The 56,250-nt window shown below is 58.6% G+C and carries 54 protein-coding genes and 3 pseudogenes (2 of these 57 cut by a window edge); 38 read left to right on the forward strand and 19 right to left on the reverse strand.

Going from position 1 to position 56,250, the window contains the following annotated elements:
* The 10 genes from ACIQUH_RS11070 to ACIQUH_RS11115 form a co-directional block, all read left to right on the forward strand.
* A protein-coding gene (locus ACIQUH_RS11070) for a hypothetical protein (protein ID WP_400814796.1) crosses the window boundary here: on the forward strand, positions 1-295 show its final stretch. Its footprint begins 347 nt before the window's first position; 295 of the gene's 642 nt are visible here — the last part of the coding sequence; the start codon falls outside the window, past its left edge; it ends in the stop codon at positions 293-295.
* A 229-nt stretch (positions 296-524) separates the two neighbouring features.
* The gene (locus tag ACIQUH_RS11075) at positions 525-2,258 is read left to right on the forward strand and encodes an FAD-dependent oxidoreductase (protein WP_400814798.1); all 1,734 of its coding nucleotides are present in this window, start codon (positions 525-527) and stop codon (positions 2,256-2,258) included.
* A gap of 58 nt (positions 2,259-2,316) precedes the next feature.
* On the forward strand, positions 2,317-3,573 hold the full coding sequence (locus ACIQUH_RS11080) for an ABC transporter substrate-binding protein (RefSeq protein ID WP_400814800.1): 1,257 nt from the start codon (positions 2,317-2,319) through the stop codon (positions 3,571-3,573).
* A gap of 100 nt (positions 3,574-3,673) precedes the next feature.
* Positions 3,674-4,561 (forward strand): branched-chain amino acid ABC transporter permease, encoded by an 888-nt coding sequence (locus ACIQUH_RS11085; protein WP_400814802.1) that lies wholly within the window; start codon positions 3,674-3,676, stop codon positions 4,559-4,561.
* Positions 4,558-5,541: a branched-chain amino acid ABC transporter permease gene (locus tag ACIQUH_RS11090; RefSeq protein WP_400814804.1), complete on the forward strand. Its 984-nt coding sequence runs from the start codon at positions 4,558-4,560 to the stop codon at positions 5,539-5,541. The genes ACIQUH_RS11085 and ACIQUH_RS11090 overlap by 4 nt, the downstream gene beginning before the upstream one ends.
* Positions 5,538-6,308, forward strand: coding sequence for an ABC transporter ATP-binding protein (locus ACIQUH_RS11095; protein WP_400814806.1), 771 nt, complete (start codon positions 5,538-5,540; stop codon positions 6,306-6,308). The genes ACIQUH_RS11090 and ACIQUH_RS11095 overlap by 4 nt, the downstream gene beginning before the upstream one ends.
* Positions 6,289-7,005 (forward strand): ABC transporter ATP-binding protein, encoded by a 717-nt coding sequence (locus ACIQUH_RS11100; RefSeq protein WP_400814808.1) that lies wholly within the window; start codon positions 6,289-6,291, stop codon positions 7,003-7,005. The genes ACIQUH_RS11095 and ACIQUH_RS11100 overlap by 20 nt, the downstream gene beginning before the upstream one ends.
* 24 nt (positions 7,006-7,029) lie before the next feature.
* Positions 7,030-8,025: an alpha/beta hydrolase gene (locus tag ACIQUH_RS11105; protein ID WP_400814810.1), complete on the forward strand. Its 996-nt coding sequence runs from the start codon at positions 7,030-7,032 to the stop codon at positions 8,023-8,025.
* Positions 8,022-8,852 carry a helix-turn-helix domain-containing protein gene (locus ACIQUH_RS11110; protein ID WP_400814812.1) on the forward strand — a complete coding sequence of 277 codons (831 nt, stop codon included), beginning with the start codon at positions 8,022-8,024 and terminating at the stop codon, positions 8,850-8,852. The genes ACIQUH_RS11105 and ACIQUH_RS11110 overlap by 4 nt, the downstream gene beginning before the upstream one ends.
* A gap of 78 nt (positions 8,853-8,930) precedes the next feature.
* Positions 8,931-10,310 (forward strand): FAD-dependent oxidoreductase, encoded by a 1,380-nt coding sequence (locus ACIQUH_RS11115; RefSeq protein WP_400814814.1) that lies wholly within the window; start codon positions 8,931-8,933, stop codon positions 10,308-10,310.
* A 309-nt stretch (positions 10,311-10,619) separates the two neighbouring features.
* On the opposite strand, the gene ACIQUH_RS11120 is transcribed toward ACIQUH_RS11115, so the two are convergent.
* The gene (locus ACIQUH_RS11120) at positions 10,620-10,910 is read right to left on the reverse strand and encodes a winged helix-turn-helix transcriptional regulator (protein WP_400814817.1); all 291 of its coding nucleotides are present in this window, start codon (positions 10,908-10,910) and stop codon (positions 10,620-10,622) included.
* Positions 10,911-11,091: 181 nt separating this feature from the next.
* Between ACIQUH_RS11120 and ACIQUH_RS11125 the strand changes: the two genes are divergently transcribed.
* The 3 genes from ACIQUH_RS11125 to ACIQUH_RS11135 all read left to right on the forward strand — a co-directional run bounded on the left by ACIQUH_RS11125 (position 11,092) and on the right by ACIQUH_RS11135 (position 12,318).
* Entirely contained in the window at positions 11,092-11,643 is a 552-nt protein-coding gene (locus ACIQUH_RS11125) for a glutathione S-transferase C-terminal domain-containing protein (protein ID WP_400814819.1), read from the forward strand.
* Between the two features lie 73 nt (positions 11,644-11,716).
* A complete protein-coding gene (locus tag ACIQUH_RS11130; RefSeq protein ID WP_400814821.1) occupies positions 11,717-12,088 on the forward strand; it encodes a nuclear transport factor 2 family protein in 372 nt (123 codons plus the stop codon).
* A 17-nt stretch (positions 12,089-12,105) separates the two neighbouring features.
* Positions 12,106-12,318 (forward strand): 4-oxalocrotonate tautomerase family protein, encoded by a 213-nt coding sequence (locus tag ACIQUH_RS11135; RefSeq protein ID WP_400814823.1) that lies wholly within the window; start codon positions 12,106-12,108, stop codon positions 12,316-12,318.
* A gap of 131 nt (positions 12,319-12,449) precedes the next feature.
* On the opposite strand, the gene ACIQUH_RS11140 is transcribed toward ACIQUH_RS11135, so the two are convergent.
* A complete protein-coding gene (locus ACIQUH_RS11140) occupies positions 12,450-12,902 on the reverse strand; it encodes a YybH family protein (protein ID WP_400814826.1) in 453 nt (150 codons plus the stop codon).
* A 106-nt stretch (positions 12,903-13,008) separates the two neighbouring features.
* Positions 13,009-13,674: a TetR family transcriptional regulator gene (locus ACIQUH_RS11145; protein ID WP_400814828.1), complete on the reverse strand. Its 666-nt coding sequence runs from the start codon at positions 13,672-13,674 to the stop codon at positions 13,009-13,011.
* Positions 13,675-13,721: 47 nt separating this feature from the next.
* Between ACIQUH_RS11145 and ACIQUH_RS11150 the strand changes: the two genes are divergently transcribed.
* From ACIQUH_RS11150 to ACIQUH_RS11170, 5 genes are all read left to right on the forward strand, one after another.
* Positions 13,722-14,684 carry an aldo/keto reductase gene (locus tag ACIQUH_RS11150; protein WP_400814830.1) on the forward strand — a complete coding sequence of 321 codons (963 nt, stop codon included), beginning with the start codon at positions 13,722-13,724 and terminating at the stop codon, positions 14,682-14,684.
* Between the two features lie 54 nt (positions 14,685-14,738).
* A complete protein-coding gene (locus tag ACIQUH_RS11155) occupies positions 14,739-15,674 on the forward strand; it encodes an SDR family NAD(P)-dependent oxidoreductase (RefSeq protein ID WP_400814832.1) in 936 nt (311 codons plus the stop codon).
* Positions 15,675-15,755: 81 nt separating this feature from the next.
* Positions 15,756-17,102 carry a hypothetical protein gene (locus tag ACIQUH_RS11160; RefSeq protein WP_400814834.1) on the forward strand — a complete coding sequence of 449 codons (1,347 nt, stop codon included), beginning with the start codon at positions 15,756-15,758 and terminating at the stop codon, positions 17,100-17,102.
* Between the two features lie 31 nt (positions 17,103-17,133).
* Entirely contained in the window at positions 17,134-18,153 is a 1,020-nt protein-coding gene (locus tag ACIQUH_RS11165; RefSeq protein WP_400814836.1) for an MBL fold metallo-hydrolase, read from the forward strand.
* Between the two features lie 610 nt (positions 18,154-18,763).
* The gene (locus ACIQUH_RS11170) at positions 18,764-19,606 is read left to right on the forward strand and encodes an alpha/beta fold hydrolase (RefSeq protein ID WP_400814838.1); all 843 of its coding nucleotides are present in this window, start codon (positions 18,764-18,766) and stop codon (positions 19,604-19,606) included.
* Here ACIQUH_RS11170 and ACIQUH_RS11175 read toward each other — a convergent pair.
* From ACIQUH_RS11175 to ACIQUH_RS11185, 3 genes are all read right to left on the reverse strand, one after another.
* Positions 19,526-20,014, reverse strand: a complete 489-nt coding sequence (locus ACIQUH_RS11175) for an EthD domain-containing protein (RefSeq protein WP_400814840.1) — start codon at positions 20,012-20,014, stop codon at positions 19,526-19,528. The two genes, ACIQUH_RS11170 and ACIQUH_RS11175, sit on opposite strands and share 81 nt — an antisense overlap.
* A gap of 80 nt (positions 20,015-20,094) precedes the next feature.
* Complete coding sequence (locus ACIQUH_RS11180; RefSeq protein WP_400814842.1) at positions 20,095-21,771, reverse strand: ParB/RepB/Spo0J family partition protein; 1,677 nt, start codon at positions 21,769-21,771, stop codon at positions 20,095-20,097.
* A gap of 400 nt (positions 21,772-22,171) precedes the next feature.
* Positions 22,172-22,660 (reverse strand): NUDIX hydrolase, encoded by a 489-nt coding sequence (locus tag ACIQUH_RS11185; protein ID WP_400814844.1) that lies wholly within the window; start codon positions 22,658-22,660, stop codon positions 22,172-22,174.
* Positions 22,661-22,779: 119 nt separating this feature from the next.
* Between ACIQUH_RS11185 and ACIQUH_RS11190 the strand changes: the two genes are divergently transcribed.
* Entirely contained in the window at positions 22,780-23,127 is a 348-nt protein-coding gene (locus tag ACIQUH_RS11190; protein ID WP_400814846.1) for a hypothetical protein, read from the forward strand.
* A gap of 251 nt (positions 23,128-23,378) precedes the next feature.
* Here the strand turns inward: ACIQUH_RS11190 and ACIQUH_RS11195 are convergent, their stop codons facing one another.
* A complete protein-coding gene (locus ACIQUH_RS11195) occupies positions 23,379-23,996 on the reverse strand; it encodes an RES family NAD+ phosphorylase (protein WP_400814848.1) in 618 nt (205 codons plus the stop codon).
* Positions 23,997-24,668, reverse strand: coding sequence for an XRE family transcriptional regulator (locus tag ACIQUH_RS11200; protein ID WP_400814850.1), 672 nt, complete (start codon positions 24,666-24,668; stop codon positions 23,997-23,999).
* 215 nt (positions 24,669-24,883) lie between these two features.
* On the opposite strand from ACIQUH_RS11200, the gene ACIQUH_RS11205 reads away from it, so the two are divergent.
* Complete coding sequence (locus ACIQUH_RS11205) at positions 24,884-25,702, forward strand: hypothetical protein (protein ID WP_400814852.1); 819 nt, start codon at positions 24,884-24,886, stop codon at positions 25,700-25,702.
* Here ACIQUH_RS11205 and ACIQUH_RS11210 read toward each other — a convergent pair.
* A complete protein-coding gene (locus ACIQUH_RS11210; protein ID WP_400814854.1) occupies positions 25,695-26,360 on the reverse strand; it encodes a potassium channel family protein in 666 nt (221 codons plus the stop codon). The two genes, ACIQUH_RS11205 and ACIQUH_RS11210, sit on opposite strands and share 8 nt — an antisense overlap.
* Before the next feature lie 167 nt (positions 26,361-26,527).
* Here ACIQUH_RS11210 and ACIQUH_RS11215 point away from each other — a divergent pair, with 167 nt between their 5' ends.
* From ACIQUH_RS11215 to ACIQUH_RS11230, 4 genes are all read left to right on the forward strand, one after another.
* Positions 26,528-26,713 (forward strand): hypothetical protein, encoded by a 186-nt coding sequence (locus ACIQUH_RS11215; RefSeq protein WP_400814856.1) that lies wholly within the window; start codon positions 26,528-26,530, stop codon positions 26,711-26,713.
* A 287-nt stretch (positions 26,714-27,000) separates the two neighbouring features.
* Positions 27,001-27,912 carry a hypothetical protein gene (locus ACIQUH_RS11220; protein ID WP_400814858.1) on the forward strand — a complete coding sequence of 304 codons (912 nt, stop codon included), beginning with the start codon at positions 27,001-27,003 and terminating at the stop codon, positions 27,910-27,912.
* Between the two features lie 122 nt (positions 27,913-28,034).
* A complete protein-coding gene (locus ACIQUH_RS11225; RefSeq protein WP_400814861.1) occupies positions 28,035-29,306 on the forward strand; it encodes a hypothetical protein in 1,272 nt (423 codons plus the stop codon).
* A 114-nt stretch (positions 29,307-29,420) separates the two neighbouring features.
* Complete coding sequence (locus tag ACIQUH_RS11230) at positions 29,421-31,118, forward strand: phospholipase D-like domain-containing protein (RefSeq protein WP_400814863.1); 1,698 nt, start codon at positions 29,421-29,423, stop codon at positions 31,116-31,118.
* Between the two features lie 48 nt (positions 31,119-31,166).
* Here the strand turns inward: ACIQUH_RS11230 and ACIQUH_RS11235 are convergent, their stop codons facing one another.
* Both ACIQUH_RS11235 and ACIQUH_RS11240 read right to left on the reverse strand, forming a co-directional pair.
* Positions 31,167-31,622 carry a hypothetical protein gene (locus ACIQUH_RS11235; protein WP_400814865.1) on the reverse strand — a complete coding sequence of 152 codons (456 nt, stop codon included), beginning with the start codon at positions 31,620-31,622 and terminating at the stop codon, positions 31,167-31,169.
* Positions 31,623-31,624: 2 nt separating this feature from the next.
* A complete protein-coding gene (locus ACIQUH_RS11240) occupies positions 31,625-32,230 on the reverse strand; it encodes a hypothetical protein (RefSeq protein WP_400814867.1) in 606 nt (201 codons plus the stop codon).
* 446 nt (positions 32,231-32,676) lie between these two features.
* Here ACIQUH_RS11240 and ACIQUH_RS11245 point away from each other — a divergent pair, with 446 nt between their 5' ends.
* The 9 genes from ACIQUH_RS11245 to ACIQUH_RS11285 all read left to right on the forward strand — a co-directional run bounded on the left by ACIQUH_RS11245 (position 32,677) and on the right by ACIQUH_RS11285 (position 40,533).
* Entirely contained in the window at positions 32,677-33,639 is a 963-nt protein-coding gene (locus tag ACIQUH_RS11245; protein WP_400814869.1) for a hypothetical protein, read from the forward strand.
* A 210-nt stretch (positions 33,640-33,849) separates the two neighbouring features.
* Positions 33,850-34,053 (forward strand): cold-shock protein, encoded by a 204-nt coding sequence (locus tag ACIQUH_RS11250; protein ID WP_400814871.1) that lies wholly within the window; start codon positions 33,850-33,852, stop codon positions 34,051-34,053.
* A 308-nt stretch (positions 34,054-34,361) separates the two neighbouring features.
* Positions 34,362-36,242, forward strand: coding sequence for a methyl-accepting chemotaxis protein (locus tag ACIQUH_RS11255; RefSeq protein ID WP_400814873.1), 1,881 nt, complete (start codon positions 34,362-34,364; stop codon positions 36,240-36,242).
* A 402-nt stretch (positions 36,243-36,644) separates the two neighbouring features.
* Positions 36,645-36,986, forward strand: coding sequence for an ArsR/SmtB family transcription factor (locus tag ACIQUH_RS11260; RefSeq protein WP_400815194.1), 342 nt, complete (start codon positions 36,645-36,647; stop codon positions 36,984-36,986).
* 78 nt (positions 36,987-37,064) lie between these two features.
* Positions 37,065-37,217, forward strand: a complete 153-nt coding sequence (locus ACIQUH_RS11265; protein WP_400814875.1) for a hypothetical protein — start codon at positions 37,065-37,067, stop codon at positions 37,215-37,217.
* A gap of 238 nt (positions 37,218-37,455) precedes the next feature.
* A complete protein-coding gene (locus ACIQUH_RS11270; RefSeq protein WP_400814877.1) occupies positions 37,456-38,442 on the forward strand; it encodes a hypothetical protein in 987 nt (328 codons plus the stop codon).
* A gap of 107 nt (positions 38,443-38,549) precedes the next feature.
* Positions 38,550-39,536, forward strand: a complete 987-nt coding sequence (locus tag ACIQUH_RS11275) for an LpqN/LpqT family lipoprotein (RefSeq protein ID WP_400814879.1) — start codon at positions 38,550-38,552, stop codon at positions 39,534-39,536.
* Positions 39,537-39,634: 98 nt separating this feature from the next.
* The gene (locus ACIQUH_RS11280) at positions 39,635-40,093 is read left to right on the forward strand and encodes a hypothetical protein (protein WP_400814881.1); all 459 of its coding nucleotides are present in this window, start codon (positions 39,635-39,637) and stop codon (positions 40,091-40,093) included.
* A 224-nt stretch (positions 40,094-40,317) separates the two neighbouring features.
* Positions 40,318-40,533 carry a hypothetical protein gene (locus ACIQUH_RS11285; RefSeq protein WP_400814883.1) on the forward strand — a complete coding sequence of 72 codons (216 nt, stop codon included), beginning with the start codon at positions 40,318-40,320 and terminating at the stop codon, positions 40,531-40,533.
* 87 nt (positions 40,534-40,620) lie between these two features.
* On the opposite strand, the gene ACIQUH_RS11290 is transcribed toward ACIQUH_RS11285, so the two are convergent.
* Positions 40,621-41,715: a hypothetical protein gene (locus tag ACIQUH_RS11290; RefSeq protein WP_400814886.1), complete on the reverse strand. Its 1,095-nt coding sequence runs from the start codon at positions 41,713-41,715 to the stop codon at positions 40,621-40,623.
* 274 nt (positions 41,716-41,989) lie between these two features.
* Here ACIQUH_RS11290 and ACIQUH_RS11295 point away from each other — a divergent pair, with 274 nt between their 5' ends.
* The 3 genes from ACIQUH_RS11295 to ACIQUH_RS11305 all read left to right on the forward strand — a co-directional run bounded on the left by ACIQUH_RS11295 (position 41,990) and on the right by ACIQUH_RS11305 (position 47,592).
* Entirely contained in the window at positions 41,990-42,463 is a 474-nt protein-coding gene (locus tag ACIQUH_RS11295; RefSeq protein WP_400814888.1) for a DUF4952 domain-containing protein, read from the forward strand.
* Between the two features lie 884 nt (positions 42,464-43,347).
* Complete coding sequence (locus tag ACIQUH_RS11300; protein WP_400814890.1) at positions 43,348-45,138, forward strand: tannase/feruloyl esterase family alpha/beta hydrolase; 1,791 nt, start codon at positions 43,348-43,350, stop codon at positions 45,136-45,138.
* 765 nt (positions 45,139-45,903) lie between these two features.
* Positions 45,904-47,592 carry a methyl-accepting chemotaxis protein gene (locus ACIQUH_RS11305; RefSeq protein ID WP_400814893.1) on the forward strand — a complete coding sequence of 563 codons (1,689 nt, stop codon included), beginning with the start codon at positions 45,904-45,906 and terminating at the stop codon, positions 47,590-47,592.
* Positions 47,593-48,406: 814 nt separating this feature from the next.
* Here the strand turns inward: ACIQUH_RS11305 and ACIQUH_RS11310 are convergent.
* A pseudogene (locus ACIQUH_RS11310) lies at positions 48,407-48,850 on the reverse strand (DUF4158 domain-containing protein); the annotation flags it as partial.
* 224 nt (positions 48,851-49,074) lie between these two features.
* Between ACIQUH_RS11310 and ACIQUH_RS11315 the strand changes: the two are divergent.
* The gene (locus tag ACIQUH_RS11315) at positions 49,075-50,115 is read left to right on the forward strand and encodes an AraC family transcriptional regulator (protein ID WP_400814895.1); all 1,041 of its coding nucleotides are present in this window, start codon (positions 49,075-49,077) and stop codon (positions 50,113-50,115) included.
* A 151-nt stretch (positions 50,116-50,266) separates the two neighbouring features.
* On the opposite strand, the pseudogene ACIQUH_RS11320 reads toward ACIQUH_RS11315, so the two are convergent.
* Positions 50,267-50,500: pseudogene (locus ACIQUH_RS11320) on the reverse strand (helix-turn-helix domain-containing protein); the annotation flags it as partial.
* Here ACIQUH_RS11320 and ACIQUH_RS11325 point away from each other — a divergent pair.
* Positions 50,488-50,878: pseudogene (locus ACIQUH_RS11325) on the forward strand (aldehyde dehydrogenase family protein); the annotation flags it as partial. The pseudogenes ACIQUH_RS11320 and ACIQUH_RS11325 overlap by 13 nt on opposite strands.
* A 118-nt stretch (positions 50,879-50,996) precedes the next feature.
* On the opposite strand, the gene ACIQUH_RS11330 reads toward ACIQUH_RS11325, so the two are convergent.
* The 5 genes from ACIQUH_RS11330 to ACIQUH_RS11350 all read right to left on the reverse strand — a co-directional run.
* Positions 50,997-52,604, reverse strand: a complete 1,608-nt coding sequence (locus ACIQUH_RS11330; protein WP_400814897.1) for a GMC family oxidoreductase — start codon at positions 52,602-52,604, stop codon at positions 50,997-50,999.
* A gap of 235 nt (positions 52,605-52,839) precedes the next feature.
* Positions 52,840-53,877, reverse strand: coding sequence for an extracellular solute-binding protein (locus ACIQUH_RS11335; protein ID WP_400814899.1), 1,038 nt, complete (start codon positions 53,875-53,877; stop codon positions 52,840-52,842).
* Between the two features lie 215 nt (positions 53,878-54,092).
* Entirely contained in the window at positions 54,093-54,881 is a 789-nt protein-coding gene (locus ACIQUH_RS11340) for an ABC transporter permease (protein WP_400814901.1), read from the reverse strand.
* Positions 54,878-55,777 (reverse strand): ABC transporter permease, encoded by a 900-nt coding sequence (locus ACIQUH_RS11345; RefSeq protein ID WP_400814903.1) that lies wholly within the window; start codon positions 55,775-55,777, stop codon positions 54,878-54,880. Before ACIQUH_RS11345 ends, ACIQUH_RS11340 begins: the two co-directional genes overlap by 4 nt.
* Positions 55,774-56,250: the end of an ABC transporter ATP-binding protein gene (locus ACIQUH_RS11350; protein WP_400814905.1), read on the reverse strand. Its footprint extends 717 nt past the window's final position; only the last 477 of its 1,194 coding nucleotides appear in the window; its start codon lies off the right edge, out of view — the gene reads right to left on this strand; the stop codon is at positions 55,774-55,776. Before ACIQUH_RS11350 ends, ACIQUH_RS11345 begins: the two co-directional genes overlap by 4 nt.

The following is a 56,250-nucleotide window of genomic DNA, read 5'->3' on the forward strand; positions in this document are numbered from 1 at the left end:
GAAAGTGTTTCGTTTTGTTTCGAAGGAGACGGAGTTCGGCGATTCCCGTGACGTCGGTTTGATGGGCGATAGCATTGCGTCGTCAATCCGCTGGGTGTGGAATACCGTGATCGACAAGGAGCCGGCGCTTCGTGGCCCTAGACTGTGGGCAGGCGTCGAGGAATGGAGTTTTCTCACGATCGATGAAGCCTTGGAAGCCCGCGACGTTCTCGTTCGATCGGGCGTAGAGCGGGATGGAGCGCAGGTCATGGCTGCTGTCGTAAACTGGCTCTATCCGAAGACGTTCGCATCCTGATCTCTTGGTATCTGGCAGCGAGAAAGCTGGACTGGGTAACAGGGGGCAAGTCAGCTTTACTGCCGACCGAGTGTTCACCTGGTGCACAGTTGCGAAATTGATGTCGCGTGGCTCTCGGCGGTTCTATTAACTTTCGTCAAAAAAAAGCAGGCGCCGAGGAACCTCCGCAGTGAGCGTGTTCGCAAAGCAAGGCCGAGCTTTCGAACTCGAATGGCCAGGGAGGAGAACCATGGCAAACGAACAATACGATCTTGTCGTTGTGGGAGCAGGTGTTGCCGGGATGGCAGCGGCGATCGTGGCGCATAACAAGGGTTTGCGTGTCGTCATCGTCGAAAAGACCGCCTATGTCGGTGGCACGACCGCCTTCTCGGGAGGCGTGAGTTGGGTGCCGAACAGCCGCCAGAACCGCGAACTGGGCGTGGAGGACAGCGTCGAACGTGCGACGCAATATCTCGACAACATACTTGGAAATCTGCCGGAGCGTGAAGCACGCATTGAGTATCTGAAACGCGGCCCCGAGGCCGTCGACTTTCTGGAGAGCGTCTCGCATCTGAAGTTTTTCGTGCGCCCAAGCAATTCTCCGGACTACTTTCCCGACGTGTCTGGCGCGGAAAAGCGTGGTCGGGCTCTGACACCGGTCAACTACGACGGACGATTGCTCGGCGAAAAGTTCCGGGACATTCGCCCCCCGCTTCCTGAACTATGCCTCTTTGGCACAGCGATGCTTGATGGCCCTGATCTCTACCACCTTCTGAATGCGCGGTCTTCCCTGCGGTCCGCGTGGCACTCGCTTGCTCTGGTTCTCCGTCACGCGCGAGACAGGATATTTTACAGAAGTTATGGCCGTGGAACCCGCCTGACGGGCGGCAATGCTGTGATTGGACGTCTCTACAAGTCCATCCTGGAGAGGGAAATACCGGTTCTCCTGAACTCGCCTCTGGTTGGGCTCCTCAAGGACGGCGACAGGGTGCGAGGCGTGGCGATACAGACCGAGAGCGGGCGGCTCGAAATCCGCGCGGAATGTGGCGTCGTTCTTGCGACCGGTGGCTTTCCATGGGGCGCCAAGCTGCGTGAGCACAACGCCAGTGAGGTCCCCGTGGGCTACTCGGCCACGAGCCGGGATAGCACCGGCGACGGCATCTCTATCGCGGTTGAAAATGGTGCCGAGCTCCTGACAAGCAATTCCGACGCTGCATTCTGGACTCCCGTCTCCATCGGAAAGCGCCGCGATGGGTCGCTTGCGCACTTTCCGCATCTTATGGCGGACAGGTCGAAGCCCGGCCTGATTGCGGTGAACGGGAACGGGAAGCGCTTTTACAACGAGTCGGAAAATTATCACGATTTTGTCCGCGCGATGATCGGTAGGTCGTCCGGGGACAACCGTCCTCCATTCCACCTCATTTGCGATCATACCTACATCACGAAATACGTCTTCGGCATGGTTGCGCCTTTGGCCAGCGCGCGCCGCCGGCATATCCGCTCGGGTTATCTCATCAATGCCCGGTCACTCGACGAACTTGCTTCGAAAATCGGCGTTGATGCGGCTGCCCTTAGCGGCACCCTGGAGCGCTACAACCGCGATGCCGCGCTAGGCACGGATACGGAATTCGGCAAGGGCTCATCAGCCTACAACAAGTATCTGGGCGACCCCTCCCACAAGCCGAACCCGTGCCTGGCGCCGATCGAGAGGGCGCCGTTCTATGCGATCAGAGTGTATCCCGGCGATATCGGGACGGCCTATGGCCTTTCGGTGGACCTGCAGTCCAGAGTTCTCGACGCAAGCGGCGGGCCGATCGACGGTCTCTATGCCTGCGGCAACGATCGCAACTCCATCATGGGCGGGATGTATCCGAGCGGCGGCATCACCGTCGGCCCGGCACTGACCTTTGCCTATCTCGCAGCGCTCGACGCAGCCGGTGTCAAATCGGCCCGCGTGGGCCAACCGCAATCGATCGCGAGCTGAGTTTTCCTCAGCGGCGTTCGTCTGAATTCTTAACCACGGCATATCGGGAGGAGCAGTCGTGAAGCTCAATCGTCGTACACTACTCAAGGCCTCGGCCGCTGGCGCGGCCTCATTCGCTTACGGACAATTCGCCATCGGCCAAACGAATGACCCCATCCGCATAGGCGTCATAACGAGCCTGAGCGGGCCGGGGGAACCGGCGTCTCGCAACATCAAACTCGGTATCGATATTGCGACGGCCCAGATCAATAAGGCAGGCGGAATAAACGGCCGGCCCATTGCCCTGGAAGTTCGCGATGACAAGGGCAACGTCGCGCAGGCCATTGCGATGGCCCGGGAACTGCTCGGCAGTGGAGTCAATCTGTTCACGGGCACATCTCAAAGCGCTGTGGCTCTGGCAATCGGTCCTGTCATGCAGCAGGAAAACGGCGTCATCGTGGGTTCCATTGCTGCATCCGACAAGATCAATCATCAAAATTTCAACCCGCACTACTTTCGCGCCAGTGAGACTCCGTTGGCGCGCTTCAACGGGCTTGCGCAGTTGGCGGCGCAGAGATTTCCGGACGCGACGCGTTGGTTCGGCATCCTTCCGGACTATGAATACGGACATGCGTCGTGGTCTATGTTCGTCGACGGACTGCTCAAATTCTATCCTAGCATTGCTGGGAAGCAGCCGGAGATCATTGACCCGATCGTCCACCCGTTCGGCACAGCGGATTTCCGGACCTACATCACCAATGCCATGCGGACGCAGTTCGACGGGTTCTTCATGGGGTCGTTCGGCAACGACTCGATCACCTTCTACCAACAGGCCCGGCCGTTCCGCTTCACGGAACGTGCAAAGGCCATTCTGGACGGTGGAAACGAGTTTGTTGTTTCGCGCGCTCTGGGAAAAAACAGCCCCTCCGTTTGGTCTGCCACTTACTGGTATCCCGGCAACAATCAGGGAATCGCGGCCAGCGACGCGCTTCTTGCGGACTACCAGGAGCTCAATGGCAGAATGCCGCCTGAAGGCGTCGTGGCAGAAGGCCATGCCGACATTCTACTTTTGGCCAAGGCAATCTCGGTGGCGAATTCCACCGAGACTGCTGCGGTGATGGCCGCAATGAAGGGGCTGGAGTGGGAGACGGCAACCGGAAAGCGACGCATCCGTGCCGAGGATAATCAGTCGATCCGCGATCCTGAATTCGTCTTCACCGTTCCTTCTAGTGATGGGTCCGGATTTACCGTGGCCGAAAGTGTGAAGTTGCCGGGCGACGCCCTGGCTGAACCTCCCTCGCCGGGGAAGGCGCTTGAACTGCGCAGGCCCGCATAGGCCGAGAAGCTGGCGGACTTGTCATTTCTCATTACTCGCTCGAATGCAACGGGCTTCCCGCTGGCCAATTGCGTCAGCGCGTCACCAGAGTTGGAAACAGATGATCTTTGATGCAGCGACGATAGCCTTCAATGCACTGTCGTGGGCGATGGCAACCTTCCTGGTTGCGTCGGGACTGACACTGATATTCGGCGTCCTTCACATCCTCAACTTTGCTCACGGCGGCTTTTTCATGCTGGGAGCCTATATCCTTTTTTCGCTCACGCAGGCCATGGGTGGCGAACTGTCGATGGGGGCATACATCCTCTTCAGCATCGGCATAGGCGTCATTGTCGCCATCCTGGGCCTGCTGGTGAACCTGTTGATCTTTCGTCGGCTTCGCGCGGTGGACGATGCCTACGTGCTCATCGCGACCTACGCGCTTCTGATCCTCGTGGAAGGCGCCGTGAAGCTGATCTGGGGTGTGGACACGGTTTCAATCATGCCGCCGATCGACCTGTCCGGAGCCGTATTCATCGGCTATCTCGTCATGCCCCACTATTCGTTGTTTGTGATCGCGTGTGGTCTCGTCGTCTTCGTCGGGCTGGAGTGGATGATGTTGCGCACCGCCTTTGGCAAGATGCTCAAGGCGGTCGCCATCGATCCCTGGATGTGCGGCCTTCTTGCCATCGACATCGAGAAGGTGCGTGCGGCCACGATCGTTATCGGCTTTGGCCTTGCCGGGTTGGCCGGCAGCCTGTTGGCGGCGAACCAGGGCATCGATCCGCGCATTGGCGGCGCATTCATCATCCAGGCATTCGGCGTTATCATCGTGGGTGGCATGGGCAGCATCCGCGGTGCCTTCTATGCGTCACTTCTCCTCGGCCTGATCGATTCGATAGGGACCGTTCTTGTTCCCGGCTTTCCCGGCCTCTTCTTCTATCTCGCCTTCGCAGGCATGATCCTCATGCGCCCCAAAGGCATTGTCAGCAGGGGGCTCGCGGCATGAACTCTCAAGGAAAAATCACGGTCTGGCCGTTTCTCGTCGGCTTTGTGCTGGTTCTGGTTGCCAGTCTCGCCCTGCCGGGCCTTGCCAATCGTGGCATTGTGTTCGTGGCGGGTGTCGTGATGATCGATATCGTCGTCGCCCTTGGCTTCAATTTCCTTCTTTCGACCGCGGGAATACTCAGTTTCGGCCAGGCCATGTTCATCATCGTCGGCGGATATGGCGCCGGCATTGTGATCAAGACCTTCACGGGGCTTTCGGTATTGCCGGCTCTGGCTGCCGCCGGCCTTCTGTCCGGGCTTCTTGCGGCGATCGTCGGTTTCATCGCTCTGCGCCGCGTCGAGGGGAGCTACTTCGCGGTGCTCACGCTCGCCCTTTCCACTCTCGTCTACCTGTCCATCGGAAAGATCGACCTGCTTGGCCGAGAGGACGGACTGACAGGCATCGGACGACCGGATCTCCAGCTCGGCTTCATGTCGGTATCGCTTACCGCCGGCGACCGCTTCTACTACCTGATCGTGATTGTCTGCATGATCCTGACGGCGATCATATGGCTTGTTACGAAAAGCCAATTCGGCCGTGCGGTAAGGGCGATCCGGCACGATCCGCAGCGTGCCGCCTTTCTCGGGATCAATGTCCAGGCTTTTCGCCTCATGGCCTTTGTCTTTGCCGGAACAACAACCGGCATCGCAAGCGCTCTGTTGGGACCCTGGACGCAGGTTCTCACGACCGATCTCGGTCACTGGGCGCAGTCGACGGAGCCGATCCTTCACGTATTGCTTGGCGGAGCCGGTTTCTTCTGGGGGCCGGCGTTGGGGGCCGTGGTGTTCGCGGCGCTTGCCTATATGACCCGCACGCTCATGGGGTTGAGCGAACTGGTGACCGGAGGATTGCTTCTCTTTGTGGTTCTTGCGTTTCCAGGCGGTCTTCTCGGAATTGCCAGTCGCATGATGGGTCGAACTCCGGAAGGACACGACAAATGAAATCGCCCTTGCTTGAAGCGACAGCACTCGAAAAATCCTATGGTCGGATTTCGGTTCTCAAGAATGTCGACCTGACCATCGATCGGGGAGAGGCCCACATCGTGATTGGCCCGAACGGCGCCGGCAAGACGACCTTGTTCAAGGTGCTGAGCGGCGAACTTTTCCCCGGAAGCGGCGCGATTCGGCTTGAAGGCCAGGACATCACAAATGTCCCGGACTGGCAGCGTGTTCGCATGGGAATAGGCCGCACGTTTCAGTCGGCACGGGTCTTCAGCGATCTGACGCCGTTCGAAAACATGATCGTTGCCGTCGAGGCAAGAGCGAGAACCAGGGGTGGTCTCCTGCAACTGCTGAGCATCAGGCCAAATGCCGAGAATCGCGATGCCGCCAGGGTCATTTTGCGTGACTTCCTGCTGGAGACGGTCGCCGACCGGCCAACCAGGACACTGTCACATGGCGACAAGAAGCGGCTGGAACTGGCGATGGCCGTTGCGGGGAAGCCACGGATCCTGATGCTCGATGAGCCGACAGCCGGAATGGCGCCGGCCGATCGACACAAGTGCATAGAGCTGATCGGTAGGCTGCTCGCGAAGGGCGACTTTTCCTTGTTGTTGACCGAGCACGACATGGAGGTCGTGTTTGGCCTCGCCACCCGTATCACCGTCCTGAACTATGGCGAGGTCATCGCAAGCGGTGCTCCCCAGGACATTCGTTCCAACGCCCGTGTGCGCGAAGTGTATCTAGGCCATGAACTCGCAACTGCTTGAAGTCAAAGAATGCGACGCCTTCTATGGCGAAAGCCACATCCTGCATTCCATCTCGATGGAAATCGAGGAAGGCAGCGGCGTCGCTCTGCTGGGTCGCAACGGTGCTGGCAAGTCCACGCTTTTCAAGAGCATTCTCGGCGCCGGCCCGACCGTCACGGGGGATATCCGCCTTCGAGGACGATCCATCATGCACGCGGCGGTGCATGAAAGGGCTCTATCCGGCCTCAGCCTCGTGCCCGAGGATCGACGGATATTTCCGCATATCAGTGTCGAAGAGAACCTGAGATTTGCCCAGCGGGCGACCCGTAAGGGTGAGACGGCCTTGGACATAGCGGAAGTGGTGGAGAGGTTCCCGATGCTCGGCGGCCTTTTGGATCGACGGGGCTATCAGTTGAGCGGAGGTCAGCAACAGATGCTGGCCGTTGCCAGGGGGCTTGTCCCGCGGCCCCTGCTGTTGCTGCTCGATGAGCCTGCCGAGGGGCTTGCTCCTCTGGTCGTCCAGGAGCTCTCGGAGCAGATCGCCCGGATCCGCAAGCGGGAACATGTCGGCCTGCTGCTGGCCGAGCAGAATGTCGGCTTTGCGCGGCAGTGTACCGAGTTCGTCTACATTATCGACAGCGGCCGGATCGTATTCCGGGGCGACTGGTCGTCCTTCGATGCCGATGCCGAACTCGTCAATCGATACCTGGCTGTTTAAGATTCCACACGAGAGGGACAGATCATGGCACAGAAGCTCGGGAAGCCTGAAGACACGATGAAACTCGATCCCGAGATCAGCGAAGCCTTTGTCCGGATCGTCCTTTCACCGGACGAAGTTTTGCATGCGATCGAAACCCCACGGGACATTGATCTTGTGCGCCGCCAGAACGACGAGAGAACGAAAGCTTTGCTTGAAGGCGTCAAAAGGGCAGGGGTGACGACCGAGACATTCGAAGTGGAGACGCCCGACGGTGCAAGGCTTGCGCTACGAGTGCATCGACCGTTGGTGCGACAAGCCGACGGCCCACTTCCCTGCCTTTACTACCTCCACCCCGGTGGAATGATCGCCGGCACGCCGGAAGGCGATGACGTCCAGCTTGTTCCATTGGTGCGGGAACTTGGATGCGTGGGCACGTCTTTGGCCTACCGGCTCGCGCCGGAACACCCGGCTCCGGTCGGTGCTGAAGATTGCTATATGGGCCTGAAATGGGTCCTGACGAATGCCAGCGTGCTTGGTGTCAATTCTTCCCTCATCGCGATCGCCGGAGTCCGCGGCGGCGGCGGGATGGCCGCATCGTGCACGCTTGCTGCTGTCAGGGATGGCATTGCCCCGCGTTTTCTGCTTTTGCGATATCCGCAATTGGACGATCGGCACCTCACGCCGTCTTCCCGCGTTTCATGGCCGGTATGGCCACACGAGGTCAGCGTTGGCGCCTGGAAGGCGATCCTGGGAGATCGCTATGGAACGGATGAGGTCACGCCTTACGAAGCGCCGGGCCGGGCCGTGGACATGAAAGGGATGCCGCCCACCTATATCGACGTCGGAGCGATGGATACGTTTCGGGACGACTGCATAGATTTCGCCGGGCGCCTGCTGGCGGCTGGGGTTCCGACCGAACTCCATGTCTATCCGGGGTGCTGTCACGGCTTCGATCTGTTGGTGCCGGATGCCGCGGTTTCGCTCACTGCAGGGCAATTGGCCATCGGTGCGCTCCGGAAGGCATGGGAGCAATCATGATGATCGAGAACCTTCAATCCGAGCGGTCGATCACGTGCCAGAAAGATGCCTACAAAGACGTTCGTGCGTTGTCGCGCGGGCTGTCGATCATCGAAGCCCTTGGCACATTAGGCTGGGTGAAACTTGGGGCGCTCAGCGCCTATACCGGCATTGATCGCACGACTGTCTACCGGCTCGTCAACACTCTCGCCGAGGCTGGTTATGTCACCCGCCGAGAAGGAGATGGCGCGGTCAATCTGTCCTGGAAACTTCTACAGATTACCGGGAACCTGCGTGGCGACGATCTCACCGGCCAGATCGTCATGCGGCATCTGGCTCAGTTGACCGAAGTGATCAAGTGGCCGAGCGACTTCGCCACCCTGACAGGCGGCGGTGTCCATATCGCCGTCTCGACCCATAACATGAGCCCGATGAGCATGCACCGGGGAATGATTGGCCGCAAGCGACCACTGCTACGCTCGGCCCTCGGCAAAGCTATTTTGAGTGCAATGTCGCCGGACGAATTACGTCAGACACTGGACATCACCCAACGGCTCGATACGGAGGATGCGCAGGACGCCCGTTCGACCTTCCTGCTGGAACGGATGACCCGCGAGCTACGGGAACTGGGCTACGCATCTGCCGTGGGCACAACGGAAGCCAAGTTCAGTGCGATCGCCTTACCCGTTTGCCCGGGAGGCAGCGTCATTGGCGCGGTCAATATCGTTTTCTTCAGAAGCGCGCTCACGCCGGCTGAAGCCGCTGAGCGCTATCTTGATCGTTTCCGTGAATGTGTCTGCGCGATCGAGGCGGAAATCACCGAAGCGATATCGAATGTGGTCACCTAGGCCGAACCGGAAACTCGGCCGGCGGCCGCAAGCTGAACTCGGGTCACGTGTTTTAGCCGATAATGGGATGAGGAATCGATGGAACGCGACTTTGATGTTGTTGTCATTGGTGGCGGAGGCGCGGGACTTTCCGCGGCCCTGGCTGCCGCCGAGAATAGTGCGCGAACTCTTCTTGTTGATGCTGCCGGCAAGCTTGGCGGATCAACGGCTCTGTCAGGTGGGGTTTTTTATGCTGCTGGCACGGCAATCCAGCAAGCGAATGGTGTTAGCGATACAGCGGAGGCTATGTATCACCATTACATGACGCTCAATCGTCATGCCGTTTCGCCTCCGCTCGTCAAGAAGCTCTGCAACGAGGCCAATTCGACCCTCGAATGGCTGATCTCCCTCGGTGTCCGCTACACAGACGACGGGCTCTACTTTTCCGGTTGCGACGAAGTTCCCAGAGGTCATCGCCCGATCGGAGCCGGAGCGGAGATCATCGAGAGGCTGGAAGGGGCTCTCAGTCAGCATGGTGTCGATATCGCGCTCGCCACACGGATCACCGGTTTGGTCGTCAACGAGGACGGAATGATCGGCGGCGTGCAGATTGGCGATGACACTGTGACCGCTTCGGCAGTGGTTCTGGCCACCGGCGGTTTTGGTGCGAACCCCCAGATGCTGTCTTTTTATTTTCCTGACCATAGGATGGGTGGAGACTACTTATGGTATGTCGGAGCGGACACATCCCAAGGTGACGGTATCAAGATGGGCGTCTCAGCAGGCGCACGTGTCGTCGGTTTCAATCGCGGCCAATTGACCGTCACCCACGGTTTCGCGCGCGACAATGAGGTTGAGCAGCCGGGATGGCTGGTTCACATCAACCGGGAGGGGCAGCGGTTTGTGAACGAAACGCTGTCCTATGCCGTGCTGGCTGATCGCGTGAAGCAGCAGACCCAGCACGAATGCTTCTCGATCTTCGACGAGGCCGCACGCCTCTCGCTCGAGAGAGCGAACCCGCGCCAGCCATGCTGGCAGAAGGACCTGCTTTTGCAGTATCTGCAGGAAGGCTATCTGGTCCGTGCGGGCAGTCTCGCCGAACTGGCCGAGCGAATGGAAATCCCGGTTACCGCGTTCGAGGCAACTTTCGCTCAGTACAACGCGGAGTGCGCTGCCGGAGAGGATCGGCAGTTCTTCAAGGGTGCAGAGCACCTGCGTGCGATGATTTCGCCACCTTTTTATGCTGCACGGATGAAGCCGGGAATCCTCGGCCTGACGCTTACCGGCCTGCAAATCGACGACCAGGCGCGCGTGCTGGATGTGCAGGGGTGCGTGATACCGGGCCTGTTCGCGGCGGGTGAGACAACGGGGGGCGTGATAGGCGAAATCTATACTGCCAGCGGCAACTCCATCGCCAATGCGATCATCTTCGGGAGAACCGCGGGCAGGTCTGCGGCTGCATTGTCCCATCGCCCTTGACCTAGCCGTCATTGAGGCACCTCAAGCCACGCCCCGACGCCGCAATGCGGGCGAGAGGCGAGCCGCACAACTGGAAGCCTGTTGCTGATCCCGTGATGCCGCATGTCGGCGGCTTCGCTCTGGGAAACAGCCTTTCAGCCCTCAGCAGGAAATCTGTACCATGCTAGAGAGAGCCTGTTTTCCAGTACCGCCCCCGGCGTCGGCAACACCGTGATCTACCGGCCATCGACCGGCAGAGCGGCCGCGAGGTCATGGGCGTCGTGCGCTGTTCTCATCGTGGGTTCGTCACGAAGAAGCTCGCCTTGCGGCTCAAATTTCCTTCGACAAGGTCGCCTTGAGCTTGTGGTCGACGTCGACAATCGCATCCAACGCCGGCACCAGCTCCTGACCGAGCGCCGTCAGGGCATATTCCACCGAAGGCGGCTTTGTCGGCTGGATGGTGCGTATAACGACGCCGCGGCTTTCCAGCTCTCGAAGCCGCTGCGAAAGTACCTTGGCCGAAATCGGTGGTATATCGAGACGCAGTTCGTTGAATCGCCTGGGACTGGCGCGCAGGTGCCAGATCACGTTGGGCGCCCATGCTCCCGCAATGATCGTCATGCACTCATCAGAGCGCATGTTTCCGGCGGCTGGGTACTCCGGTTCTTGCGGACCTTCAGGCTCATGCTATCGACCGGTTACTCCGTGGATACTCGAATATGAAGTAACCAATGGAAACTTGGTTGGCAAGGGTAACTTCGCTCAATAGGGTCCGGCCATCGCCACTAACAACGAGGTTTCCATGCGGCTCTATTTCAAACCCGGCGCTTGTTCGCTGTCGTCTCGGATCGTGTTGAACGAACTCGGCCTGACCTTCGATGCCGAGCGCGTCGATACCGAAGCCGGTCTGACCGAGACCGGCGCAGACTATCGCGCCGTCAACCCCAAGGGCTATGTGCCAGCCCTCGAACTGGACGATGGCATCATCCTTACCGAGAACCCGGCGATCCTTCAGTTCCTCGCCGATACCCACGCCGAAGCGGGACTCGCACCTGCCTGCGGCACTCTGGAGCGTGCGCGCCTGCACGAATGGCTCAATTTCACGTCGTCCGAACTGCACAAGGCATTCAGTCCCTATTTTCGCGGGCACCCGCTGAAAGGGGCGGAGAAGGAGCAGGTCGAGGAACGTCTTGTCCAATGCGTAGGAGACGTGGCGCGCGGCCTTGCCGATGGCAGGGACTTCATCCTCGGGGACGGCTTCACCGTGGCGGATGCCTATCTGTTCGTCGTCCTGAACTGGTCGGGCTTTGTCGGTCTTGACCTCGCCCGGTGGCCGCAGTCGCAGCCTATGTGACGCGTATCGCAGCCCGGCCGTCCGTTCGCGACGCCATGCGTCAGGAAGGGCTTCTTGCCGATGAGACCGCAGCATGACGACGGCTCTGAACGACATCTGCAATGTCCTTCAGGACTATTTCGATGCGCTCTATTTCTGTGATGTGGACAAACTTCAGGGCGTCTTCCACCCCCGGGCGATCTACGCCACCGCCGACGAGACGCCGCTGCTCTATCGCACCATGGAGGAATATGTGCCGGTCGTCGCCGCCCGCCAGTCGCCGGTCTCTCGCAGCGAGGCCCGGCGCGATCATATCGACGCTGTCGATCTGGCCGGCGACAATACCGCGGTCGCCCGCTTGCGCTGCTCGATCGGCCAGCGCGATTTCGTCGATTTCCTGACCCTGGTGCGCACCGATGGCAGGTGGCGGATCATCGCCAAGGTCTTTCAGATCATCGAACGCTAGCCATAGGAGCGACAGGCATGCCGTATGTGAACATCAAGATCACGCGCGAAGGCGCGACACCGGAACAGAAGGCCAAGCTCATCAAGGGCGTGATCGCCCTGTTGGTGGACGTACTGGACAAGAACCCCGCGATCACCTTCGTCGTCATCGACGAGGTGGACTTGGAAGATTGGGGCGTCGGCGGTCTTCCCGTCGCGGAATACCGGAAGGCCATCAGCAAGCCATCGTGAGTTTTCGATGCTTTGCAAGCGGCCATAGTCCTCAAGGTGGGGGTGGTTCGGATCAACGTCCCGCCTCCTTGGGCGACAGGCTGATGCGAAGCGCAGGACGACCCTGCCAGGCTGCAACGCCGCACTGTCACCTATTTCCGGTTATGACGGTCCCAGGACTTCATGTCCGGCTCCCCCGTGGCAGGGTCAACGGGGAAGGACGCATGCTCGTGCACCACGCGCCACTTGCCATCGATCAGCGACCACACGTCCGTGACCCTCATCTGCATATCGACGGGCTCAGTTCCCCGCATCTCCACGGCATAGCGCATGATCGCCCAGGTCATAGCCGATGTCGCGGAGAGCTGCGTCACGCTGATATGCTCGTACTCGCAGGTCGCGTGTCCGATCGTCCGTTCGAAGGATTCCGCCGCATTGGCGCGCAACCGCGCGACATCGATGAGGCAGTCGCCAAGGAAATCCATCAGGATCACCGATGGATCGTCGTGGAACATTGCCGCAAGTCCCTCGACGTCCCCGCGCTGGACCGCGAGCGCCGCGTCGGTCATCACGGCGCGGATCTGAACGTCAACATCATTTCCCATTATCTGCTTCCCTTTGATTAGAATGCACCTGCCTGCGATTTCGTGCGGCTAGGTCGCTTGCTTGCCTGATCTTGCCGCCAGCTAAAAGGTCGTTCATATCCGTCGATCAGCGCCGCGCTTGCGACGGGCTGTGCGCAGCGACACCATGTGCGGTGACGGCAGCGAATGCGGCATCGAGCAGATCGTGTATCGGCCCGTCGGGCTCGCGGCTAAAATGCGCCAGCGCCACATCGAGGCAGGCGAAGGCGGCATGAACCAGCGTGTCCGCTTCGAGGCGATGGCGCGCGCCGCCGCCGAGCCGCCTTGCCACCTCCGGTGCGAGGTCTTCCCCCCACGCGATATGCTTTTCCAGACTATGCGCTCGCAGGCTCGCCGTGCTGTTGACCACGCGCATGGTCCGGGCCGCCGTATCGGGGTCTCTTTCTACATTGTCGGCGAGCACATCGAACGCCCGCCGCAGCGAAAGCCAGACGCCTTCGTCCTGCGGCCGGACGATCAGCGCCTCGGTAACTCTCGGCCCGAAGGCGGCATGGCTTCCGACCACCACGTCTTCCTTGGTCGGGAAGTAGCGGAAGAAACTGCGACGGGAGATACCTGAAGCGGCGGCGATGTCGTCGACCGTTACGCCGTCGAACCCCTTTTGGTCGAACAGCGCGAGCGCGCGGGCGGCGATCGACGCCGAGACCGCGTCATTCTTGAGTTCTTTCAGAGAGGGAGCGCTTGTCATGTTCACGATCTTGCACAAAATGTTGATATTGACACTGCGTGCCATGTATGACCTATTGTGCACATATCGCCAACAGACGTCAAGGAAACATCATGCAGCTTCGCAAGCTTGGAATAGAGGGGCCGGAGGTATCGGCCATCGGATATGGGGCGATGGGGATTTCCATGGCCTACGGGCCGGACACCGTGAACGACGGGGTGGCGACGATCCGCCGTGCCCATGATCTCGGCGTGACCTTCTTCGACACCGCCGAGATGTACGGTTGGGGCGAGAATGAACGCATCGTCGGCGAGGCGCTGGCGCCGGTCCGCGACGCGGTGGTCATCGCCACCAAGTTCGGCTGGACGCGCGAGCTTGGCTACGACAGCCGGCCCGATCACATCCGCGATGTGCTCGACGCCAGCCTGAGCAATCTCGGCGTCGACCATATCGATGTGTTCTACCAGCACCGGGTCGATCCGAACGTGCCGATCGAGGACGTGGCGGGCACGGTGAAGGAATTCATCGACGCCGGGAAGGTCAGCCACTTCGGCTTGAGCGAGGCCGGCCCCGAAACGATCCGTCGCGCCCATGCCGTGCAGCCGGTGGCGATGCTCCAGACCGAGTATTCGCTATTCGAGCGCGACGTGGAGCAGTTGTTCCCGCTCCTCAGGGAACTCGGGATCGGGCTGGTTCCCTATTCGCCGCTGGGGCGGGGTTTCCTGACGGGCACGGCAAAGCCCGCCGAACAGTATGACGAGACCGACATGCGGCGTTACGATCCGCGCTGGCAGCCCGGCGCGTTCGAACGCAATGTCGAGGCCGTGCGCCAGCTTGAACAGTTCGCGGCCGAGCGCGGCGCCACCGTGGCGCAGCTCGCGCTCGCCTGGGTGCTCGCGCAGGGCGACGACATCGTGCCCATTCCCGGCACCCGCAGCATCGCGCGCCTCGAGGAAAACATCTCGGCAGCAGACCTCTCTCTGACCGCGGCCGATCTTGAGCGAATTGCCGAGATCCTGCCCGCCGGCGGCTTCGGCGCCCGCTACCTCGACAACTTCATGCCCGAATGGCGCTGACGGATACGCCAACCCAATCGCCTGGGTGACGACCCCATTGAACAAGGAATATCGATGAGCAGAATTGCAACGACATTCGGACCGCGAACGACCGCCGACGAGGTGGTGGGTGGCCGCGACCTTTCAGGGCTTCGCGCGATCGTCACGGGCGCGGCCTCCGGCATCGGCGTCGAGACCGCGCGATCACTCGTCCGCGCCGGCGCGGAGGTGACGATCGCGGTGCGCAACATCGACGCCGGCGAGCGTGTCGCCGACGAGATCGCCGCCAGCACCGGCACGGCCCGCCCGGAGGTCGTCGCCCTCGATCTCGCCGACCAGTCCAGCGTGCGCGCTTTCGCTGACGCATGGTCGGGGCCGCTGCATCTGCTCATCAACAATGCCGGCGTGATGGCGATCCCCGACTTGCAGCGCACGCCCGACGGCTGGGAGATGCAGTTCGCGACCAATCATCTCGGCCATTTCGCGCTGGCGCTCGGCCTGCACGACGCGTTGAAAGCGGCAGGGGGTGCGCGTATCGTTTCGGTCGCCTCTAGCGGCCACCACGCCTCGCCGGTCATGTTCGACGACATCCATTACCGGGACCGGCCTTATGATCCATGGAGCGCCTACGGCCAGTCCAAAACCGCAAACGTTCTTTTCGCCGTAGAGGCGACGCGGCGCTGGTCGGGCGACGGCATTTTTGCCAACGCGCTGATGCCGGGCGGCATCATGACCAACCTCCAGAAATACGTCCCCGAGGAAGTCCGCGCCGAATGGGCGAAGGTGCCTGCCAACAAGACGCCCGAACAGGGCGCCTCGACCACGCTCGTCGCGGCCCTTGCCCCTGAGTTCGAGGGTATCGGCGGACGCTATCTGGAGGACTGCAACGAGGCCGAACTGATCGAGGACGACGCCGAGAGCCATCATCGCGGCGTGCGCCGCTGGGCGCTCGATCCGGCTGCGGCGACCCGTCTCTGGGACGCGTCCCTCGACATGATCGGCCCGCGCTAGACGCAGGCGAACCGAACCCGCCGGCCGTCATGGCGACAGCCGGCCAGACATCATGAACCCAGCCACAACAAGGAGAACCGAATGGCCATGAGGATACCGAAACCTTCCATCGCAGCATTCATGACGGCGCTGATCCTTGCGCCCGTGCCGGGCGCGTTCGCGCAGGAACTGCCCAATGTCAGTCATATGGATTTCAAGGGGCGGTTCCTCGTCGCCATCTCCGATGCCGACATGGTGGCATCGGCCTACAGCGATGGCCGCCTTGGACCCGAACAGGGGCAGGATACGCTCTCGGTCATCCGGCTGGACAGGCCGCCGTCACAATGGCGTGCATCGAGCGTTCCGGTCGGCAATTCGGTCGTCGGTCCCCCGACAGCAATGACGCTCACGCCGGACGGACGTTATGCGATCGTGGTCGAAACGCGCGGACCCCGTCCCGCCGACAAGGCCGATGGCATGATGACCGATCTGCCCAATTCCCGGAAAATCTCGGTGGTAGATCTCGGCGATCCCGACAATCCGACCGTGATCCAAACGCTGGAAGGCTTTGCGCAACCCTCGACCGTCTCGATCAACGCCGGCGGCAATCTCGTCGCCATCACTTATGCGCTTGGCGGCGACGGCCGCGAAACACCGCTGGCGCTCTACCGCTTCGAGAACGGCCAGCTCTCCTTGCTGTCGACACCGGCTATACCAGACTGGACGCCCGGCGACCTTTTGATCGATGCCAGCTTACACCCGCAATCGAACATTCTCGCGCTGACGAACTGGACGCGCCCCGAACTGACGCTGGTCGAGGTCGTCGGCGAAGGCGAGGCGACGCGGGTGGAGCGCTGGGGAAACTCCATCGCGCTCGACTGGTATCCCTTCACATCGAAGTTCACGCCGGACGGCCGCCATGTGCTGTCGAATTCGATCTATGCGGGTCTGGGGACGCAGGCGCCCAAGCATGGCACCATCACCAGCGTCCGCCTCGATATGAGGCGCGACGCGGATGGCGCGCCGCGCCACAGTTTTGTCTCGCGGGCCCAGGTCGGCGCGATTCCCGAGGGGCTGGCGATCAGCCCGGACGGGAAATGGGTGGCGACCGCCAACCTCGAACGCAGCTCCGCGCCGCATGACTCGCCCGAGCAAGGCTTCTTCTCCTCGCTCAGCCTGCTGAGGATCGATGCCGAAAGCGGGCATCTGACGACGGTCGGAACCCATGCCTATGACGGCATTCTCCCGGAGTCGGTGGTGTTCGACAATTCGAGCCGCTTCGTCGCCGCAACCACCTTCGATCAATATGACGGCCGGTCGCCGGGCGGCTCGATCGACTTCTGGCGCATCTCCGGCGATCACGCCAACGCCGACCGGATCGAGCTTGTCAAGACCAGCTACACCGTGCCGGTGACGCGCGGCGCGCACGTTCTCAGCATCGTTCAGTAGTCGGATGGCGAAGATCGGAATTGGAGAAGACATGTCGCAAGAAACGCATCACTCAGGAGCCCGGATCAGCCGTCGCTCCGCCCTCCTGCTGGCGACCGCCGGCACCGCTGGAATAGCCATCGCTCCGGTGGAACGTTCCTTCGCGCAAACGTCGGACGCAGCGCCCGCCGGCGGCGCGGTGGACGACCGGGATTTCGCTCCCGGCTGGCGTCACTACACCATCGGAAACGCACGCCTGACCTGCCTGCTCGATGGTGTTGCCATCGCCGACGACTTCGATCCGATCTTCGGGCCGGATCAGGATCGGGAAGCGATGCGTGAATTGATGCGAGCCAATGCGCTGCCGGACGATCGGTTCGGAAGCTGCTTCATGCCTGTGGCCGTCGAGATCGGGGACCAGCTCGTCGTCGTCGACGCCGGGTTTGGCGCATCGGGGCGCGCGAACGGCACTGGCCTGATGCCGGAACGCCTCGAAGCGTCGGGATACCGCCGCGAGGACGTCGACCTCGTCTTGTTCACCCATCTTCACGGAGACCACATCCTCGGCGTGTCGGACGACGGAGTACCCGTTTTCCCCAACGCCTCCTATGCGCTGGGCCGGGTCGAGATGAACTACTGGGAAACCGAAGCAAGTGGTGATCGCGCGGAGCTTGTCGCCCGACTGTTTGGCCCTTTGCGCGACCGAACACGTCTCCTTGACGGTGGAGAGGAGGTCATGCCGGGGCTGACGGCGCGGGCGACCTTCGGGCATACCCCGGGCATGTTGGCCTTCGAGCTCGACGGGGGCAACGACCAGCGGCTGCTCATCACCGGGGACGTCTTCCACAGCCCTGTCGCTTCGTTCCAGCGGCCGGAATGGCGGGTGCCGTTCGATGAGGATCACGAGGCCGCAGTCGCGACACGACGCCGGGTGGCGCAGCAACTGGCGGAGACCGGCATGCCGTTCACCGCATATCATCTCCCGTTCCCCGGTGTCGGTTACGTGCAGCGTGACGGCGACAACTACCGCTTTGTACCGGAAAGCTATCAGTTGGCGCTGAACAGGAGATAGGCCGTTCATCCGGCCACGCTCGATGGCCATGGGGACAATGCCTTGGCCGACCCGGCCAGGGCGCAATGCCGGCAGTGCCGGATTTCCGTTCTGCTTCAAGGGTCTCGGTGATAAGGATCGGCTCCGCCCTGAAAGTCATGCCTGCCGACCCGTCGGTGCCCTCAGATCGCTCGTGACGTCAAAATGGCACGATCGGTTTGCGCCGCCCGGTTCAAGGAGATCGTCGGCAAGGCGCAGCCGACCATCTGACGCAATGGCGAATGCCTATGCGGTAGGCGTGATCCGAGGCAATCCTGACATGAAAATCGGCGCGGTGGCCGAATCCGTCGGATACCGGTCCGAGAGTTCGTTCAGAGAGGCGTTTCACAAGGTGATGAAGCACCTTCTCGATAGTATCGGGAGAAAAACATGGGGGCAACTTGGTAGAGACTGAGGACTGCGAGCCCACGAAGTCATTGGGCCGTCATCGCCGATGGCAGTTTTGTGCGTGCAGCGAACATATGCGGCTTTCCGATTGCTCATCAATCATTCATGTCGCTACCAGCATTGCTGAAACGCTGGATGCGGAAAACTCTGCGGTAAACCAGAGACGATATGGAGGAGGTCTGGCATGACGGAGCGCAACGTTCAATCGAATATCATTCGGCACGAGCTGCTGGTCGATGGTCTCGAAACAAGCTATCTTGAAGCAGGTCAGGGAAAGCCTGTCGTGCTGCTGCATGGCGGCGAGTTCGGCGGTAACGCCGAGATCTGCTGGGAAGCAACGATACCTGCGCTAGCACAGGATTTTCGGGTTCTTGCGCCCGATCTGTTGGGGTTCGGCAAGACAGCCAAAATCATGGATTTCGTTGACGGCAGAGGTCGACGTCTCCGGCACCTGGCGCGGTTTTTGGAACTGGTCGGAGCAACTGGTGCTCCATGCGTTGGAAACTCCATGGGCGGTATGCTGCTACTTTTCGATGCTGCGTCTTCGACCCCGGTTCTTCGACCAGAGCGTATTGTCAGCATAGCAGGCGGCGGCGCCCTCAACGACAACGAACATATGCAGGCATTGCTCGACTATGACGGCTCCATCACGGGGATGCGGAAGATCGTCGCTTCGCTTTTCCATGCCGAAAGCCGGGCCACCGATGAAGCCTATGTCGAGCGCCGGAGAGAAAGCAGCTTGGCACCGGGTGCGTGGGAAGCCGTGGCAGCGGCACGTTTTCGACGCCCCGTCGAGGTCCAGGAAGCGCGTGAGCGATCCGAAATCGCATATGACAGGATCACGGCTCCGACCTTGATCATAGCTGGGGCGAACGACAAGCTGAAGCCTGAAGGGTGGTGGGATATCGTCGCTGGAGCCATTTCCGGAGCGCAAAGTATCGTCGTTTCAGAGGCGGGTCATTGCCCTCAACTGGAACAGCCGAATCTGGTCAACAAAGTGCTCATCGACTTCTTGACGCGCGAGTGATCGGCTATGCAGTGATACATCTGCGGCCGCCGCGATCGCCTGGAGTTGAAGCACGCGGCGGAATCTCGACCGGCGGCGTCCCTTCTTCCATATGACCGGGAACGTACATTTCACCGGGTATAACGAAATTGCGATGATACCGGTGAGGGTGTCAGGAAACGTTCGAAGTACGAGGGGAACATGATTGTTCTCATAGTATTCAACGAATTCTTCACGAGACATACCCGACATTATTCTAGAAAGGCCACTAGGGCAATCGTGCCGCCGGTCACAGCGATGAGTTTGATCGCCAACGATCTGGACAGCCTCCGGCGGAGTCGTGGGAGCTGTCCCCTGCGGCAATCGCCTTTGGCGCTCGCCGATCTCTGCGAAACGTTGAGTTGCCTCATCCTTGAAACCATTCCTCATCGGTTTTCGGAGGACTTGTTACGGCCGGCTGCGCAATCCGCACCGCGGCATGTCAAACGGGCGATCGACTTCATGCACGCTCAATGGGCAAACAACGCCATGCGGCTCGCGTCATCGAGTGCGATCAAATAGCCCCAGACTTCGTTCGCGTTGCCGGGGAGATCATAGCCCCAGGACTCCTGCCGGTCACCGATCTCCTTCGCCCAGACCGTATCGCCGAGCCCGTGGGTCTGGCTGAACGCGGTGTGCTGCACGGTGATTTCCAGGCACGAGTCCGAAACATCTCTGTAGAAGGTTTTGAGGACCAAAATGTGCAGGGCGGCGATGAAGGCCATCACCGGATCATTGGCCAGTGCATTGCGAAGCGCGACAGTGCGGGCAGCCGTCAGATCCTCGATGATGCGATCGGGGAGAGGCCGAATCTTGCCGTCCTCATCCTCCTCGGGTTCCTCGGTGCCGACAGGCTTGCCGTTGATCGAGATCCCGCCCGTCGCCGAAGGCGTAGCGGCATCATCACCGCTTTCACCGTCACCGTCACGATCATCGGCATCGCCGTCATCCGTCTCGACGACAGGTTCGTCTTCGGGCCGGACGAAGCCACGTTCGATCTTCAATTCGCCATTGGCGGCAAGCGAGATGAAGGCGCCGCCGCGGGCGACGTCTTCTTCATTGAAGACATTAGGCCGGTCGTTCAGGGTATCCAACGCGTTGCCGAGTTCCTCAAGCCGGGCTTCGATTTCCTCGGAATAGTCGTCCGCCGCGGCATATTCGGCGTCGAGCTTGTCATATTCGGCCTTGAGAGCGTCATGGCGGGCAAGCTCCTCCTCGGTGTACTCGAGCCGTTGACCGTAGAAGCGGCGGAGACCAGCGGTGTGGCCATAAGGAAAGTCGAAGGCGGCATCGACCCAATTCCAACCCTCTTCGATCTTCAGCGCTTCGGCTTCCGCGGTCATCTTTTCGAGCACGAGCTGCTCAAGCAGCGCCGGGTCCTGCAGCCATCCGCCATTGTCCTGCTCGAAGAGATCGCGCATAACGACGCCGCCGGCAGCCTCATAGGCATCGATGCCGACATAGACGACGCGTCGATCGGATGCGCGGACCGCGGTTTCGGTCAGCATCCGGCGGATATAATAGGCGTCCTGATTGTGGGAGCGCGAGATCGTGTCCCAGACCTGCTCCTGCCGGGCGTGATCCTTGGTGATCGAAAATGCCATGACCTGGCCGAGCTTCATCTCGTCATTGGCATAGAATTCGAGCAGTCGTGGCGAGACGGAGGCTAACCGCGGGCGCTGCTTCACCGTCGCCACCGAGATGTGGAAGCGGGCGGCGATCTCTTCCTCGTCGAGCCCCTGCTCACGCAGCGCCATCATGCCGCGGAACTCGTCCAGGGGATGGAGAGCGAGCCGATTGACGTTTTCGGCAAGCGAATCCTCGGCTTCGAGGGTCTCGCCTTTGCTGACGATGCAGGGAATTGCCGCTGTTTTCGACAACTTCTTCTGGTTGACCAGCAATTCCAGCGCGCGGTAGCGACGGCCGCCCGCCGGAATACGATAGATGCCGGTCTCCTTGCCATCGCCATCGACTTCGGCGCGGACGTTGAGGCTGGTCAGCAGTCCGCGATGGGCGATATCTTCGGCAAGTTCCTCGATCGACACACCCGCCTTGGTCTTGCGCACATTCTGCTGGCTGAGAACGAGCTTATTGAAGGGGATGTCGCGCCCGGCGTTGAGCGTGATTTTCTGAATGGCCTGTGCCATGTAGTTTCTCCGTGGCGGGCTGGCCGGAGCCTCTCTCCGACAACCACAACCCGCCGCGAACACTCCTTCCCCCCTCTCCCTCCTTCCCTATCCGCAGCCTCCACCGTTTCCGGCTTGCGCCCGACTCGCCGCTTCCACTGCCCACTCGCGGCCATCGCCCCGAGGGGCCGCAGAGGAAGTCGGGGTTATTCACGCGGAAGGCGAAGAAATTTCAGGACAAATTCAACGGGATGTCCGAGGTTCTCCGCCGTCGCAAGAAAGTTTGCCACGAGCCGGCAGACGGTCATGCGTGTCCGCGATGATGGTGGTCGGCTTGTACGGCCACAGAGATTTTCCAGCACCCCATGAACAAGATGAGAGGCAGCATGAATCTACGCATGGAATCATCGCGGCGTAAGCCCTACAACTCCCGCCCGGCATGCTCTTCATAGAGCGGATGGGTTCTCACCGAAGCGATGATCCGGCTGAGCTCGCGGTTCGCCACGTCACGGGCGGCGACCGTTAGCGGAACCCATTTTATTTGCCTCTCGTTCTTCTCCGGAAAATGGAGTTCGATCCTCTGGACAAGCAGAAGATGGACGGAAACGCGATACCGCAACAGGCGCCCTTCCTTGTGATACAAGAACTGCCCTATCTCCGGTTCTAAAGTGAAGCCCTTGACCCCTGCCTCTTCAAAAGCTTCTCTTTCCGCAGCCTGCTGAAGGCTCTCGCCGAGCTCGACATGTCCCTTTGGAATGCCCCAGGCACCATTGGTGCGGCTGGCAACCAGGGCAATTTCGCCTTCGCCCGGTCGATCCCCTATGCGCAAACAGATTGCCCCAGCTTGTACAATTGCCAGCGGCGACCCCTGTTCGATCCCTTCGCTGCCAACGCTAAACGCAGCTCTCATCGTTGCTTCCACGCTGTATTGAAAGGCGCCCGAAGACGTTCCCACCCTCCCGGTGGTCTGCGATCTTGTTTATGACAGTTTAGTGACTATCCTTCCAGAGGAAAAGGAGGAGGAATCGGATGAGCGAAAAACGCAAGAAGATTTACCGCGCTCTCGTGGATGGGGCGACGGAGGGGCTGTCCGACAAGGGACTCTACGAGTTTGTCGTTAAGCGCTGCCGGAAGGCGTCGAGCAAGAAGATTGTTCGCGCTGCTGTGTTGGCACTGACCGATCCGGACGTTACCGACCGTCATGTGCTGAGCACAATCTACGCCCTTGCGATCAAGCATCGCATGGACGAAATCGGCCGCGGCGATGTGGAACAGGACGATGGAGAAAATGCACATCCTCGACCTGCACTGTCGCGGAAACGCGTGAAGAAAGAGCGAGATCCATCAGTATCACTTGCGTCGCCGGCTGCACCTTGACCTAAGCCGCCGCGTAGTCGATTTCGCAGCTTTGGGTCGATAGGCCCAAAATTCGCAGAATATCCGTTCGACCTTAGCGTAATTTCGCGCAGATCTTGTTCAGACCCCGGCTTCGACAAGCTCGCAAGGAGCCGAGCCGGTGATCGATGCATCCCTGCCATCTCGGAATGGACATCGTGATAAGCTAATTTCAACACTGGCGAGCGCAGCGGAGAGATCAAGTGCTGGTGGGCACTGGCCCGTGGCGTTGCCTAAATGGTGTCGATTAAGCTTACGCGAAGGTCGTTGATGACGGCGGCAAGGCCCGGCGCTCCAATTAGCGGCGTGATGCGTACCGCCGACAACTTTGCGACCGCGCGGTCAAAGATCGCGAGATTCGTATGCCCGTTCAGGCGGGACGGATAAATGATGCCGTCTGGTGCGGACCGGTGCTCATGGAAAGCAAGTGACCACGCCCGGGCGAGAGTTTGGCGGGAGGATTTTGCGACATCCGTCGGAACTCCCATCCTGATCGCATGGTCCTCGCGGAGATCAGCAAGGCGGAGGTCATCGATCGTTTCGATCACTGCATAGCGCCGCGCGTAGATCTCCTTCTCTTCGATCGGAAGATCGCCCACGAGACCATCGCGCCGATCACGCAGTACCGCTTCCAGGAAACAGACCTTGAGCGTGTCACCTAAGTAGACAACACCAAACCGCCTTGCCGGGTCACGCCGACGGGGATCGCTGAAGCGGCTCGGTGTCTTTCCATATCCCAACGGGTCGGGAAAGGCGCTGGCATAGATACGCCCAAATCGACGACCGGCGGGAATGATTTCGATATCGAGCGAAGAATTCTCGAAACCCAGGGGCGGCTTGATTCCGGTCATTCAGCGAAAATCACCGCGGGCGACACCCTCGGCCGCTGCAATCACTTCGTCGTCCTGGCCACGTTTCAGCGCATCGAGCCCCGTCTGGCCATCCAGAGTGCCATGCGGCGTGACCAGAAAACGGTAAACCGCCCATGCACCGCCCAAAGCCTCGTGCAGGTTCGGAAGCACAGCATAGGGCCGACCGTCCCGATCGAGTTGCCATGACGGGAAACGGAAGCCCCGCTTGGCGCCGTCGAGACCAAGAACCTGCCCGTTCTGGCGCTTCGTGTTGACAGTGACGCGCGAAACGCCGAGTAGGTCCGCAAACGCTTCCGCGCTCAACATATCGTCCTCAGCCAGAATCTCCGCTACGCGACGCCGGCCGCGTTCCCGTGCGGCAGCCAAGGCTGCCTGAAGCTCCTCATCCGGCTCTGGCACGGCTTCTACCGGAAACGCATCCTGATGTGGCAGCGGCTCTTCTTCTACGACTGAAATCGTCTGCGCTCCGGCTTGTGGATCCACGACGACGCGGAAACTGACCTGATGGCCGGCCGTCTGGCTCAGCTTAATCGCCTTGGCGTACTGCCTGATTAGGGCCTTCTCAAAATCAGCCCTCCGAGGCAGCTTCATCGAAAGCGCAATATTGGAAGAGTCGCGGGGTTCGTTAGCTATGGTCTTTGCGGTGGGCATGGTCTTGGCCTCCTGCTCAGCAATTTAGGCAGGATTCGGCAGTTCGTCAAGTTCGTTAAGTTGGTAAATCGGTGCGGGCTTTGCGCATGCGTAAAATGCTCGTTGAGTGACGGAGCCGGTCGACGCAGTAAGAGTCGCCCTGACCGAAAGCGAATCGAGAAATCACCATTTGAATTAGTCATTTTGCTGACTGCAATGACCACTGAAGCGAGATCATGCCTGCCGGTGACGACGATACGAAGGGATTTCAGCAGATGGTGTCTACGAAGATCCTTGTCGCCTGTGGGATATACAACTATGAGTACTATTCGACATTGTCGCAATGTCCCGTTTCAAAATTCCGAAAAGTGACCCGAATGCTGAGACGACTTCATCCGATGCTGATCGCGCCAACCGGCACCCTCCTGGTCCTCTCGCTGATGAGCGTGTACGGACTGCGTCCGGCAATGGCCGGCGACTGCCCTATCGTCCTAGACCTCAATCGCGACGGTCGTATTTCCACCGTCACACAGACGAGCTCCAAGGAGAAAATGTACTCCCTGCGAGAACTGCTCGACTTTGTCCTGTTCGACATCGACGGCGACGGCATCAAGGACCGGATCGAATGGATCGATGGTACGGGAGATGGTTTTCTCGTCGATGCAACCAAAATCCCTGCCTCGCTGCAGATCGACGCCCGAGCCCTTTTCGGCAACATGGGTTTCGGCGACGGCTTCGATAGTATGGCCAGCAAGGACACCGACGCCAACGGCGTGCTCGAGGGCAAGGAACTCGAGGGATTGAAGCTATGGCAGGATGACGGCGACGCCGTCCTTCAGGCAGACGAACTCAAAGACCTAGCAAGCTTCCAGATAACCACCATTCCGGTCGTCGGCGACACTGTTGAGGCCAAGGACGGGAGCTTTCACATGGTAGCGAATGCCGAGACTGCTGCCGGCCAGCCGATGCTTGTCGAAGATGTCTGGTTCCTCAATGTCGAAAACCTCTCGTCGTTCGAACAGAGCTTCGAGAGCTTGGTGTTGAAACTCATCTGACTTGAGGCTCATCTGCTGAGGCAACTGATGCCATTTCAACGGTCTGCTCGGACGGAACTCTGCTGCGCCAGGGAAGCAAGGCACTGACAGCGGCGGCGGGAGCCGCAGGATTGTCGATGCGCTTGTCGTCCTTCAGCACCTGGGCGAGCACCACGGCGCTCGAAAAAGGCATGAAGAAACCACCCAGCAAGGCCTCCAAGGCGGCAAACAACCTGTCGGCTTCACAGGGCTTGAAGTCACCATACCCGAGCGTCGTGAAGGTCACCGCGGAGAAATAGATATAGTCGGCGAAGTTTGTCGACACGCCTGTACCCTCGGTCGGCGGGACGCCTGTGTCGATGATTCCCATGGAGTGGAAGATCAGTGCGAACAGGACGATGTTCAAGAGATAGGTTGAAAAGATAACTAGAAGGAACTCGGCGACCGAATATTGCCGCTTCAGAAACTGGTAGATAAACCAGAACGGGAGGGTGAGTGAAATCGCTACGGCTAGGAAAGGGATCAGATCGGTCCCATGCCCGACAATATCGCCGTCGAATGTCGGGACGCATTGCGTGACAGGCGGTAGGACCGACGGGACCGATGTGAACAAGACGACCGCCAGAACAGACGCCCAAATCATCAGTGTCGCAATGCCAACGTTGCGATGAACCATCATGCAATATCCATAGAACAATTCGTAAAAACGAGAAAAGGCTATCTATCTATCAAAACGCTGACCGTCCTTCGATAACTCCGGTTGACTAATATTGTGTAGCGAGCACCATTGTTACCCTTTTGGCGGACGGCTGTATCCGGTTCAACGGTTTCGGAAAGGATCACAGCATGTCTCACCTCAAGGCCCTCAAGCTCACCTCCGCAGTCCCGGTTCGCGCAACCGTCGATCCGGTGCAGCGGGCGCGGGAAAAGATGATCGCAACGCTCGCTACCCGAATTCCTGTGTCTTTACTTGATCTCGCATATGTGGAGGTAGTGATCGACGATATCGCGTGGGCGCGACCCTTTCGGTAGCCCGCACGGATCGGGACCCGGAGGGTCCACAGCCACGTTCAGGTTGGTAGCGTTCAGTTTCCCGCAGGAGTTCCTCGGACGGCGACGGATCCCGCTTACTGGGTATCGAAGGTACCAGCTCCCTTGGATCATCGTCGTCTTCAGACTCGATCTCACCAGCGTCCGCCGCCACTACCTCACATTGCACTCTTTTAAGTTTTGTGCTTGCCAGAAAACAATCTGTGCCGCATAGTTTTAGCGATCAGTAAAGTTTCAGGTTGTGCAGATTCCGACGGGGGATGCGGATCATGCGGCATGAACTGGACGCGCGCGAATACAAGCTTCTTCTCAATCCTGAACGGTTTTCGGAAGCAACTTCCGAACCAATCGTTGCGTTCTGGGAAAAGCATATGAAACCTCTCATCGATAGCCAGCTCGGGCTGCGAAACGATGATGAGCCACGCCATGAGGGGCAATTTAATGCCCCGGCGGAGCGCACGGTCCGATTCTGGGATACGGCCGACTGTATCCTTACCCGGGCCGATCTTGCCTTGCGCGAACGCCTGCCGGTCGAGAGCGAAGGCAGTGCCGCCGCTCGGCCGGAGATCACCCTCAAGCTGCGCATGCCGGATCTGTTCGTCGTTGCCGCGGCCGAGTTGCCGGGGAGCCGAAACGACGCACGCACGACCTTCGAGGAAGACATTGCGCCGCTCGAGGTCGACGACCCGAACCCGAACAAGCGATCGGTCGTCGTCTCGGCGAAACGCTCGATCCGCAGCCGCTTTTCGCTGTCAACCAGTCAGACCGCAGAGTGGAGCAAGGCGCGTCCCACGCTTGACGACCTGCAATCGCTGTTTCCAACGCTTCGTGAGCTTCTCGGGATTTCAGGCGCGCAGTTTGATCCCGGCACCGCGTTGATCAACGGCCCGAACATCCGCGAGCTTGTCTTCAAGGGCGCCCGCGTGAAGCTTGGCGCCAACAGCATCGGAAAGTTTGCGCTGACACTGTGGTACCTCGACAAAGCAGGCCCTGCTCCTCGCGTTGCTGAGGTATCCTTCAAGTGTGCAACGCTTGCCGGCGATATGCCCGGCAAAGCAGCACGGCGAGCGTTGACGCTCTTCACCTGCATGCAATCCCAACTCAGCGGTTGGGTGACTTCGGAATATTCGAGCAAGACGGCTCTGGCATTGCCACGCGCGTGCGGCAGACCGTTCGAATAGCCGCAGCTTGCTACGGCGGGATGGAAGAACTGCCACCCATTCGCGACTGTCATCAGCATATAAACACGCATCAATAGAGTACCCGAGCAGACCACACCTTTTTCGGATGGAGGAGAACGGGAATGGATATCTATCAACAGATCTGGGATGCCGATCAAAGCGGCAACGGGATAAAGCCCATTCTGGCCGGAGCCGATGCGGCCCCGGATACGGGTTACGTCCGCGTCACCAACACCGACGGCCCGGGCACACCGTCCGGCGACCTCAAGGTTCTCTCGGAAGTGGTGATACCGAACAACAAGAAAATCACCTATGACCTCGTGCGCGCCCTGTTCGACAATTACGTCCTCGATGAGCGGCAGGCTGAAGTCGAGACCCCGGAGGAACGCGCCGAAGTCCACGAACTCCTGGAAGCCATCGTCGATAGCGCACCGATGCAGGTTGCGCGCGCCTATATCTCGGAAGAAACAGGCACACCCGTGTCCCGTGATCGCTGGTACGCGACACTGACGGAGCAATGGTTCCGCCGCTTTTCCCAGGGTGGCGACCGTGATCTGTCGGGCTTCGAGCACGTCTTCGTCGGCGAGCAGGAAGGGCCGAAGGTCCAAGGCTATCACTTCTGGTACAAATACCATCTCGACGACGGGCTGGCCGCGCAAATCGATCGCAATCGCTTTCCCGGCTTCCGCGACGACCGCATCGTTTATCTACGCGGCCTTTACGAGAACGGCCAAGAGCAGTTTCCCGAATCCGTGACGATCTCGTATCGCTGGGATGCGCCTGATTACGACGCTGGAACAACCCGGCCGCTGACGAAGCCTATCGGCGGCTTTTTCGTGGGCTGCAGTATCGAGGGCCTGATGGCAATGGGGGCGGTGCGCGCTCACCGTGGTGCTCGCGCACCGAAAGAGGCGGTGATCAACGGCGCGCGCTACGACATGAAGCTGTTTCTCGACCAGAGCGAACGCTACGTCCGTACGTTCTATCCCGTCTATCTCGGTCCGGCCGGCGACCGCTCAATCGGCGGAATTGCCGACGACACCGGAAGGGAAACGCCGCGCATCGTCAGCGGATCGGTGAAGATCGTCGCTGCGCTAGTCAATCCAATGGGGCGGGATGAAGGCAAGGAAACGGTCACCCTTGTCAACGCCGGCATCGAGACTATCCCGCTCGACGGCTGGTTCCTGGTCGACAAGATGAGTAACCGCTTTGGTATCAAGGAAGTGACGCTCGCGCCTGGCATGGCAACGACCATCCTGCTACCGCGCCATTCCGTGCAGCTTTCCAACAAAGGCGGCGAAATTCGATTGGTCAATCGCGATGGCGCAACGGCCCATCTCGTCACCTACAGCAAGGCGCAGGCCGACCGCCAGGGTGAGACGATCATCTTCTGACGACAGCAAGCTATTCGTCTTTCTTGTTGCGCCGTCATCCAGCGTCAGCGGCGCAGCAAAGAAAATCCATCAGCTAGGACCACAGCCGCACAACCGCGCCATCAGGGGGATGAAATGAGAATTGTCGCCGAAAATGATGTTATGCGTGCCCGCGCTATTGCCGGAACCTACGTTGTCACGCTTGCCTGGGACTTCCAGCCTGACCAGGAGGGAAAGCGTGAAGGCTTGATGGGCTTCGCCATCGAGCGAACGGAATTCAATGGCGAGGAAATCGTCGAACGCTATTGGATGCGTAGCATCAAACGATTTCGCGACAAGGATCGCGGGCTACCTCCAGGGACACCCGTGAGCACCGCCGACCATCCCATTCAGTCTTTTCAATGGGCCGACTACACGGCAGAGAAGGATCGCCACTATCGCTACCGCGTCGTGCCTCTCTATGGATCGGTGAAAAACCTCCTGTTGGACGACGCCTCAGCCGTGGCTCTCGATATCACAACGGAGATCGAGTTCCTGCTCAAGCCTGATGCCGACAACGACAAGGCCCGGCACGACATCTACTTCAACCGCGGTGTCATTGGCTCACAGGCATTTGCGCGACGGTTCAAGAACGCCAACCCACAGAATGCAAGTCCCAAATCCGAAGAGATGGTCTGGCTGTCGCGTGGGCTTTATGAAGCGCTCATGGCCTTCATCGGCCTTGCGAGCGACGAACGTTTCGCGCTGCGCGCTGCGCTCTACGAGTTTCACTACCAGCCAGTGGCAAACGCCTTTGCTAAGGCGGTCGAAGCTGGCGCCAGCGTCAAGATCGTCTACGACGGCGAGAGCGCCTACAAGCACGACAACGAATTGACGATCGCCAATGCCGGTCTTGGCCAGATGGGCGCGGTCAAGGCACGCACGGTAAGCGAAGGCATCCGGCATAACAAGTTCATCGTGCTACTGGAGGAGGAACAGCCAATCGCGGTCTGGACCGGTTCGACCAACATTTCCGAGGGCGGCATCTTCGGCCATTCGAACGTCGGCCACATCGTCTGGGACAAGACGGTTGCTGAGGCCTATCTCCACTACTGGGAACGACTTGAAGAGAATCTGACGCCGACAAAACTGCGAGCTCCGAACCGAGCTGCCTCGCCGCTTCCCGCCGGCCGACCGGAGGCGAAGAGCGTCACCCCGGTCTTTAGCGCGCGGGACGAAAAGGACAGTAGCGCGACACTCCAATGGTATGCCGACCGCATGGCGGAGGCCAAGGAAATCGTCTGCTTCACCGTCGCATTCAATATCGACGAGGTGTTTCAGCAGGTGCTGAACCGCGACAATGACGTCTTGCGCTATGTAGTGAAGGACGACGATCTGGGCGATGGCGAGAAAATTACCCGGGATCGCGACGTGCTGTTTGCGGCGGGCGGCTATCTTGGCAATGGGGCCTTGGTCAATTTCCTTGAGGAACGCGGCAATCCGTTGAACCGCAACGACTACATTCACGACAAATTCATGCTCGTCGACCCCTTAAGCGACGATCCGCTGGTCATTACCGGTTCAGCAAACTTCAGTCAGCCGTCGCAGCGCACCAATGACGAAAACATGCTTGTCATCCGGGGTGACACGCGTGTTGCCGATATTTATTTCGGCGAGTTCATGCGTATCTTCGACCATCATTACGCCCGCTATCTCGTGAAAAAGCTGACTGAGACCGGCAACCATGATCCCGAAGCCGGGTATCTGAAGATAAAGCCAGTCGATTGGGTTTCGTCGCATTTCAATCCGCAAAGCTACAAATCGAAGCGCCGGCGTTACTTCGTTGGGACGTGAGAGCAGACCCTATGCCGTCAATACTGCCGGCTGAGGCCATGGATTCTCTCAGGTGAGATCCAATTTCTTATCCGCGCGAAGCCGTTCAACTTCCGTCTTCACTGCGTTCCCCTGTTTCGTCCCATGATGCAAGAGAACGGAGGAGAGCACGACGAAGACGGCGAGGAAAAGATAGAAGGCGAAGCGAACGGGGCCATAGAGTGGGTCAGCGGCGGCGCGTTCCAGCATGACGAGCGCCGTCACTATCACGATAACGACAAAGAGGATGACAACGGTATTAACGAGGTAGGTGGGCCAATTGAGGAGTTTATCGACCTCGACCGCGCATTCACGCATCGCCTTTTTCTCGTCCGTCGTACCGGCGTACTTGTTGAGATCAGACTTGGCTTTCAGCGCCAGGATATCACGCACCCAGGCGCTCAGCTGAAGATAGAAGAAGCTGCCCAGCAAGCTCGACAGCGTAAGCATTAGTCCAACAACCGACAAGGGATTTGCGGCCGACATGATCAGGCTCCGCGTTGATTGAGAATATCGATCACGACCAGAATGACCTGGCAGCGAATTCGAACCGTCACCTCCTGCACGAAAGTCGAGATGACCCTCGGCGGCGCCAGCGGGCGATTAGCCACAGGATTGGCGCGTGCCCATTCGTAGAGGACTTGAAACTCGTCATAGGCTGGCCGGCTCAAGACGCAATCGAACTCTTGCGAGAGCCTCCCCGCAGCTTCGGCCGCTTCCGCATCCACCCGCTTTTCATTGAGTTTCGCGAGAAGTTCTCTGCGCGCACCCTCGCGCCACCGCGCCGAACGGCGCGCAAGAAGTATCCGAGCGAGATAGCGGGCACGTGCCAGCGGCAAGGAATAACGCTCGTAGAGCTTGGTGGGGTTAGGCGGATCGTCGGGATAGAGTTTTTCTTCGACCTTCGCGACGTAGTGCTCGGTCGCCTGAGACATCGTTTCAAAGCGCCGTTCGTTGAGGAGCCACTCGAAAAACAAATCGGCGGCGATCTCGCCATAAGCTGTCGCGGCATCAGCCCGGTGTGCCGGGGCAATTTCGAACAACCTCAACGCTTGTTCCAGACGGCGGTCGTCAAGATCGATTGTGATTTGCATTGAAGTCCCCCAACTCCGCATGGATAGTCTGCCACAAATTATTGTTGTTGACGAATGCTCTTTCAATTCGCGCCCAAATTGCAGTGAAGTCCATGTTCGATTATGATGATTGCGGTTGTGTGAAAGGCTAATGGGAGCCAGACGCGCATGAGCAGTCCATGGACCACCTCCGTGAAGCAGCTGTCTCCGGTTGACCACCAGGAGCCGCCGCCAATACACCGATCGGTAGCTTCGCCCCGCCGTCCATCGGCGCAGTCAATATCGCTCCGGTCGACCTGTTCAAAAGCATTGCGCGCGCCAGTGCCCTTTCGCGCTCTTCCGCCTCCCTCGTTGCGGCTCTGGTTGCGAGTAGCCAAGCGCTCATCGAATTCCTCGTCGATGACGCGACCACAGTCATTGCATTCCTCGATGAAGTTGCGGACCTCGCCGACGCCGAAAGAACCGCCTTGTCTGGCAGGATGGGCGCCGGCGTCACCGATCAGACAATGGAAATGCTTGGCTTCGTCTGGCGAGATGTGGCGGAGGAATTGATAGGCAGTTCCACACCCCTGGCAGACTATCTGTACGAAAACGCTGCCGGTGCGCTCGTCCTCGCCGAAGCCAAGGGTTCGATCTCGAATGCGGCTTCTCAGACCGGCGTCAACACTCGAGCGCGCAATGCCTATCACCGCCAAGTTGACCCGTATGTCTATACGCATCCGCCGGGACCAAAGGGGGCAGCATCGATCGGCCTGATCGAGCACGGTTATGCCGTGGCGTTGGCGGCGCTGCCGGGGCCAACCACGCCGTCGCCGCCGGTAATCACCGCCGATGCCTTCCTGGCCGTCGCGGAGACTGACCCTTCGTTGAGCTCCTCTCCTCTTGGGGCTTCCAGTGGGGGCGGTGTCACATCAACGACGTCATCGCCCAATCTGCCTCTCAAAACCCCGATGTACGACCCACAAAGGTTTGCCCTGCGCCTTGGCAACTATCGTGGCGTATTTCTGCTTGCGAATGCGGCAGCCGTCGTCGATGCGATCGACAGCGTGCGTCTCGGGCGAGAGCCCGCCCGCCGGCAGACGTTTCTGCGAGTGCAGTGCGGCAACGAGGATTTCCTTATCGGGCTCGATCCTACGTTTCCGCCAATCAGCGCCCTTGAGCCCTACCTCCGAGGCTGGATCTTCGCGATTGCGCTATCCGCGGCAGATACATTTCTTGATCAGCTCGCCAATGCCTCCAATCCGAATTTCGCGCGCGCCATGCAGATTCATCCCCTCGTACAGGCATTGGCCGATCCGCCGCGGCCCTTCCTACTGTCGCCGGATGGCTTCGCCATGCTTCGCCGCGATGCGACCGTTGCCACTCACGAACTCATATGGGATGCGCAATCTGGCTCTGTCGAGCGCACAATCCCTCACCGCCAACTCTAAGACAATGAACGAGGAAAGACATCCCTATCCGCGAAAATGTCTATATATCCTGTGCAGCAAACAAACCAAAAATGCCGTGCAAGCGCCGGCGTGCCCGGCAAAAGAGTTCGCGCCTCCTCACAGACGAGGTTCATCCGTTGATTGGCAATTGCTCCCGCTATAGGTTCGTTTCGCGCGTAAACATGCCGCGAAGACTGAAGAGGAACTGAGATGGCGACCGGTACTGTTAAATTTTTCAACGATGATAAGGGATTTGGCTTCATCACGCCGGAGAATGGAGGAGCGGACGTATTCGTTCACGTGTCTGCTTTGCAACGAGGCGGCTCCCTCAGAGAAGGGGACAAGGTCAGCTTCGAAGTAGGTCAGGACCGCAAGACCGGCAAGTCTAAGGCGGAGAACGTCAGCGTGCTCTAGCTGCGGATGCCGCGCGACAGCCTGATCAGAAAATTCGGGCAGGCTGGTCGCGTCCCCGTCGGGTATCCGCTTCCGCGGTGGCGAGTGCCCAGACAAGCGTGCGGCAACAACTCGTTGACGATCGGCGAAGTTGATCGTTCAATCGGCCCCGACTGAAAACTGTCAGTGCTGTTCTTGTGAAAGACAAATCCGTTCGCCTTGAACGGAGTCGAACCGGAAGCGAAAATGTCAAACGAGACCGACACTTAGCGTCACGCAATCCAAACCAACACCTGTCCTCCGCTCTCGGAATCTTTCTCATCATTTGTATGATCGTCAATCAACAGCTGGCGGGGCACGAAATCGTGTCTGCAAACCAAGCCGTTGATCGGGAACAGATCATTCTGAATGGCATCCAGACAGCTTCTTTGTCTCTCGCCGAGATGCGAGCCGCTGCTCGCGATGTTGACTTCGCAATATCCCGGGAGGAATTGGAAGCGGCAGTCAATCGGACCAAGACGGCCGGCCAGCAAGCCTGGGACGGCCTCGACCAACCCATCAAGATCGCCCTAAAGCCTGACGTTCTCAACGATATCCGTAACAGTCTTAGAGCCTGCGAAGCTTTGATTGCCAAGCGCGCGTCCGCGCTATCTGCCGCCATGTTGAAAAAGCCTGGAGTGGCGCTTAGCCAGTCAGAGATCGCCGCCGCGCTGGCTGTCGTTTCGAACGACGAGATCGGAGAGACGATGAATCAAGCACGCGTCGCAACCGAGGCTTCCGTCAAGAATGCACGGCATTTCACCGAAGAAGCTAAAGCGGCGTTGGTTGCTACAGTCGCAAGGGCCGACTCGATCGCATTGATCGTTGGCGTCAGCATCGTTCTTGTCCTGATTGCTTCGGCCATCGGTCTGATGTTTAGTATCGCCAAACCTATCCAAACAATGGCTATCGCGATGCGACGGCTCTCACAAGGCGACCTCGATATCGATGCGGGCCAGGTTTCCCGTCGAGACGAGATTGGCAAAATGGCAGCCGCCGTCGAGGTCTTCCGCACGAACGCGCTTGCAAACCGGAAGCTGGAACAGGAAGCCGAAGCCAGCCGCAACATGTCCGAAGAGGAGCGTCGCCGCCAGGCCGACGCGGATCAGCACCGCGCCGACGAGATGGCGCAGGCGACGGCAGGTCTTGGGGCGGGGCTCAAGCATTTGGCCGGCGGTGACTTGTCGTTCCACCTTTCCGAACCTTTTGCCTCTGATTTTGAAAGCCTGCGCACGGACTTCAATGCGACAGTGGCCCAGCTCGCTGACACGCTGCGTGCTGTTGCACACGCGACAGCAGCAATCGATAGCGGAATACTGGAGATTGGTCAGAGCGCGGAGGATCTGTCGAAGCGCACCGAGCAGCAGGCCGCCTCGCTCGAGGAGACGGCGGCTGCCCTTGATCAGATCACTGTGAATGTCAGCTCCTCGACAAAGCGCACCGAAGAAGCTCGCGCGGTTGCAACCGAGGCCAATCAGAGCGCGCAGAAATCGGCTCAGGTTGTTTCCCATGCCGAAGAAGCGATGCGCCGGATCGAGGAGAGCTCGCAGCAGATCTCCAACATCATCGGCGTCATCGATGAGATCGCCTTCCAGACCAATCTTCTAGCGCTCAATGCTGGGGTCGAGGCGGCACGTGCCGGTGAGGCCGGCAAAGGCTTTGCAGTCGTCGCCCAGGAGGTGCGTGAACTAGCTCAGCGGTCCGCCCAGGCTGCCAAGGAGATCAAGGGGCTGATCCAGAACTCGTCGACGGAAGTGGAAAGCGGCGTCAGACTGGTGCGCGAAACCGGTGAGGCGCTGAATGTGATCGGGGGGTTCATCGGGCAGGTCAACAGCCACATGAACGCAATCGCAACTTCGGCGAAGGAACAGTCGACGGGGCTCGCCGAAATCAACACCGCGGTCAATTCGATGGATCAGAGCACTCAGCAGAATGCAGCGATGGTGGAGGAATCGACTGCCGCAGCCTCAAGCCTCGCCCAAGAAGCAGCCAAGCTGCGAGACCTCATCGCCCGCTTCAGGCTTGAAGGCAATGCCACCCAACCACGCGCCGCCGTCCCGACCAACCGACCGGTTGCCTCGCCCGCCCGCGCACTCGGAAACAGGCTCGCCAGTGCCTTCGGCGGCAGAACCGCAACGGCTTCAGCTACTAAAGAATGGGAGGACTTTTGATGTGTGATACCCAGCGTCACAGCGAAGAAGGGCATCCAAGCAGTGCACTGGAAATCATCGCCTTCTATCTCGGTAACCAGCAATTCTGCATCACGACGACCTTGATCCGGGAGATCCAGGATGGGCACCATCGATACCACGGCTTCAGATGTTAGCGATCCGACATATGTAGTGCGCCAAAAATTCTGCCAGAGCAGTCCCAGGCGGTCATCACCCTGAACGAATATCCAAAAGCGGCAGAAAAATCCCATGGGCGCGCAAATCCGTACAGCCGCGCAGAAAATCGACTACCGCGTAATGTTTGCGACGCGGTTATGCGGTAGTCCTAAAATAGCAGCGGAGGGAATAGCTGCTCTTCTACACCTTGCCTGTAAATTAGCCTTTTCTCGGAGAGCATTTAGGTTGAAACAACGTATAGGTGATCACTTTGGGACGCTTGAACGCAAGGCAAGATTGCTATCGACATTTGCAAACGCCAACCGCCTGCATATGCTGCAACTGCTTGCAGCAGGTGAAATGTCGGTGGGAGAGCTTGCTGAAAAAGTGGAGCTGAGCCAATCGGCGGTTTCACAACATTTGGCGCTCCTTCGTGAGGAGAACATCGTCAAGGCGCGAAGAGACTCACAGACAAAATACTATGCTCTTGAATCAGAGGCAGCTAGAACACTTCTGGACACGCTTACGGATATATTTGAGCTGCAGCTGCAGTCGGGACTTGGCAATTTTTTACTTGGCGACAGCTAAGTGCACCACGCGCCAATTTGTAGACCATGACCATCATCCCAATTGATCCGTCGCCCGGTTGCCCGCTCACGGCAGATAATGCTGGAACTGCTGCAGCTTTGCTTCTGGGGCTGCTCGACCAAATGCGATTCATCCGCATTGCCCAAACAACGGGAACGCACCTTCTTCAAGAAGGTGCCGGGCGCGGTGGCGTTCCAGATGACCGTTTTCGAGTTCGCCTTCCAGGCATGACTTTCGACACCTCCGTTCCCACGCGCCGCACTCGACAATTGCGTTGGAGATTCTGGGCATGCGGTCGGAGACCTCAATGGAGCTTTGGACAAGTTCCGGCCGAAGCCTCAAACAGACTGGGCGACCAACTGAAAGCAGGAAGCGGCACCCACCCCAAGGATTGGGCCGGAATGAGCAGACATCCTCTTCGTGGAAGACACTTCAAAACACTATCCGAAATTCAGAACAGAGGCATTGAATGACCAGCAGGAAATACTCGTGGGCCCGCAACCTGTCGCGTTCGGCGGGAAAACTTGTGGCGGGACTTGCCGCGCTGACGATGTATGCCGGCATAGCCATCGCTCAGGTCGCCGTGCCTGGCACGTCGGTTACGATGACGCCGCCGGAGGGCTTTACGATTGCCGGTGGGTTCAGCGGCTTCGAGAACGCCGAAAAGCAGGGCAGTTTCCTCATCGCAGAGTTCCCTGCGGAGGCGGCCTCACAGCTCTCGGGCCTCTTTGCTGATCAAAGCGGCGCAGCAACCGCCTTTGCGCAAAAGGGAATCACAGTCGAAAGCCGTGAGGAGATTGACAACGCTGATGGTGACACGATCCCGCTTCTGCGCGGAAGCCAGGAAGCGAATGGCGTGACGCTCGAAAAATGGATGGCGCTATACGCGGCTGACAAGGTCGTTATGGTCACATTCCAGATCCCCAAGGACAGCGCCCTTGACGAGGACACGATGAAGGCAGCCTTCGCTTCTGTGAAACTCGCTGGCGCTTTTAATAAGCCGGAGGGTGATCCCCGGCTTGCTGAACTGCCTTATGAGTTCGACATTGTCGAACCGTTCCGCCTGGCGAGCGTCACGGACCGTACAGGCGCGCTGCTGACCGTTGGTCCCAAGGACGTCGATCCCGAGGCCACGCAGCCCCAGATCGTCTTGACCTATACGGAATCCGCCGCGCCGGTTAGCGACCTCAAAACCTATGCCAAGATCATCATGAACGCACTTGGCGATGCCGTGACCATCGAAACACAGGAAGAGACCACTTTCGCCGACCTCGACGGCGTCGCCAGCCATGGCACATTTACCGAAAACGGTGTGAAGAAGAACTTCGTTCAGGTTGTTGCGCCGACCGGAAGTGGCGCATTTATCGGCTTCATTGGTACTGCATCGCAGGACAAGTACGAAGGCTTGAAGGATGCGATAGAGGAAGTCGCCGCGTCGGTAACGATTAAGGGCTAACCCTACGTCGGTAGCTACACTTGCAAAACGGATCCGCTTTCGTTGCAGGGTGAACGTCAGGTCTGACGATGGATCGAAGCCGCCGCTCTTAAACAAAGGAAGTTTGTATGATCGAACCTTTTCTCGCAAAGCCGCTCAAACTCAGAATGATCGGTCTGGTCTCCTGCGCGATGATCGGCCTGTTCGCCGTAGGCCTGAAACATACCGCGGCAGCCGAGCCGACGGCCGTGCCGGGCACGACCGTAACGATGACGCCGCCGGAAGGGTTTGTTGCAGCGACCGACTTTGCCGGCTTCCTGGACATGGAAAATCAGGGCAGTTTCTTCGTCGCGGAGATGCCTGGCGCGGCCTTCGTTCAATTGTCGCCTCTCTTTGCCGACGAGGACCTGGCGAAACGGAGCTTTGCGACCAAGGGAATAACCATTACCGGACGCCAGGAAATCGAGACTGCGGCGGGGGAGACGGTCCCGCTTCTCCACGGCACACAGGCGGCCAACGGTGTTGTACTCGACAAGTGGATGGCACTCTATGGCGGCGAGAAGACCGTCATGATCACCTTCCAGATTCCACAGGATAGTGCGCTGGACGTAGAGACGATGAAGACCGTATTCGCGTCGGTCTCAACGAGTGCCGCACCAGCGATCGATGACAAGCTGTCTGCGCTGCCCTTCGAGATCGAGGCGGTCGAGCCTTTTCGGGTCGTGGAAGTCCTCGGCGGGGGCAGCGTGCTGATGATGGTTGGCGACAAGGATGTTGATCCTGAGGGATTGCAGCCAATGGTCGTCGTCGCCGTCTCCCAGACGCACGGCGACATGTCAAACCTGGCTGCGGTCTCGGAACGTTCGCTCAGGGAAACAGCCGGTTTTGAGGCTGCAGAAATCACGGCAAAGGACGAAACCACATTCGCCGGTATGGACGGCTTCGTGCTGCGGGGCACTTACGACGACGAAGGGATCAAGAAGAACTTCGTGCAATACATCGGAGTTAAGGAAGGGCGCGCGTTGCGTCTTGTTGGTACGGTGGTCGTCGAGAAAGCTGCTGAACTGAAAGACGCGATCGACGAGATCGCCGCCTCGGTGGAACTCAAGGACTGAGTTTGAAACTCGAAAGGAGGGTTGGTGTCCTGTCGAAATTCGCTTGCCCCGCGCGCTTTTGCGCCGCGAAGAGCGCGGCATCCACAACGGACGCAGCTATGAAATATTGGCGTAATACATTGTGGTCGTGGCTTGGTATCCCCTTGTTGATGCTGGGGACACTTGCCGGCTGCTCCGGCGCACAGCGTACGCTCCAGTACGAGACACGTCCGTCACCCTGGAAGATCTACTACGTTCGCACGCATCATCTGTCCGTTGGAACCACCTATCACTATGAAGTGCGCTTCCGGGGACAGCGTTTCGCCATCCCGAAAGAACTGCTGCGGAGTCCCGGAGATGTTGACGAGTTCGAGTCGGTGACGGCGCCCGAGACCGTGACGCAGGCCGGTGATACGATCACTCTGGTGTTCAGCCACGGAATTCAAGAAAAAAGCGGTTCGATCTCGTACGGAGGACTGCGCGTTGTCCGGGCGCAAGCGATTGATGAAACGAAGGTAAGCCTTGGCGGGCTGGACGGCCAAGGGGCCGCGGTCATTGAACTGCAAACCAGGCCTTGAACAATGATTCAGGCGCCGGCACATTGTTGCTGGGAAGGATCCTTTATGTCCTTTATTGCTGTCTTCAGGCCCGGACTACGCCTATCATTCCTGTTGGCGATTGTCCCGTCGATATTCGCATCGTCCTCGGCACTTGCCATGGACCCGGACAGCCGCGCTCTCTGGGGCGCTTCAGCTATAGCCGTGGCTGATTTTTATCGCCGGCGCCGTGCAAATGGTGGAAGGTGGACGAGGCCGCGGCCAAGAGAGTCATCGCCTGGAGTGGACGCTCGCTTGCGCAACTGCGTGCGTCGGAAGACTTTAAGGAGCAGTTCCAAGCGATGGAGCAAAGTGAAAACTATATCCGTGAGCGGTACGACGACAACTCAATGGCGTGTGACGCCGCCGGTTCGATTTTCGACGCCGACGGGAAAGAATATGGCGTGATGCGCTCGCAATAGACGGAGTGGCGCGGAAAGCCATCGTTGGCTTCCTTTGCCGCAGCGGTCACTGCCCCGGCCGGCCGGGAACGAAGCGCAACCTCGTATTCATGCCGCGCGACTGTCCACGACTTCGGCCGCTTCGAGAAGCGTATCGAACGCATAGGCGATCTTCTCTTCACGCGTGTCCCCGTACCAGATTTGCGGCACGATCGTGCGAAAGCGCGATTGCAGCAGGTCCGCAAGCGCCTCCTTGTCTTCCATCCATTCCAGCATGTCGGCATAATAATTGACGAGACTCGGCGCGGGAAACCGCGCGAGCAGATCTTCGAAACCTTGCTTGACCAAAGCGGGATCGCACAGCGTGCCGGCGAGTTCATGGTCGCCAACCTCCGTGTTGGCCTGCTGGATCAAGGCGTAGAAGCCGAGACCGAAGCGATCTTTCGTCAGCTCGGCCGCGCTCCTGGCAAAAACCTCGAGATCGTGTTCGTCGCGCCCGAGCCAGCGCGGCATGATCATACGGGCGTGAGATCGGCAGAGATCGATGTTGTAGCGGTCCTGCGCCCATGCCGCTTCGAAGCGCTCCTGAAACTCCTCAATCGAGCCGTCGTTCGCCGCACGCCGATAGTCGCTGATGCGCCAGGCAAAGTCATCAGGCCCGGGGCAACTATCGAGCACTTCATCTGCCTTGAGCAGGAACGCCTCGTATTTTTGCCATTGCTCCTGCCGGACATCGTGTCCGTATTCCGTCCCACGCCAGGTGAAAGCGGTCATACGCAAGGCATCGGCATAGGTCGCGGCCGAGAAAGGCGAAGGATGCTGACGAAAGAAGCCTTCAAAGGCTTCAAGCAACGTCTCGTGACGCAACCCCGCATCGTCATCGTCGGGGATCGTCAGGAACTCGTCCAGAAACCATTCCTTGACCAGCGAATAGTGGGGCTTGCCGTTCTCGGCGATACCGTCAGCCTGCCGCGCCGCCTCGAAGGCCTGATGATATGCCAGGAAGTCCCGGCGCCGCCACGCGGCTCGCATGGCATCCCGCTGAGGGATGAGGCGTGGAATCTCGTCGTGCAGTTCGACGAGATGCAGATCGTAGTCTCGCACCAGCCGCTCGTGCGGAGAAAGATTCTGATCGGCGGAGGCAGCGCGTCGGCGGGGGAGCATCCTGTCGCGGAGAATCCCGAGAATGTCCTTGAAACCCATGCCTTTATTCGCCTCCAGGCCTCGATGGAAGTTTCTCCTGCGTCACCAACCAGACTTCGCATGAAGTCAGGCACGGGATCAAGACCGTGTCGGCACTGCAATATAGATTGGCGGATGGGCTAGGCTAAAAGTTCCCCGCTAGTCGGCTTTGCCCTAGCCAACCGCCAACGTGCTGAGGCCTAATTGCTCGCCGTCTGATCCGTTGACTACCGCTTGTAAGCGATCATAGCATCACGGTTACAGATTTGACGCACCCCCTTCAGATGTATTGACCATGATCCGGATCATCACCGCAACGTTGATTACCTTGTTGCCATCGAGCGTCGGCTGGGCAGCATCTCCCGACACACCCGCGGCCGATACCGGCATCGGGCCGAAGCGTGCAGCGGCGTGTGGCGACCTTCTCCTCGGTCTCGAACACAAGCCGCAGCGCCTCGATTTCCTCGGCTGCCGGGTGGACATGGTGTATGGTCTCAAGGCTCTTGTCGCAGACTACCGGGTCGAAGGTCGATACGCCGAAGCGATCGAGCGCTATTTCGCTGATGCCGCGAATATGCCCGTCCTCGGCTTCTACTGTTGCGGTTGGGACTCGATCGGGGCAGCCGGCCGGGACGGGTGGCTGCAGGACGGCGTGACGTCCTACGAGATCTCAATGGGATCTGGCGAGACTCTGTTCAACCGCCGCGAGGATTGGCCACGGATTTCCTGGTTCAGCGTGACGGTGACGCACTACATCGAGGAGCCGTAGCCCCTTCGGCCGGGTCCGTACCGATCGAGACGTTCTTCACATCATATCATCCAACCATCGGCCTTGGCAGCCTCGTGCGATGCTCTTGAACAAGGTACGAAACAGAGAACCTTGTTCAATCTCTTGCGACGGGTGTTGGGTCAGACATCCCCGCTCGAACCAGCGGATGCGCGTACCAGTAGAGTATGTAATCGCGCCAAGACGCAGGCCCGGCTTCGCTGAAGCCGGCGAGATTGTGGTCGCGTTCCACCGCGAAGCGGGAACCTGTGCAAATTGATCACACACCGTTGCCACCGTCTCGGGAGCAGGTAAAACGGTCCAACCGCGACAGGAACCTGCCCGTAGCATCGCACCAGTTGGAATTTCCAGACTCTGGCGATGCTTGTGCGACGTTATGATTGCCCATCATGAAAATGACTGGCTTGGCGGCCGCAAAGCGTTGCTCAAGTTGGCCCCGTCGACTGAGCCAAGTTGGCCGAAATCGGCGCCGGGCCGATTGATTGGGCTTCTTGCACCATCGGCCCCACGTGTTCTCAGCGCAGGATTTCTCACTCCTAGAACCGCTCCTCGTATCACGCGAACGTGATGTGAATTCGCGCTAAAGTGGATAGAGTTTTCGCATACTGGAGATTGTAAAAAACTGATATGCAAGTCTAGCATGAATGAAATTGTATCATTCAAATAGCATCAATTTAGCGGTGTATGCATGCGGCGAACTCAGGTTGGAGCGGCCGTCTTTGTGGTCAATCAGGAGACTTGGTGTGCTCAAACCTACCAAACGTTCTGCGGGTGCGTCGACCACCGGTGCTGTCCACAGTCGCTACAGCACAGTTGTACGTGGTGTTCTGCGCTCTTGCTGGCCCTTGCTTCTATGCATTGGGGGCTTGAGCGCCTGCGATGACGGCGACGACTTTAGCGGCGCTATCGCCGGCAACGTCCTGACGCACGTGAGCAGCGGCCCGGTTCTCCTGACCTGTGATGATTCACTAAAGACCGCTTTCAAGCCGAACGCGAACACCACTGTCATCGCGGTCAAGGAGTTCAAGCGTGGCGATCCGCTTGTACTGTCCGGAGCTCCGACGGCGAACACGCCGACGGCTGCTAGCGATGTCTGCATGGTGAAGCTCAATGTCGGCCCAGGCAACGTTGGCCCTGCCGATGCTCCATCCACGTCGCCAGGGATCGGAATTGAGGTTTGGCTGCCGAGCCGGGCCAGCTGGAACCGCCGGATACACAACCTGGGCGGAGGTGGCTGGCAGGGAGGCGCGTCCGGGTCGCCGACGGAGATCGACGGGGGTGGGGCGTCCGTCGCAGGCGTGGAAGGCGCAGTTTCATCCACTACCGACCTGGGACATTCCGGGGGCATGCTGGGCAGCGGTGTCTTTGCCATGAACCCCAACGGCTCATTGAACGAGAAACTGCTGCATGATTTCGTACTCCGCGGCGGTCATGAACAAGCGGTGAAGACGAGGGCCTTGGCAATCGCCTATTATGGCAAGGCGCCGAAACACACGTATTTTGAAGGATCCTCCGGCGGCGGGCGCCACGGACTGGGCATGGCGCAGAACTTCCCCAAGGATTACGACGGAATTATCGCCGGCGCACCGGCGATCAACTGGACCCGCTTCCTCACGAACATGGTATACCCGTGGATCGTGATACAGAACGATCTCGGCGGCCATCCACTAACGATTGAGCAACTCGATCTCGTTTCGAAAGCGGCGATTAGTGCTTGTGACGTCGTCGGTATGCAACATCTTGGGTACGTCATCGATCCTCCTTCCTGCAAATACGACCCGGTAAAGGATCCGGCCGTGCTGTGTCCTTCCAGCGGTGGAGCCAACCAAACGCCTGATTGCGTGACGACGGTTCAAGCCACAGCCTTCGACAAATTCTGGTACGGCATGACGATCGATGGAAGCCTTGTTTCACCGGACATAGACAACGGCTGGGGCAATGTCACTACAAATGCCCTCCCGACCGGAACCCATCGATGGTGGGGTTACACCCGTGGTACTTCCCTGGATGCCAAATTCCTGGCTGCGTTTGGGGCCAACGGCGTGGCCAGTCCGAACGGGACCTACTTCATCGGACCTGAAATGATTGCCCTAGAGCTATTGAATCCGGGCTATGCGGACCCGTCTTTCGTCAACCAATCGGGCAACGGCCAATCCCTCTGGAAGACGCTCAGCTATACACAGCTCGCGCATGCCTACGATCAGGGGCAGGCACTCCAGCCTCAATTCTTCGGGATCGACACCAACAACCCGGATCTGTCTGCCTTCATAAGGCGTGGCGGAAAGATGCTGACGCGCCAGGGCCTGAACGACGAACTGGTTCCGCCTCAGGGCGCCCTGAACTACTATAGCCGCGTCGCGGCGAAGATGGGCAGCATTGAAGCCGTACGGAAATTCTACAGGCTGTTCCTCATTCCGGGCATGGGGCACGGCAACTGGAATGGTACTTCGAATCCTTCCACCGATATCCCCATGCTCGCGTCCGGTCAATTGTACGGTCTACTGACAAACTGGGTGGAGAATGGAGTCGCCCCCGATCAGGCCGTGCTGGCAAGCAAGGTGACACCGGGCAAAAACCGATTGATCTGTGCGTATCCAACCAAGCCCACCTATATGAGCGGCGATCCCTATGTCGCCAACAGTTGGTCTTGCTCTTGAGAGGACAGACACGCAGGTTCTCGACAGCCGTTTTCCGACACCAACCGCTGCCCTATCAGCGATAGTGACAAAATCTGAGCACTATCGCCTTTTGGGTTCCGGGGCTTGGGACGCACAGCTATAGTGGGCTCTGGTGACTGCGGCGCAACGGGTGGCGGATTTGGGCCGGGAAAGAAAGCTTGCACCCGAAGCAGCCCTTCATGATGACCGAGCGCGTATGAAATCACTAGAAGAACGGTCAGGCCGGGAATGGCAAGCAAGACGGCCGATGCTGCGTCGAAACCCAGCCAAAGCTCTATAGACGTATTTTGTCCTCCAAATTGTTTGGATCGAGCAATCCATACAGAAAACTGCACGACAATGGTGACTGCTACAAATTTACTGGAAACATACGACATGTTTTGCGACAAACATCTGTCGCATATTTCCAGACAAATACTTTAGAGCACAAATAATCTCTCGCGCTCTACGGCCGATCAAAAATAATTAACTATTTTTGTTTAGTTTAATTATTGGTTTTCTACATACAAACTTGGGGAATGGAAACTTCGTGAGGTTGGAGAATAGAAGTGAGCCGCCAGCACACCCGGCCACGGGTGGATGCCTGTGATAGGGCAAGTCGCCTCCGCTCCCATGAAAATTCCCCTCACGCAAATGCTGCGTCGTTCTCGGCATGAAGTCACTGAGCACATGGTTGTCATGAGCTGCGAACCTTTTGGGCCTTGGGAAGAGGATAGAGCAATGAAACTGCCATTCAAGAAACCGATGGTCGGCACCAATTCCAATGCTGTGCTGGCCGCTATGAACAAGTCGCAGGCTATGATCGAATTCGATCCGACCGGAAAAATCCTCGGCGCGAATGAGAATTTTCTGGCCACGATGGGATACAGGGCGAATGAACTGGCTGGCCAGCACCATCGCATGTTCGTGGACCCTGCCTATGCCAAAAGCGCCGACTATACCGCCTTCTGGCAGAAGCTCGGCCGTGGCGAATTCGACGTGGCCGAATACAAGCGGATCGGCAAGGGTGGACGCGAGGTCTGGATTCAGGCCACCTATAACCCGATCCTCTCCACCTCCGGACGGGTGCTCAAGGTGGTAAAATTCGCCACCGACATAACCGCCGTCAAGATGAAGGCCGCCGAAGATGCCGGCAAGCTGGCCGCAATCTCCCGCGCCCAAGCCATCATAGAATTTACGGTCGAAGGTGAGATTCTCACCGCTAACGAGAATTTCCTTTCGACGCTCGGCTATGAGCTGGCGGAGATCGTCGGACGCCCTCATCGCATGTTTGTCGAGCCGGCCTATGGGCAGAGCGCTGACTACGCGACGTTCTGGCGGCGGCTGCGCGCCGGCGAATTCATTGCCGAAGAGTTCAAACGGATCGGCAAGAGCGGCCGTGAAGTCTGGATTCAGGCGTCCTATAACCCGATCTTCGATCCGGACGGCCGTGTGATGAAGGTGGTCAAGTTCGCGACCGACATAACCGGCCGGGTCCATGCCGTCACCGAGATCGGCTCGGGCCTCGGCAATGTCGCAGCCGGCAACCTGGCGTGCGAGATCGCGGAACCGTTCATTCCCGCGCTCGACAAGCTGCGGCTCGACTTCAACAATTCCGTCGAGACCCTGCGCAGCGCCTTGCAGACGGTCGGAAACAATGCCTCGGCCATCGACGGGGCGGCCGGCGAAGTCAGCACCGCCGCCAACGATCTGGCGAAACGCACCGAACACCAGGCCGCCTCAGTCGAGGAAACTGCCGCTGCTCTCAACCAGATCACGGCGACGGTGCAAAATTCGGCCAAGCGGGCAGAGGAGGCCGGCGCGTTGGTCGCCCGCACCAGGGCTGGCGCGGAAAAGTCGGGCGCGGTTGTTCAGCGGGCCGTTGCCACCATGGGCGAGATCGAGCGATCATCCCGCGAAATCGGCTCCATCACCGACACGATGGATGAGATCGCCTTTCAAACGAACCTGCTGGCGCTCAATGCCGGCGTCGAAGCGGCTCGCGCCGGTGAGGCCGGCAAGGGATTCGCTGTGGTCGCCCAAGAGGTGCGTGAACTCGCGCAGCGTTCAGCGAGTGCAGCCAAGCAGATTAAGTCTCTTATCACCAAGTCCGATTCTGAGGTCAACTCCGGCGTGGCGCTCGTGGGCGAGACCGGCGCTGCGCTGCAAACTATCATCGGTGACGTGCAGGAGATCAGTGGACACGTCCTCGCGATTGTGGAGGCCTCACGCGAGCAGTCCACGGCGCTGGCGGAAATCAATACCGCTGTCAGCACGATCGACCAGGGCACGCAACAGAATGCGGCAATGGTCGAGGAAACCTCGGCTGCCAGCGTGAATCTCGCGTCCCAAGCGGAACAGTTGAAGGCCCTGCTTGCAACCTTCCGGCTCGAACCCGACCGGGTAAGCCCCCCTCGGCGTCTGGAATCGTCAGCAGCGTCACACGCAGCCTGATAACATGCCGACCTGAGGCTATTGCAGGCCCTGGCAACCCAGTACACCCTAGGAGCAGCAACTCCTGTTCTAGCTCCTTGCGAATCAACGCCACAAATTCGCGGGCATTCTGCGTCAGGTTCCGCCGGGAATAATAAGCGGATCGCCGAACCGCAAAATCCTTCGGCAAATCGTCGTCAGGGTTGCGGTAGCGGTCGAGCGCACCCTTGGCATTGCTTTCCTTGACAATCGCCGCCAGCTTTTCCTTGCCAACGACCGGAAAGATGATATCGCAAATACGACCGTCCGGATCGTCAATCGATGCTGTGGCAATATCGACAAGCAGCCGTTCCTTGCCATAGACCCGTTCGACATACTTGGCGATATCGCCCACCACCTTTCGTTTCGACCGGGTTCCGATCTTGTGCACCGTCTCCACCAGAAGATCGACCATCGCATCCGTGATCGTCGTTTCCCGCGCCATCAAATACACCCCATAAAGCGCAAGCTGGCGAGCCTCTGTGTGGCGGCGCATCTCTGAAGCCTTCTCGCCGGAAATGCGGCGTATGATGTGCTCGATCCATGCCGGGTTGATGTTTGAGAGAAAATTCCGGGGAAGAGAGAGCTTTCGGATGAACGCCAGCCGCTCGGTGACTTCCAGAATGTTGTCCAGCGTTGCCCGGCCTGCATCGGCTTTCATCGTATTGAAGCCCATCGGTCCTTCCGCGTCAGCCAGGGAGCTTTCCATCGCTGCAACAGGCTCAGGCGGAAGCGCGGCGCTTACCTCATGAAGCCAACAGTCCAGATATTGCTGGCGTTGCGAGCGAACCAACCGTTCCAGTTCCTTGACCGAAGGACCATAGATATTGCGATCCCGGCACCAGAGGAACACCGCCTCAAGCATAGCGCTGACGGGCTGTCCGGACGGGCAAAGTTCGTCGATAATCCAGAAAGACAGCGCTTCCCGGTCCACCCGCTTCATGCGGCGAAATCCGAGATATTGTAAAATCTCGGCGCAATGCCGACGGGCAGTTCTCCCGCCGAAATCATAGCCGGACAGTTCGTCGACTCGCACGCCGATCTGCTCAGCCAAGTATTCGGCCGCGTCTTTCGGAATTTCGGCACCATCCGCGGCGAAAAAGCCGCGCGCGCTGAAAAACTTCAACTGCGCGGCCAGACCGGGCCTTGTTGCCGTCGGCTTGGAATTGATGAAATCAATATCGGTAAAGCTCAGGCTCCATTGGCCGACAAAATCCGAACTCGAAATACCGGTACTCATCACTACGCTCCTCAAATTGCAGCACAATGTCACGAGCAGGCGTTAGGAGAGGTCTACTCAATGCTGAAGGAAATAATTATTTTCCTGACCTAGTGTCAGTACTAGAGCAACTTAAGAGCGCTCAGCCACGGTTACCTCAGCTTAAGAAAACCGTGAGAGTTCCCCGAAATGACAATCAGGTATTCTTTTTCCATACGAGCGGCATCCACGAGATCTACCTGCCGATGACTGACACAATGAAGATAGTTGTGAAAGCGATGAGATCAAAAGCGGACGAGATATTGTCGAAGGGAAATATTCGTTATCAGGGAACCGACCCTGACGAGCTTTCCGAACTGATGACCAGATCCATTTCCCCGGTCAGGGTCGAAGCCTTGAACAAGGGAGGCGTTTCATTCGAGTTCGAATTCGCCTCCTTAGGCCCGATCGGCTTCAGTAGCGCTAGTTATCAGGGCGATAGTCTTTGGAGGCTGCAACCTGGGAACAGAAGTGAAACTTTGCTAATTGTCCTGCCGTCGATCGGGAATTCATCCCTGACAATCGGCCAGCGGGAGGTACATGCAATGCCCGGATCGGCAACGATTGCGAATGGGCACCGTATCGAGAGCGCACGAACCTACGGCCTAGGGCGGCATACCACGATGACTATCGAAGAAACCAGGCTGCTCGGACGGCTGTCTAGCATGTTGGAGAGGCCGGTTCGTGGCGGCCTCGACATCCACCCCAACGTTGATCTTACGACAGGGCCGGGACAGATGCTGAAGCATCTTGTCGAGGCAGCCTCCAGCGGAGTGGTCGGAGCCGCCCCCCTGCGGCAATCGCCTTTGGCGCTCGCCAATCTCTGCGAAACGTTGAGTTGCCTCATCCTTGAAACCATTCCCCATCGGTTTTCTGAGGACTTGTTGCGACCAACTGCGCAACCTGCACCGCGGCATGTCAAACGGGCGATCGACTTCATGCACGCTCACGTTGCCGAGCCTATGTCGCTTGCAGATATCGCTGCGGCCGCCAATGTAAGCGAACGTTGCCTGCAACAAGGTTTTAGGCAGTTTAAGACGACGACTCCGATGGCATACCTTCAACACCTTCGGCTGCAGGGTGCACATCTGGACTTCCTGAACCACGACCACCGGATGACGATTGCCGGCGTTGCGCTAAAATGGGGCTTTGTTCATCTTGGTCGATTCTCCGCCCTCTATCGTGCGGTATATAAAGAGAAGCCTTCCGAGACGGTAAGGCGCTGTCCCGCGAGGACAGACCTTTAAGCTATAGGGCATAGTTCAGCGTGTCGAATCCGTTGCAAACGTCATTCGCATAAGCGGACTTTTGCAACGGGAAAATCGTAACTATTTCAACAAATGGATGAAGCGTTCTAAAAGTTAGAATATATGCGACACATCGACAGCGGGCTGACGGTTACGCTCGGAACCGCTGGCGATATTCCCCGGGCGACAGACCAACAATCCGGAGGAATATTTTGCGAAACGCGCCGGGATCGGAGTAGCCGACCTCCCAGGCGATGCGTTCGACCGGTAGCTGACCGAACTGCAATAGCTCTTGTGCCTTGGCGACCCGCAGGCGTTGAGCGTAGCCAGTGGCTTTCTGGAAGCGGCGCAGGAAAGTGCGCCCTTCCAGCCGGTAACCGCAATGGCTCGGTGGTCGATGCTACCCTTCTCGATCACGTGAAGCCTGGCATGCGCACCTTCGAAGAGGAATCGTTCGGACCTGTGAAGCCCATCGTCCGCGTCAAAGATGAGGCTGAAGCGATCCGCATCGCCAACGAAACCGAGTACGGCCTATCATCGTCGATCTACAGCCGTGACGCTCAGCGCGCGATGGCTGTCGCCGCTCAGAATCCAGACGGGCATTTGCCACATCAACGGCCCAACCGTCCACGACGAAGCCCAGATGCCATTCGGCGGGGTAAAGAACTCGGGTTATGGTCGATTTGGCGGCAAGGCGGCGATCAACGAGTTCACCGATCTCCGCTGGATCACCATAGAAGATCCGCACCAGCACTACCCCTTCCAATTTATGCCACCGGCAAAAACAACGCGCGCATTTCTGGCCTTCTCGTGGAGAGGAGAATTGGGATGAACGACTAGACTCTATTTTGCCAATCAACGTTGGCTGCACAAGCGGAATGCTAAGCTGACGGGAACCGAATCATGTCAGCAGCGCGCTGGCCAATCATCATCGATGGCGCATTGGTGTTGCCACCTATGAGCCTCGGCATAATTGATGCGTCCGCTACGCGAAGACTGCGGATGCCGCGAACCCTCAACGTCGCCGCATCCACCACCGCCATGGCATCATTGCCCATCTTGCAGGTTCCAACGGGATGGTAGACCGTCAGTGCCTCTTCACGCAGATAGGCGAGGACTTCCTCGTCGGTCTGAACGTCTTTTCCTGGAAGCATTTCATCACCGCGAAGTTCGTCGAATTCGGGCGATGCAAAGATGCGGCGTGCGATCCTGATGCCTTCCACCAGCGTTTTGGCGTCGTCTTCATGATCGAAGAAATTGTGATCGATCGCGACATTTCTATGCGTTCCGTCGTTCACCAACGTAATTTGGCCAATGCTTTTTGGTCGCAGGACACAGGTGTGAATAGCATAGCCATGGCCGTATTCAACCAAACGACCCCGATGGCTGCGATAACCCGGTACGAAATGAAACTGGATGTCTGGTTCCGCGCCGGCATACTTTGTGCGGGCAAAGCCACCAGCTTCGACGTAGTTTGTTGTCAGCATACCCCTACGTCCGACAAAATATCGATAGGGGGCGGACAGGATGGCGGGAAGGTTGGATAGCGAAATACCAAGTGTTTTTGTACTGCGCGAACGAACTGTGATCATGCCGTCGACATGATCCTGCAAGTTTTTGCCGACGCCTGGCAGGTCGACAACGGGTTGAATGCCAAGCGCCAGCAATTCGTTCGCCGGGCCGATGCCGGATGCCAGCAGGATGCGGGGCGAACTCACTGCGCCCGCGCAGAGGATTACCTCGCGCGCTGCCATCAGTTGCCTGGCGCCACCTTCGTGCCAGACTTGGACGCCCTCGACTCGCCCGTTTTCGACGATAATTTTCGAAACCTCACATTTGGTGAGAATGGTCAGGTTTTTTCGCGCCAGCACTGGCCGGACGAAAGCGCTGTAACTGCTAAACCGCTGACCTCGATCTTGCGTGACATTGTAGATGCCGACTCCATATTGACTTTCCGCGTTGAAATCGGTGTTCCAAGGCAGGCCCGCTTCCTGGCCAGCGCGAACGAACATATGCGACACAATATTGGGATCGCGCGGATTGTCTACCAAGAGCTCTCCATCCGTCCCGTGGTAGTTTGGGTCTTGCGCGAGGAGATTGCGCTCCAGCTTAATGAACACCGGCAAGACATCTCGATAAGACCATCCGTCGCAGCCAAGCCCAGCCCATTCGTCATAATCGGCGGCGGCGCCTCGGATGTAGAGCATCGAGTTTATCCCGGATGAGCCACCAAGCATCTTTCCACGGTTCACGGGAAGGACGCGGTTGTTGAGTTTTGGTTGCGGTACGCCCTTGTAGCAATAGTCGAATTTGGCGCTACCGTATAAGGAGAGAATACCGGCCGGAATACTAACCCTCGGGCTTCGATCGCTTCCCCCGCCCTCAACGAGGCAAACCTTCACCGAGGGATCTTCACTTAGGCGATTGGCAACCACGCAACCTGCTGAACCAGCCCCGATGACGATATAGTCGAAAAATGTAGCCGACACGAGCGGTCCCTTCAGGTCAGTTTATGGTTGGTCATCTCTGACGCCACACTTGCCGCAAGTGTAATGTCATTGTTGATGAGAGCATCGACACGCAAGCGCATTGTGCATTGTCATGATTGCTTTGCCGGCTACGCCTTGCAGGAATATCTACCGTGGTCTCAAAGGTCGTCCGCGAGGCGAGCCCAGTCGCAACGCCGCGATCCCGCGATGGGTCCGCGGCGTCTGCACCCAGGTCTTATTGGAGGAGCTGCGTCCAGACCTTGGTGATCAGTTCCTGCGCGGCGGGCGAGCAAGCCTTCGAGAGCTTTACAGGAACGGTCGGGAACAATTCCGGTGCGTTTTCCTTGCTGTAGAGCGCAGTCTTCTCGTCAATCTTCAGCGGCGACGAGTGGGCATAGTAGTTGTACTCGACTGTGGCATTGTCGGTCCTCGTCATGAAGTCGATGAATTTCTTGGCACCTTCGATGTTTCCTGCACCTTTCGGGACGACGTAGGAGTCAACCCAGCCAACAAGCCCTTCCTTCGGCATGGCATATTCGACATTGGCTTTGTCATTGCGACGAAGGCGAAGCGAATTGCCGTCCCACCAGAAATGCGCGCCAACTTCCCCACCGCCGATGCGGTTTTCGATATTGTCGCTGGAGTAGGCGGCGACAAACTGCTTCTGGTTGCTCAAGAGGTCGAATACCCTCTTCATCTGGGCCGGATCTTCGCTACAATACTCGATGCCGAGGTAGTTTTCCGCCGCGCCGATCACTTCATCAGGCTGCGCAAGGCTGGCGATTTTGCCCTGCAGCTCGGCTGGCGGCTCAAAATAGATCTTCCAGCTATCTACCGGGCCTTTGTAGACGTCGCGATTGACGGTAAAACCTGCATTTCCATAGGCTAGCGGGATGGAGTAGGCACCCGTCGGATCCCACCACTGCTTTTGCCAGTTGGGCAGCACCTGCTGATAGGCCGCCATGCTTGTGGCTTGAATATCCTCAAGCAGGCCGGAATCGACCATGATTTTCACGAAGTGCTGCGAAGGTGTGACAACGTCATACCCGGAGGAGCCGGCCTGCAGCTTGGTGAGAACATCCTCGTTTGACGAAAACGCATCGACGGTCACATCAATCCCGGTTTCCGCCTCGAATTTCTCGACGAGTTCGGGCGCGATGGAATCGGCCCAAGCGTAGATCGCGAGTTTTCCTTCCGCATGGGCAGCGACGGTAAGGGAGAAAAATGCAACGCCAGTCATGAGATAGCGAATTGGGGACGTCTTGATCAGCATATCGTTCTCCTTGTGTTTTTATACTGTAAGAAAGCGCGAGATTTTACGCGCCAGCATGGGTTCAATCCTCTGGAATTCATGGCATTTCCAGGCTGGAGGATAGCTCGGGCGTGGGGGAGTTAAATGTGTATTGTTCGACGCCAAGCTTCGGAAAATCCTTGCCTGCGCCATCGCATCCAATGGGCTCGTCTAAGTCAGATCTAGACCCGCCCGCACTAGCCTTTGCGTTGGAGTAGAAATGCGAGCGTGGCAAGAACCACCGAGGCGATCATGATTAGCGTTGATATTGCGTTCAGCTGAGGTGAGACACCCTGTTTGATCAGCGAGAAGATGTAGACGGGCAATGTCGTGCCGCCGCCGGAATTCAACATGTTGCTGGTAATAAAATCGTCCATGGAAATGACGAAGGCCAACATGCTGCCGGCGAACACGCCGGGTAAGATCAACGGAAGCGTGACACGGCGGAACGCGCCCCAGGCGGTGGCGTAGAGGTCTCGTGCGGCTTCCTCCAGGTCGAGATCCATTCCCTGCAATCGCGCACGAATTGGCAGGAAGGCAAAGGGGATGCAGAAGGTCGAATGGGCGATCATCAATTTGATCATCCCATTAACGAGTCCGATCTCCGAAAACAGGATCAGCACGGCAACGGCGACTACAATTTCCGGGAGGAGAAGAGGAAGATTGACGATCGCTTCCGATGTTCGGCGATAGCGCACATTCTTGCCCCGAACCAAAACCATGGCCGCCAGTAGGGCAATTGCGGTGGAGACCACAGTCGCAACTGCGGCGACAAGCAGGGAGATTTTCACCGCGCTGACGAGATTGGGATTGGAGAGGGCTTCCTGGTACCAGTGAAGGGAAAACCCGCCCCAATTGGAAACGATGCGGTTCACGTTGAATGAATAGAATACGACGACCGCGATCGGCAAATAAAGATACGCGAAAAAGGCAATGCTGAAGAGGCCGAGCCCCGGGTAACGTCTGACGTCGGTTTTGCTTGTCATCGAGAGTGTTCCAATGCTTCGATCCGCGCAGAGCGCACACCCTGCAGAATGAGAAAGATCATCACGGCGGCCATCAGCACGATCGCGATGGCTGCGCCCAGCGGCCAGTTGCGGGCGCCGCCGAATTGCATCTGGATAAGATTGCCCATCATCATCGACTTTCCGCCCCCAAGCAGCGTAGGTTCGAGTACCGCGCCCAAAGTCGGGACGAAGACCAGGATTGCACCCGCGAGCATCCCCGGTGCGGAAAGCGGAAGGATGATCCGCCGTAGCGTGATCCAGCGGCTACCGTAGAGGTCGTGCGACGCCTCCAGCAGGGTGTGGTCGAGCTTCTCGATCGAGGCAAAGACAGGAAGGATCATCAGCGGGATATAGCTATAGACGAGACCTGTCAGCATAGCCGTGTCTCCGAACAGCAGGCTATCCATGTGGTCAACCAGATGTAGCGACCGCAGCACTTTCTCGAGGACGCCGTCATTTCCAAGAATGATAATCCAGGCGTAGACTCGAACGATCATCGAGACCCAGAAGGGTAGCGTCACCAAATAGACGAGCGCGACTTTGACCGACGATCTCTGCAGGGCGATGAAATAGGCAACGGGGAAACTCAGCAGGAGACAGATGATCGTTGTTACCGATGACAGCAGCAAGGTTCTGCCAACGACGATCAAGTATTGGGGATTGAACTCCATCTCGCCAGTCCAGCCCACGTTGAAGAGAAGCTGCTTGTAGGATGCAACACTGAAGATATAATCGAAGCCGCCGTAAGGGCCACGGGTCGAAAACGACACGATCACGACGATGCCAATCGGTATGATCAGCGTCAGCAGCATGACGGCATAGGCTGGCATTAGGCCTAATAGGTTCCAGCCGGGTCTTGTGAAGCGCCTGATCATGAGCCGAGGATCCGCGCAGATTCGGCGGAGAAGCCAAGTTTCACCAGCTCGCCGATTTTGAGCATATGGCTGCGGCTCGTGTTGTTTCGCTTGGAAATGCGTAACTCCACGCCACCCGTTTTCACCACGTAGTGGGTATAGCCACCCAGATAGTTCGCACCGATCACCGTGCCTTCAAACACAAGGGGATTGCCCTGTTCCGGCAGGCTGATCTTCTCAGGCCGGATCGACAAAGTTGCCTTTCCGCCGGTGACAGCATTTTTGTGCAGAGCTCTTAGTGTAATGCCAAGCGGAACCGATACGGTAGCAAAGTCGCCATCGATTGCAACCACGTCCGCAGGCAGGAAGTTCGTCTCCCCGATGAAATCAGCGACAAAGCGGTTGGTCGGCTCTTCATAGATATCGGCTGGCGTTCCGAGCTGTTGAATCTCGCCGTTGCCGAGAACGCAAATGCGATCCGACATATCAAGCGC

It is taken from the genome of Agrobacterium sp. NPDC090283 (assembly GCF_044769685.1).
Classification (GTDB): domain Bacteria; phylum Pseudomonadota; class Alphaproteobacteria; order Rhizobiales; family Rhizobiaceae; genus Agrobacterium.

Excerpts from the sequence above, each read along its gene's own strand:
- ACIQUH_RS11170 (WP_400814838.1), top strand. The coding sequence starts at position 18,764 with ATGACGGAGCGCAACGTTCAATCGAATATCATTCGGCACGAGCTGCTG.
- ACIQUH_RS11160 (WP_400814834.1), top strand. The coding sequence starts at position 15,756 with ATGGCCATGAGGATACCGAAACCTTCCATCGCAGCATTCATGACGGCG.
- ACIQUH_RS11125 (WP_400814819.1), top strand. The coding sequence starts at position 11,092 with ATGCGGCTCTATTTCAAACCCGGCGCTTGTTCGCTGTCGTCTCGGATC.
- ACIQUH_RS11265 (WP_400814875.1), top strand. The coding sequence starts at position 37,065 with ATGCTGGAACTGCTGCAGCTTTGCTTCTGGGGCTGCTCGACCAAATGC.
- ACIQUH_RS11315 (WP_400814895.1), top strand. The coding sequence starts at position 49,075 with ATGACTGACACAATGAAGATAGTTGTGAAAGCGATGAGATCAAAAGCG.
- ACIQUH_RS11295 (WP_400814888.1), top strand. The coding sequence starts at position 41,990 with ATGATCCGGATCATCACCGCAACGTTGATTACCTTGTTGCCATCGAGC.
- ACIQUH_RS11305 (WP_400814893.1), top strand. The coding sequence starts at position 45,904 with ATGGTCGGCACCAATTCCAATGCTGTGCTGGCCGCTATGAACAAGTCG.
- ACIQUH_RS11275 (WP_400814879.1), top strand. The coding sequence starts at position 38,550 with ATGATCGAACCTTTTCTCGCAAAGCCGCTCAAACTCAGAATGATCGGT.
- ACIQUH_RS11095 (WP_400814806.1), top strand. The coding sequence starts at position 5,538 with ATGAAATCGCCCTTGCTTGAAGCGACAGCACTCGAAAAATCCTATGGT.
- ACIQUH_RS11190 (WP_400814846.1), top strand. The coding sequence starts at position 22,780 with ATGAGCGAAAAACGCAAGAAGATTTACCGCGCTCTCGTGGATGGGGCG.
- ACIQUH_RS11200 (WP_400814850.1), bottom strand. The coding sequence starts at position 24,668 with ATGCCCACCGCAAAGACCATAGCTAACGAACCCCGCGACTCTTCCAAT.
- ACIQUH_RS11240 (WP_400814867.1), bottom strand. The coding sequence starts at position 32,230 with ATGCAAATCACAATCGATCTTGACGACCGCCGTCTGGAACAAGCGTTG.
- ACIQUH_RS11090 (WP_400814804.1), top strand. The coding sequence starts at position 4,558 with ATGAACTCTCAAGGAAAAATCACGGTCTGGCCGTTTCTCGTCGGCTTT.
- ACIQUH_RS11105 (WP_400814810.1), top strand. The coding sequence starts at position 7,030 with ATGGCACAGAAGCTCGGGAAGCCTGAAGACACGATGAAACTCGATCCC.
- ACIQUH_RS11195 (WP_400814848.1), bottom strand. The coding sequence starts at position 23,996 with ATGACCGGAATCAAGCCGCCCCTGGGTTTCGAGAATTCTTCGCTCGAT.
- ACIQUH_RS11100 (WP_400814808.1), top strand. The coding sequence starts at position 6,289 with ATGAACTCGCAACTGCTTGAAGTCAAAGAATGCGACGCCTTCTATGGC.
- ACIQUH_RS11135 (WP_400814823.1), top strand. The coding sequence starts at position 12,106 with ATGCCGTATGTGAACATCAAGATCACGCGCGAAGGCGCGACACCGGAA.
- ACIQUH_RS11235 (WP_400814865.1), bottom strand. The coding sequence starts at position 31,622 with ATGTCGGCCGCAAATCCCTTGTCGGTTGTTGGACTAATGCTTACGCTG.
- ACIQUH_RS11205 (WP_400814852.1), top strand. The coding sequence starts at position 24,884 with ATGCCTGCCGGTGACGACGATACGAAGGGATTTCAGCAGATGGTGTCT.
- ACIQUH_RS11140 (WP_400814826.1), bottom strand. The coding sequence starts at position 12,902 with ATGGGAAATGATGTTGACGTTCAGATCCGCGCCGTGATGACCGACGCG.
- ACIQUH_RS11345 (WP_400814903.1), bottom strand. The coding sequence starts at position 55,777 with ATGATCAGGCGCTTCACAAGACCCGGCTGGAACCTATTAGGCCTAATG.
- ACIQUH_RS11340 (WP_400814901.1), bottom strand. The coding sequence starts at position 54,881 with ATGACAAGCAAAACCGACGTCAGACGTTACCCGGGGCTCGGCCTCTTC.
- ACIQUH_RS11085 (WP_400814802.1), top strand. The coding sequence starts at position 3,674 with ATGATCTTTGATGCAGCGACGATAGCCTTCAATGCACTGTCGTGGGCG.
- ACIQUH_RS11130 (WP_400814821.1), top strand. The coding sequence starts at position 11,717 with ATGACGACGGCTCTGAACGACATCTGCAATGTCCTTCAGGACTATTTC.
- ACIQUH_RS11110 (WP_400814812.1), top strand. The coding sequence starts at position 8,022 with ATGATGATCGAGAACCTTCAATCCGAGCGGTCGATCACGTGCCAGAAA.
- ACIQUH_RS11180 (WP_400814842.1), bottom strand. The coding sequence starts at position 21,771 with ATGGCACAGGCCATTCAGAAAATCACGCTCAACGCCGGGCGCGACATC.
- ACIQUH_RS11155 (WP_400814832.1), top strand. The coding sequence starts at position 14,739 with ATGAGCAGAATTGCAACGACATTCGGACCGCGAACGACCGCCGACGAG.
- ACIQUH_RS11335 (WP_400814899.1), bottom strand. The coding sequence starts at position 53,877 with ATGCTGATCAAGACGTCCCCAATTCGCTATCTCATGACTGGCGTTGCA.
- ACIQUH_RS11120 (WP_400814817.1), bottom strand. The coding sequence starts at position 10,910 with ATGACGATCATTGCGGGAGCATGGGCGCCCAACGTGATCTGGCACCTG.
- ACIQUH_RS11270 (WP_400814877.1), top strand. The coding sequence starts at position 37,456 with ATGACCAGCAGGAAATACTCGTGGGCCCGCAACCTGTCGCGTTCGGCG.
- ACIQUH_RS11075 (WP_400814798.1), top strand. The coding sequence starts at position 525 with ATGGCAAACGAACAATACGATCTTGTCGTTGTGGGAGCAGGTGTTGCC.
- ACIQUH_RS11185 (WP_400814844.1), bottom strand. The coding sequence starts at position 22,660 with ATGAGAGCTGCGTTTAGCGTTGGCAGCGAAGGGATCGAACAGGGGTCG.
- ACIQUH_RS11230 (WP_400814863.1), top strand. The coding sequence starts at position 29,421 with ATGAGAATTGTCGCCGAAAATGATGTTATGCGTGCCCGCGCTATTGCC.
- ACIQUH_RS11280 (WP_400814881.1), top strand. The coding sequence starts at position 39,635 with ATGAAATATTGGCGTAATACATTGTGGTCGTGGCTTGGTATCCCCTTG.
- ACIQUH_RS11255 (WP_400814873.1), top strand. The coding sequence starts at position 34,362 with ATGATCGTCAATCAACAGCTGGCGGGGCACGAAATCGTGTCTGCAAAC.
- ACIQUH_RS11210 (WP_400814854.1), bottom strand. The coding sequence starts at position 26,360 with ATGATGGTTCATCGCAACGTTGGCATTGCGACACTGATGATTTGGGCG.
- ACIQUH_RS11250 (WP_400814871.1), top strand. The coding sequence starts at position 33,850 with ATGGCGACCGGTACTGTTAAATTTTTCAACGATGATAAGGGATTTGGC.
- ACIQUH_RS11220 (WP_400814858.1), top strand. The coding sequence starts at position 27,001 with ATGCGGCATGAACTGGACGCGCGCGAATACAAGCTTCTTCTCAATCCT.
- ACIQUH_RS11145 (WP_400814828.1), bottom strand. The coding sequence starts at position 13,674 with ATGGCACGCAGTGTCAATATCAACATTTTGTGCAAGATCGTGAACATG.
- ACIQUH_RS11165 (WP_400814836.1), top strand. The coding sequence starts at position 17,134 with ATGTCGCAAGAAACGCATCACTCAGGAGCCCGGATCAGCCGTCGCTCC.
- ACIQUH_RS11290 (WP_400814886.1), bottom strand. The coding sequence starts at position 41,715 with ATGGGTTTCAAGGACATTCTCGGGATTCTCCGCGACAGGATGCTCCCC.
- ACIQUH_RS11225 (WP_400814861.1), top strand. The coding sequence starts at position 28,035 with ATGGATATCTATCAACAGATCTGGGATGCCGATCAAAGCGGCAACGGG.
- ACIQUH_RS11175 (WP_400814840.1), bottom strand. The coding sequence starts at position 20,014 with ATGAGGAATGGTTTCAAGGATGAGGCAACTCAACGTTTCGCAGAGATC.
- ACIQUH_RS11115 (WP_400814814.1), top strand. The coding sequence starts at position 8,931 with ATGGAACGCGACTTTGATGTTGTTGTCATTGGTGGCGGAGGCGCGGGA.
- ACIQUH_RS11215 (WP_400814856.1), top strand. The coding sequence starts at position 26,528 with ATGTCTCACCTCAAGGCCCTCAAGCTCACCTCCGCAGTCCCGGTTCGC.
- ACIQUH_RS11150 (WP_400814830.1), top strand. The coding sequence starts at position 13,722 with ATGCAGCTTCGCAAGCTTGGAATAGAGGGGCCGGAGGTATCGGCCATC.